Origin of the sequence: Janthinobacterium rivuli, from assembly GCF_009208735.1 — a bacterium.
GTDB lineage: Bacteria > Pseudomonadota > Gammaproteobacteria > Burkholderiales > Burkholderiaceae_D > Janthinobacterium.
Genome location: NZ_WFLJ01000012.1, coordinates 173,015 through 230,152, shown reverse-complemented (window position 1 = coordinate 230,152; position 57,138 = coordinate 173,015). Strand labels below are relative to the sequence as shown.

50 protein-coding genes (2 of these 50 only partly in view) are annotated in these 57,138 nt (G+C 63.1%); 28 read left to right on the top strand and 22 right to left on the bottom strand.

Annotated features, from left to right (window positions below):
- The 3 genes in view from GCN78_RS18010 to GCN78_RS18000 are tightly spaced (each overlapping or abutting the next) and all read right to left on the bottom strand, a layout consistent with a single transcriptional unit that may run on beyond the window.
- On the bottom strand, positions 1–3,294 hold the 5' portion of the coding sequence (locus tag GCN78_RS18010; RefSeq protein WP_152252894.1) for an alpha-2-macroglobulin family protein. 1,242 nt of this gene lie to the left of the window's left edge; 3,294 of the gene's 4,536 nt are visible here — the first part of the coding sequence; it begins with the start codon at positions 3,292–3,294; the stop codon falls past the left edge of the window.
- Positions 3,291–3,980, bottom strand: a complete 690-nt coding sequence (locus GCN78_RS18005) for a DUF1175 family protein (protein WP_413465216.1) — start codon at positions 3,978–3,980, stop codon at positions 3,291–3,293. The genes GCN78_RS18010 and GCN78_RS18005 overlap by 4 nt, the downstream gene beginning before the upstream one ends.
- The gene (locus GCN78_RS18000; protein WP_193316771.1) at positions 3,959–5,560 is read right to left on the bottom strand and encodes a DUF2138 family protein; all 1,602 of its coding nucleotides are present in this window, start codon (positions 5,558–5,560) and stop codon (positions 3,959–3,961) included. The genes GCN78_RS18005 and GCN78_RS18000 overlap by 22 nt, the downstream gene beginning before the upstream one ends.
- A 142-nt stretch (positions 5,561–5,702) precedes the next feature.
- Between GCN78_RS18000 and GCN78_RS17995 the strand changes: the two genes are divergently transcribed.
- From GCN78_RS17995 to GCN78_RS17955, 9 genes are all read left to right on the top strand, one after another.
- Positions 5,703–7,223, top strand: a complete 1,521-nt coding sequence (locus tag GCN78_RS17995; protein WP_152252892.1) for a B12-binding domain-containing radical SAM protein — start codon at positions 5,703–5,705, stop codon at positions 7,221–7,223.
- 57 nt (positions 7,224–7,280) lie between these two features.
- Positions 7,281–8,414 carry an MlaE family ABC transporter permease gene (locus GCN78_RS17990; protein WP_152252891.1) on the top strand — a complete coding sequence of 378 codons (1,134 nt, stop codon included), beginning with the start codon at positions 7,281–7,283 and terminating at the stop codon, positions 8,412–8,414.
- Positions 8,414–9,313, top strand: a complete 900-nt coding sequence (locus GCN78_RS17985; RefSeq protein WP_152252890.1) for an ABC transporter ATP-binding protein — start codon at positions 8,414–8,416, stop codon at positions 9,311–9,313. The genes GCN78_RS17990 and GCN78_RS17985 overlap by 1 nt, the downstream gene beginning before the upstream one ends.
- Positions 9,313–10,272: an MlaD family protein gene (locus GCN78_RS17980; RefSeq protein WP_152252889.1), complete on the top strand. Its 960-nt coding sequence runs from the start codon at positions 9,313–9,315 to the stop codon at positions 10,270–10,272. Before GCN78_RS17985 ends, GCN78_RS17980 begins: the two co-directional genes overlap by 1 nt.
- 12 nt (positions 10,273–10,284) lie before the next feature.
- Positions 10,285–10,899 carry an ABC-type transport auxiliary lipoprotein family protein gene (locus tag GCN78_RS17975; protein WP_152252888.1) on the top strand — a complete coding sequence of 205 codons (615 nt, stop codon included), beginning with the start codon at positions 10,285–10,287 and terminating at the stop codon, positions 10,897–10,899.
- On the top strand, positions 10,896–12,083 hold the full coding sequence (locus GCN78_RS17970) for a VanZ family protein (protein ID WP_152252887.1): 1,188 nt from the start codon (positions 10,896–10,898) through the stop codon (positions 12,081–12,083). The genes GCN78_RS17975 and GCN78_RS17970 overlap by 4 nt, the downstream gene beginning before the upstream one ends.
- A 40-nt stretch (positions 12,084–12,123) precedes the next feature.
- Positions 12,124–12,441 (top strand): (2Fe-2S) ferredoxin domain-containing protein, encoded by a 318-nt coding sequence (locus tag GCN78_RS17965; protein ID WP_034781335.1) that lies wholly within the window; start codon positions 12,124–12,126, stop codon positions 12,439–12,441.
- A gap of 48 nt (positions 12,442–12,489) precedes the next feature.
- On the top strand, positions 12,490–13,143 hold the full coding sequence (locus tag GCN78_RS17960) for an alpha/beta hydrolase (protein WP_152252886.1): 654 nt from the start codon (positions 12,490–12,492) through the stop codon (positions 13,141–13,143).
- 114 nt (positions 13,144–13,257) lie between these two features.
- On the top strand, positions 13,258–14,403 hold the full coding sequence (locus GCN78_RS17955) for a D-alanyl-D-alanine carboxypeptidase family protein (protein ID WP_152252885.1): 1,146 nt from the start codon (positions 13,258–13,260) through the stop codon (positions 14,401–14,403).
- Between the two features lie 64 nt (positions 14,404–14,467).
- On the opposite strand, the gene GCN78_RS17950 is transcribed toward GCN78_RS17955, so the two are convergent.
- From GCN78_RS17950 to GCN78_RS17940, 3 genes are all read right to left on the bottom strand, one after another.
- Positions 14,468–15,859: a cytochrome c gene (locus GCN78_RS17950; protein ID WP_152252884.1), complete on the bottom strand. Its 1,392-nt coding sequence runs from the start codon at positions 15,857–15,859 to the stop codon at positions 14,468–14,470.
- 14 nt (positions 15,860–15,873) lie between these two features.
- Complete coding sequence (locus GCN78_RS17945) at positions 15,874–17,661, bottom strand: GMC family oxidoreductase (RefSeq protein WP_226939694.1); 1,788 nt, start codon at positions 17,659–17,661, stop codon at positions 15,874–15,876.
- Between the two features lie 117 nt (positions 17,662–17,778).
- Positions 17,779–18,465: a gluconate 2-dehydrogenase subunit 3 family protein gene (locus GCN78_RS17940; RefSeq protein ID WP_152252883.1), complete on the bottom strand. Its 687-nt coding sequence runs from the start codon at positions 18,463–18,465 to the stop codon at positions 17,779–17,781.
- A 225-nt stretch (positions 18,466–18,690) separates the two neighbouring features.
- On the opposite strand from GCN78_RS17940, the gene GCN78_RS17935 reads away from it, so the two are divergent.
- The gene (locus GCN78_RS17935) at positions 18,691–19,254 is read left to right on the top strand and encodes a TetR/AcrR family transcriptional regulator (RefSeq protein WP_226939693.1); all 564 of its coding nucleotides are present in this window, start codon (positions 18,691–18,693) and stop codon (positions 19,252–19,254) included.
- Positions 19,255–19,307: 53 nt separating this feature from the next.
- Positions 19,308–20,234 carry an aldo/keto reductase gene (locus GCN78_RS17930; protein WP_152252882.1) on the top strand — a complete coding sequence of 309 codons (927 nt, stop codon included), beginning with the start codon at positions 19,308–19,310 and terminating at the stop codon, positions 20,232–20,234.
- Between the two features lie 3 nt (positions 20,235–20,237).
- On the opposite strand, the gene pssA is transcribed toward GCN78_RS17930, so the two are convergent.
- Positions 20,238–20,978: a CDP-diacylglycerol--serine O-phosphatidyltransferase gene (gene pssA / locus GCN78_RS17925; protein ID WP_226939697.1), complete on the bottom strand. Its 741-nt coding sequence runs from the start codon at positions 20,976–20,978 to the stop codon at positions 20,238–20,240.
- Between the two features lie 269 nt (positions 20,979–21,247).
- Between pssA and GCN78_RS17920 the strand changes: the two genes are divergently transcribed.
- The gene (locus tag GCN78_RS17920; RefSeq protein WP_319633138.1) at positions 21,248–22,201 is read left to right on the top strand and encodes a CAP domain-containing protein; all 954 of its coding nucleotides are present in this window, start codon (positions 21,248–21,250) and stop codon (positions 22,199–22,201) included.
- 104 nt (positions 22,202–22,305) lie between these two features.
- Positions 22,306–22,941, top strand: a complete 636-nt coding sequence (locus GCN78_RS17915) for an Hpt domain-containing protein (protein ID WP_152252881.1) — start codon at positions 22,306–22,308, stop codon at positions 22,939–22,941.
- Positions 22,942–22,944: 3 nt separating this feature from the next.
- On the opposite strand, the gene GCN78_RS17910 is transcribed toward GCN78_RS17915, so the two are convergent.
- The 7 genes from GCN78_RS17910 to rpmH form a co-directional block, all read right to left on the bottom strand.
- Entirely contained in the window at positions 22,945–23,145 is a 201-nt protein-coding gene (locus tag GCN78_RS17910; RefSeq protein ID WP_152252880.1) for a hypothetical protein, read from the bottom strand.
- A 92-nt stretch (positions 23,146–23,237) separates the two neighbouring features.
- Complete coding sequence (locus GCN78_RS17905; RefSeq protein ID WP_152252879.1) at positions 23,238–23,537, bottom strand: hypothetical protein; 300 nt, start codon at positions 23,535–23,537, stop codon at positions 23,238–23,240.
- Between the two features lie 15 nt (positions 23,538–23,552).
- Positions 23,553–24,932 (bottom strand): tRNA uridine-5-carboxymethylaminomethyl(34) synthesis GTPase MnmE, encoded by a 1,380-nt coding sequence (gene mnmE / locus GCN78_RS17900; protein ID WP_152252878.1) that lies wholly within the window; start codon positions 24,930–24,932, stop codon positions 23,553–23,555.
- 184 nt (positions 24,933–25,116) lie between these two features.
- Positions 25,117–26,853 (bottom strand): membrane protein insertase YidC, encoded by a 1,737-nt coding sequence (yidC, locus tag GCN78_RS17895; protein WP_152252877.1) that lies wholly within the window; start codon positions 26,851–26,853, stop codon positions 25,117–25,119.
- A gap of 11 nt (positions 26,854–26,864) precedes the next feature.
- The gene (gene yidD, locus GCN78_RS17890; protein WP_099380761.1) at positions 26,865–27,125 is read right to left on the bottom strand and encodes a membrane protein insertion efficiency factor YidD; all 261 of its coding nucleotides are present in this window, start codon (positions 27,123–27,125) and stop codon (positions 26,865–26,867) included.
- Positions 27,122–27,574: a ribonuclease P protein component gene (rnpA, locus tag GCN78_RS17885; protein ID WP_081922828.1), complete on the bottom strand. Its 453-nt coding sequence runs from the start codon at positions 27,572–27,574 to the stop codon at positions 27,122–27,124. Before rnpA ends, yidD begins: the two co-directional genes overlap by 4 nt.
- An 8-nt stretch (positions 27,575–27,582) precedes the next feature.
- The gene (gene rpmH, locus GCN78_RS17880; RefSeq protein WP_010401996.1) at positions 27,583–27,717 is read right to left on the bottom strand and encodes a 50S ribosomal protein L34; all 135 of its coding nucleotides are present in this window, start codon (positions 27,715–27,717) and stop codon (positions 27,583–27,585) included.
- 512 nt (positions 27,718–28,229) lie between these two features.
- Between rpmH and dnaA the strand changes: the two genes are divergently transcribed.
- The 5 genes from dnaA (at position 28,230) to GCN78_RS17855 (ending at position 35,794) form a co-directional block, all read left to right on the top strand.
- Complete coding sequence (gene dnaA / locus GCN78_RS17875) at positions 28,230–29,624, top strand: chromosomal replication initiator protein DnaA (RefSeq protein WP_152252876.1); 1,395 nt, start codon at positions 28,230–28,232, stop codon at positions 29,622–29,624.
- 141 nt (positions 29,625–29,765) lie between these two features.
- Complete coding sequence (gene dnaN / locus GCN78_RS17870; RefSeq protein ID WP_034754341.1) at positions 29,766–30,872, top strand: DNA polymerase III subunit beta; 1,107 nt, start codon at positions 29,766–29,768, stop codon at positions 30,870–30,872.
- 82 nt (positions 30,873–30,954) lie between these two features.
- Positions 30,955–33,453: a DNA topoisomerase (ATP-hydrolyzing) subunit B gene (gyrB, locus tag GCN78_RS17865; protein ID WP_152252875.1), complete on the top strand. Its 2,499-nt coding sequence runs from the start codon at positions 30,955–30,957 to the stop codon at positions 33,451–33,453.
- 143 nt (positions 33,454–33,596) lie between these two features.
- On the top strand, positions 33,597–34,529 hold the full coding sequence (locus tag GCN78_RS17860) for a bifunctional helix-turn-helix transcriptional regulator/GNAT family N-acetyltransferase (protein ID WP_152252874.1): 933 nt from the start codon (positions 33,597–33,599) through the stop codon (positions 34,527–34,529).
- Positions 34,530–34,732: 203 nt separating this feature from the next.
- Positions 34,733–35,794 (top strand): GGDEF domain-containing protein, encoded by a 1,062-nt coding sequence (locus tag GCN78_RS17855; protein ID WP_152252873.1) that lies wholly within the window; start codon positions 34,733–34,735, stop codon positions 35,792–35,794.
- Here GCN78_RS17855 and GCN78_RS17850 read toward each other — a convergent pair.
- Positions 35,773–36,141, bottom strand: a complete 369-nt coding sequence (locus GCN78_RS17850; RefSeq protein WP_152252872.1) for a hypothetical protein — start codon at positions 36,139–36,141, stop codon at positions 35,773–35,775. The two genes, GCN78_RS17855 and GCN78_RS17850, sit on opposite strands and share 22 nt — an antisense overlap.
- Before the next feature lie 124 nt (positions 36,142–36,265).
- On the opposite strand from GCN78_RS17850, the gene GCN78_RS17845 reads away from it, so the two are divergent.
- A complete protein-coding gene (locus GCN78_RS17845; RefSeq protein ID WP_152252871.1) occupies positions 36,266–37,276 on the top strand; it encodes a hypothetical protein in 1,011 nt (336 codons plus the stop codon).
- A 156-nt stretch (positions 37,277–37,432) separates the two neighbouring features.
- Complete coding sequence (locus tag GCN78_RS17840; protein WP_152252870.1) at positions 37,433–38,584, top strand: AI-2E family transporter; 1,152 nt, start codon at positions 37,433–37,435, stop codon at positions 38,582–38,584.
- Positions 38,585–38,713: 129 nt separating this feature from the next.
- Here GCN78_RS17840 and GCN78_RS17835 read toward each other — a convergent pair whose 3' ends face one another.
- The 3 genes from GCN78_RS17835 to GCN78_RS17825 form a co-directional block, all read right to left on the bottom strand.
- A complete protein-coding gene (locus GCN78_RS17835; protein ID WP_152252869.1) occupies positions 38,714–40,447 on the bottom strand; it encodes a methyl-accepting chemotaxis protein in 1,734 nt (577 codons plus the stop codon).
- 417 nt (positions 40,448–40,864) lie between these two features.
- On the bottom strand, positions 40,865–42,064 hold the full coding sequence (locus tag GCN78_RS17830; protein WP_152252868.1) for a toxin-antitoxin system YwqK family antitoxin: 1,200 nt from the start codon (positions 42,062–42,064) through the stop codon (positions 40,865–40,867).
- A gap of 41 nt (positions 42,065–42,105) precedes the next feature.
- Positions 42,106–43,020: a DMT family transporter gene (locus GCN78_RS17825; RefSeq protein WP_152252867.1), complete on the bottom strand. Its 915-nt coding sequence runs from the start codon at positions 43,018–43,020 to the stop codon at positions 42,106–42,108.
- Between the two features lie 101 nt (positions 43,021–43,121).
- Between GCN78_RS17825 and GCN78_RS17820 the strand changes: the two genes are divergently transcribed.
- The 3 genes from GCN78_RS17820 to GCN78_RS17810 all read left to right on the top strand — a co-directional run bounded on the left by GCN78_RS17820 (position 43,122) and on the right by GCN78_RS17810 (position 45,203).
- Complete coding sequence (locus GCN78_RS17820; RefSeq protein ID WP_152252866.1) at positions 43,122–43,910, top strand: AraC family transcriptional regulator; 789 nt, start codon at positions 43,122–43,124, stop codon at positions 43,908–43,910.
- Positions 43,911–44,026: 116 nt separating this feature from the next.
- The gene (locus tag GCN78_RS17815; RefSeq protein ID WP_152252865.1) at positions 44,027–44,626 is read left to right on the top strand and encodes a MarC family protein; all 600 of its coding nucleotides are present in this window, start codon (positions 44,027–44,029) and stop codon (positions 44,624–44,626) included.
- Positions 44,627–44,657: 31 nt separating this feature from the next.
- Entirely contained in the window at positions 44,658–45,203 is a 546-nt protein-coding gene (locus GCN78_RS17810; protein ID WP_152252864.1) for a DinB family protein, read from the top strand.
- Here GCN78_RS17810 and GCN78_RS17805 read toward each other — a convergent pair.
- Positions 45,168–46,358, bottom strand: a complete 1,191-nt coding sequence (locus GCN78_RS17805; protein WP_152252863.1) for an MFS transporter — start codon at positions 46,356–46,358, stop codon at positions 45,168–45,170. The two genes, GCN78_RS17810 and GCN78_RS17805, sit on opposite strands and share 36 nt — an antisense overlap.
- Positions 46,355–47,536, bottom strand: coding sequence for a serine hydrolase domain-containing protein (locus GCN78_RS17800; RefSeq protein WP_152252862.1), 1,182 nt, complete (start codon positions 47,534–47,536; stop codon positions 46,355–46,357). Before GCN78_RS17800 ends, GCN78_RS17805 begins: the two co-directional genes overlap by 4 nt.
- Before the next feature lie 124 nt (positions 47,537–47,660).
- Between GCN78_RS17800 and GCN78_RS17795 the strand changes: the two genes are divergently transcribed.
- From GCN78_RS17795 to GCN78_RS17785, 3 genes are all read left to right on the top strand, one after another.
- The gene (locus tag GCN78_RS17795) at positions 47,661–48,551 is read left to right on the top strand and encodes a LysR family transcriptional regulator (RefSeq protein WP_152252861.1); all 891 of its coding nucleotides are present in this window, start codon (positions 47,661–47,663) and stop codon (positions 48,549–48,551) included.
- Positions 48,552–48,758: 207 nt separating this feature from the next.
- Positions 48,759–50,465: a methyl-accepting chemotaxis protein gene (locus GCN78_RS17790; RefSeq protein ID WP_152252860.1), complete on the top strand. Its 1,707-nt coding sequence runs from the start codon at positions 48,759–48,761 to the stop codon at positions 50,463–50,465.
- A 174-nt stretch (positions 50,466–50,639) separates the two neighbouring features.
- Complete coding sequence (locus GCN78_RS17785; RefSeq protein ID WP_226939692.1) at positions 50,640–53,978, top strand: DEAD/DEAH box helicase; 3,339 nt, start codon at positions 50,640–50,642, stop codon at positions 53,976–53,978.
- Here the strand turns inward: GCN78_RS17785 and GCN78_RS17780 are convergent.
- Together GCN78_RS17780 and GCN78_RS17775 are read right to left on the bottom strand one after the other, a co-directional pair.
- Positions 53,975–55,375, bottom strand: coding sequence for a heavy metal sensor histidine kinase (locus GCN78_RS17780; RefSeq protein ID WP_152252858.1), 1,401 nt, complete (start codon positions 55,373–55,375; stop codon positions 53,975–53,977). The genes GCN78_RS17785 and GCN78_RS17780 overlap by 4 nt on opposite strands.
- The gene (locus GCN78_RS17775) at positions 55,372–56,082 is read right to left on the bottom strand and encodes a heavy metal response regulator transcription factor (protein ID WP_152252857.1); all 711 of its coding nucleotides are present in this window, start codon (positions 56,080–56,082) and stop codon (positions 55,372–55,374) included. Before GCN78_RS17775 ends, GCN78_RS17780 begins: the two co-directional genes overlap by 4 nt.
- Before the next feature lie 142 nt (positions 56,083–56,224).
- Between GCN78_RS17775 and GCN78_RS17770 the strand changes: the two genes are divergently transcribed.
- A complete protein-coding gene (locus GCN78_RS17770; RefSeq protein WP_152252856.1) occupies positions 56,225–56,719 on the top strand; it encodes a GlcG/HbpS family heme-binding protein in 495 nt (164 codons plus the stop codon).
- Between the two features lie 10 nt (positions 56,720–56,729).
- Positions 56,730–57,138, top strand: partial view of a hydroxyisourate hydrolase gene (gene uraH, locus GCN78_RS17765; protein ID WP_152252855.1) — the 5' portion only. The gene runs 2 nt beyond the window's last position; the window shows 409 of its 411 coding nt (coding positions 1–409); the start codon lies at positions 56,730–56,732; its stop codon straddles the right edge of the window (only 1 of its three bases is visible, at position 57,138).

Genomic DNA, 57,138 nt, shown 5'->3' with positions numbered 1-57,138 from the left:
CGGACCGGCCATGGAGACCAGGCGCAGGCGCTGCGCCGTCAGCAGCGTTTGCAGGCGTTCGCTTGCCGCGCCGGCGTCCGGCCCCAGGCTTTGCGTGGCAAGCGCGAGCGGAATCAAACGGCTGGCCGTCTGCTCCACGCAGCCATACGGATAGTCGATCAGATCGTCGGCGATGCGCGCGAACTGGCTGGCCGCGCCCTGCGCGAACGAGACGCGGATATTGCGCGCGTCCGCCGGCAACTTGAGTGGAATATCACTCGTGGCGCCATCGAGCGGCAGCACCAGCGAGCGCGGACTGCTCCAGGCGGCGGGCAAGATATGCATGGCCGTGTCAAGCGCGTCGACCACTTTGCCATTCTGTTTCAACTCCAGGCGCAGCGGCCCGGTAGCGCCAGCAGCGAGCGGGAATTCGACATAGTTCACGCCCGGTTTGGCGGACAGTTTTTCCGTCTTCGGCTGCGCACCACCGGAAAGGACGACGTCGAGCGCCTGCTCCTTGCCCGTCTGGTTGAACACGGCCACCGAGGCGCGCGGCGCGTCGCCGGCGCGCATCCAGTCGGGCGCCGTCCACTTGGCATAGAAGTTCTTGTCCGACCGCAGATAGGCCGTGCGCTGGCCCACGCGCCCCTGCTCGTCCATCGCGCGGCCCGTGATACGCCAGCGGGTCAGCGCGTCCGGCATGGTGAAACTCACGCGCGCATTGCCATTCGCGTCGGTCTTCAGCGATGGCGCCCAGTACGCCGTATCGATATTGTCGCGGCGCGGACGTTCGAGCACCTTGACGCCGCGCTCGTTGTAATTGTGGCGCGCGGGCGCGCCGGCGGTGCGGCCCTGCGCCATGTCGTAGCTGATGAAAGACAGGCTGGCCGTGGTGCGCACGTTGTTGCGGCGTGGATGGTAGAAGAAGTCGCCGATGTCCGGCGCGATTTCCGGCTGCAGCACATAAATCATTTCATCGACCACGCCTAGCGCCACCATGGTGCTCAGCGGCTTGCCGTCGAGGGTCGCCTTGACGTCCAGGGTCACCTTCTCGCCGGGCTGGTAGACCTCCTTGTCGCTCTTGAACTGCAGCGCGATGCGCGGTTCGATCACTTGCAGGCCGGCGTTCTCGAAGACGAAGTCGCCATTGCGCGTGTACGCCACCGAGAACGTCATGTTCGGTCCATGTTCCTCTTTGACGGGAATGCGCACGCGCCACTGCCGCGGCGCCACGCGCTTCGCCTGGTACCAATCCGCGGCGCCGGCCATCAAGCCATGGTGCTCCACCTTGTCGCGTTCGAGCGTCAACAGCGCCTGGTCGACCTTGTCCGAGAACGTGATCAAGGCTTCGGCGGTGTCGCCCGGACGATAGCGGGCGCGATCGAGCACGATCTCGATGCTGCCCGGCGTCGTTTGCACGCCATCGCCGGCGACCCAGTGGCTGGCGGCGGCCAGCAGGTTGCCCCGTTCGTCGCGCAGCGCCAGCTGATACGAACCCGATGTGGGGAATGTCACGTCCCAGCCCTTGGCGTTTGGATCGAATGCGCCCTCGGTCTTGCTTTGTTTTTCCAGCTGCACCATCTCCCAGCGCACGGGCTTGGCCGCGCCCTGGCCATCGGCCAGCAAGTCGAAGTGCACGGACTGGCCCGGATCGGAAAACTGGCGCGTGGCCTTCAGCTGGTAGCTGCTGCTCGAGCGTTCTATCATCAGCTCGCGCGTCGCCTTGACGCGGTAGGCCGCACCATCGGTCGCCAGCACGGTCAGGATGTAGCGCGACGGGTCGGCGGCGGGAGGCAAGGTGAAGTCCACATTGCCGCTGCCGTCGCTCGTCACTTCCTCGGTCTTCAAGGCCACGGGGAACAGGCCGCTGTAACGCAGTTCGCCCTCGACCATCGTGTTTTGCTGGCCGCGCAGCGACAGGGTCATCTTCGCGTTTTTCACCGGCTTGCCATCCGGGTAGCGCAGCGCGATGCTGCCCTTGACCGCCTCGCCCGTCTTGAATTCCGGTTTCGAGGGCTGGACGTTGATTTCAAAGTGCGGCTTGACGTATTCGGCCACGCGGAAGGCCGCGCCGTACGCGCCATCCCTGTAATTGAAGCGCAGCTCATAGCCGCCGGCGGTGGCTTCCGTCGGCAGGCGGAAGCGCGTGTCCGCGCCCGTATCGCCGGACAGCTGCAGCGTTTGCGTCAGCAGCGGCGTGCCGTTCGGATTGAGCACGGTCAAGCTTAGCGGCGCGCCAGCCGCCGCCTGCGATGCGCGCGCCGACGTGAATTCGCGGCCCACAAACTTGACGTTGACCTCGTCGCCTGGCCGGTACAGGGGCCGGTCGGTCACCGCATAAATCTTGGTGTTGTAGATCTCGCTGTCATAGTAAAAATTCTCGGACACAAACACCCCGCCGGCGCGGTCCTGGCCCAGCACATACGTGTGTTCCGGGCTGCCGCGCTCGAGCGAGGCCACGCCGTCGGTGCCGGTGGTGGCCGACTGCAGCACGCCCGTGCCGTCGGTCCACGCCACGCTGGCGCCGGCCACGGCGGCGCTGTTGTCGCGCCGCGCCGTCCACACCAGCATCTGGCCGGACGATACCTTGGTGACGGCCACCGTGTCCGACACGAACACCAGGGTGGTGGCGCGGTGCTCGCCGATGATCGCCTCGACCAGGTACAGGCCCGGCTGGCGTTTGCCCAGCGGGATCATCACGTTGCCGGCGCCGGCGACGATGAAGTCGCTGCTCGATCCATCGAGCTTGACGCCTTTCGGCGGCGCGATGGCCCTGGCCTGCCAGATCGGATAGCGGAAACTGTCGACCAGCTCCATGCCCTTGATCGGCTTGTACTGCGGATGGTTGGCGAACACGGTCGGCCGGCGGATCGCGTCATTCGTGGCCAGCTGCGGCTGCTCCTTCGTGACCGCGCGGCGCGCCTCGCCGGAAAACAGCTTGCGCCAGGCCAGGCGCGACTGCTTCCACCAGCTATCCCACAAAAAGCTCAAGGTGTTGGCCAGGCCCTCGCCCTGGTAATTGCCTTCGACCTGGATGCGGTGCAGATTGCGCTGTTTTTTCAGGAATTCCATCGGCTCGGGCACGCGGTAGACGACGATGTCGGCACCCGAATACGCTTCCAGATTCATGCGGCCCATGTCGCGGCCCGGCACCTCGAGCCGCACGCGCGACTCGTCGGTGCTGCCGTAACTGGCGTCCGACAGCAGGAAGAAGGGCTCGCCCTTGAAGGTGGCGTAGTTGCTGGACTCGCGTTCCTGCGCCGAGGCGCCGCCAATAAGCGCCAACGCCAGCAGGCTGGCAAATAGCAGCTTCATGATAAAAACGCCAGCCGGAACACCCCGGCGAAATTCGGATTGTTGACGACAGGTTGCCACCGCGTGTCCTTCCAGCTCGTGAGTTCTTTGATATCGACGGTCCGCAGACCATTGTCGTCGGGGGTGACGGTGCCGGTGTGGTAGGCGATGCGCGCCCCCATCCAGACCATCAGATGCTGTTCGTCGCCCTGGTCGAAAAACAGCAGGTCGCCGGGCAGCGCCTGGCTGATTTCGCGGGCGATGAAACGGCTGTTGTGCTGCACCAGCGCCAGCGCCGTGACGAAGTGGCCAACCTTGCCATCCGTCTGCACCCAGCGGTTGCGCAAGGCGGCCTGGGACGCGCTCAATTCCAGCTCGGGCGGCAGGCGCCGGTCGCTGGCGATGCCATTCGCATGCAGCCACTTCGCGTCATGTACGGTGAGCGCTTCGTTGACGGCAAAGCGCACCAGGCCGGCGCAATCGCGGTGCGTCCAGCGCGGCGACGGCCCCCGTTCGATCTGCGCATTGACGATGCGCAGCATCCACGCCTGGAAGGCGCGGCTCTGCGCCTGCGACAGCCGCACCTGGGTCCCGGCAGCCGCCCGCAGGGCCCACGCGGGCATTGCCACGGTGGCGGCGCAGGCGGCGAGCCAGCGCAAGGCGGCACGGCGCGCATGCCACACCGTCATCGTGCGGTCTCCTGCCATTCCAGCGTTTCCCACGACGTGCCGCTGGCGGGCTGCCGCTGGAGCACCATGCGCAGCGGCGGATATTTTTTCAAGGCGTTCAGGCGCGGCACCAGGTGTTCATTGGCGGCCGCGCGCAAGACCGGTTCCTTATTCGCCGGCAGGGTATCGAAGGCTTCCAGCTGGATCAGCCGGGCCAGCGACGCCGGCGCGATCAGGCCGATCATGCGGGAAGCGTCAGGCAGCAGGTCGCTGGCCGCCGGCGCTTGCTTGCGGCGCACGGCCAGCACCTGGTCCACCAGCTTGCCGTCGGCCGAGAAGACAACCATATTGCCGGCCACGGCCAGCGCCGGCGTGGACTGGCCCAGCGCCGTGGCGACGCTGCGCTCCCAGCGAATAGCCCCATCCTTGCCGGTAGTCTTGCGCACGGGGTCCTTGCCGCCGGTTGCCGCCTCGAACAGGCTGCCATACACAGCGTCATCACCGGCTTGCGCACTGCGCGTAGCCACAAACACCGGCGTATGCAGGCGCGACGTGCCGTACCAGCACGCGGCGGCCGGTCCTTGCAAGTGCCCGGCCAGCGGCGACACCGGTTCCGATGTCTTGCTGCCCAGGCGCTTGAGCACGGGCTGCAGCGCGGTCCAGTCCACCGGCACGCTAAAGCAGGCGCTGGGACTATGCGGCAGCAGCGGCCACAGGCCGCCGCTGTCATAAGCACCGTTTTTCAGTTTGTCCGCATTGAGCAGCACCTTCGATTGCCAGGTGCCCTGTTGAAAATCGAAGCGCAGCGCTTCGAGCGCGCCAAAGAAGGGCTGGTAGCCGAACGACAGGAAATCCGCCTTGACGGCGATGCTGTGGCCCTCGGGCGCGGCGCCGTCGAGATGGAACTGCGCATGAAAGACGTTCTGTTTTGCCGCTTCCGGCGCCAGCAGGCTGGCCACGGTTTTCTCGGCCGTGCCATCGCCCTTCTTGCCGCCGGCGCCGCCATACAGCATGCCGGGATGGGACAGAATCACCAGGCGCTGGCCGTGCGCGGCAAACAGCAAGGTGCGCTGATAGGCATAGTTCAGTGCATACACGGGCACCTGGTCACCATCGACGCGCAAGCTGCCGGCCACGCGCATTTGCGTGTCCTTCAAAGCGATCTTGCCCGCTTCCTCGAGCAGGCGCGTCAACTGGCTGCGCGACACGGCGATGGCGAAATGCTTGAGCGAGCCGTCGGCGTCGCGCCACAAGGCCACTTCCGCCGGCTGGTCCAGCACCATGCGCAGCAGCTGGTCGCCCCAGCCCAGTTCATGTTCGTAAGCAATGCGGCGCAAGCTGCCCTTGAGTCCCAGCCGGTCTTCGCTCTGCTCGTAATAAAACAGGAAATCTTCGCGCAGCACGTCGCGCGCCAGCGGCACCGTCAGCAGGTCGCGCGGCAAGGACGACAGGCTTTTCGTGCGGACCAGCGCGTCGGGCCGCGACAAATCGAGCTTCAGGCCGTTGACCGGCCCCATCGCGCCCCAGCCGAAGACCCGGTAGCCGACGAGCGCGGCGGCCGCCAGCGCCACCCCGGCCAGCGCCCCGAACAGGACTTTCTTATTGAGTACTTTTTTCACCAGCACCGTGTATCCCCTGTTTCTCTGCCAAAGCATTGCCATGTTAGTAATTATTGACAAATGGTAACATGACGTTTGTGGCCGCAGCGCACAGCTGACGCGACAGCGTAAAATAGCGGTTTCCCCGTTTCAATCGCCTCCCATGACCATCCTGCTTTCCACCCTGAACGCCCGCTACACCCACGCCTCGCTGGGATTGCGCTATCTGCTGGCCAATATGGGGCCGCTGCAGGCGCAGACACGGCTGCAGGAATTCGTCATCGGCACGAAAACCACGGAACTGGTCGAGCGCATCCTGCAAAACAAGCCGCGCATCATCGGTTTTGGCGTGTATATATGGAACGTCGAGGAAACCACCAAGCTGGTAGCCATGCTCAAGCGCGTGGCGCCCGACGTCATCATCGTGCTGGGCGGGCCGGAAGTGTCGCACGAGGCAGGTGAGCAAGAGATCGTCAAGCTGGCCGACTACCTGATCACGGGCTGGGGCGACGTCACCTTTCCCAAGCTGTGCGGCGAAATCCTCAACGGCCCGAAGCCGCTGATGAAGATCCATGCGGGCGTGCAGGCGCCGCTGGCGGAACTGCAGCTGCCCTACTCCTTGTATACGGACGACGATATCCGCCACCGCACGATTTACGTGGAAGCGTCGCGCGGCTGCCCGTTCAAGTGCGAATTTTGCCTGTCGGCGCTGGACAAGACGGCCTGGCCCTTCGCGCTGGAGAACTTCCTGGCCGAAATGGAATCCCTGCATGCGCGCGGCGCGCGCCTGTTCAAGTTCGTCGACCGCACCTTCAACCTGAACATCAAGACCAGTTTGAAGATCATGCAATTCTTTCTGGATAAGATCGAGGCCAATCCGGACGATCCCATCTATGCCCACTTCGAGCTGGTGCCCGACCACTTGCCCGACGCCTTGAAAGAAGGCATCAGCAAGTTCCCGCCCGGCGCGCTGCAGTTCGAGATCGGCATCCAGAGCTTCAATCCGGACGTGCAAGCGCTGGTGAGCCGCAAGCAAGACAACCAAAAGGCGGCCGACAACATCCGCTGGCTGTGCGAGGAATCGAACGCCCACCTGCACGTGGACTTGATCGCCGGCCTGCCGGGCGAGGATGAAGCGAGCTTCGCGGCCGGTTTCAACAAGCTGGTGGCCCTGAAACCGCATGAAATCCAGTTCGGTATCCTGAAACGCCTGCGCGGCACGCCCATCATCCGCCACACGGAAAACTATGGCATGGTGTTCGACCCGCACCCGCCCTACACCATCCTGGCGAATAAACAGCTCGATTTCATGAGCATGCAGCGCCTCGTGCGTTTCGCCCGCTACTGGGACCTGGTCGCCAACTCGGGCCGCTTCGCCAATACGGTGCAATGGATGCTGGGCGATGCGCCGTTTGAAAACTTCATGGATTTTTCGAACTGGCTGTACGCGCACACGGATGCCACCCACCGCATCGCCATGGAGCGCCTGGCCAAGCTGGTGGCGCAATGGCTGCAGACGCGCGGCATGAGCGCGCTCGAAGCCAATGCCCTCGTGGCCAGCGACTACGCGGGCGGCGCGCAGGCGGCAGCGCACGCCAAGCCAAGCGAAGTGAGCACTAGCAACACCAAGGTGCGCCCGGACGTCGCCCTGCCCCAGCGGCAGGCGCGCCACCTGGCGTCCTGAGGGGCCGGCGATTGAACAGCGGTGGCGGTCTGCGCCATTCTCCCTTAAACTGGCACGATGCCGACTGTACAATCGCCGAAACTGACCCTCTCCCAGACCAGCTCCCAACAGGGAGCCCTTGTCACTGCCAGCGGCACCTGGCAGGTGCACGCGCTGGCGCATGACAATGCCATCAAGGCCATCGACGCCCAGCTCAAGCCCTTGCAGGGCGACACCAAGGTGCAGTGGGACCTGTCGGCCATCGACAGCATGGACCATATCGGCGCCCAGCTGTTCTGGAATGCCTGGGGCAAACAGCGCCCCGCGCAGCTGACCCTGGCGCCATCGCAGGAAGAGTTTTTCCGGCGCATCGAAGAAACGGGGCCCCTGACAACGCCGCCCTCGCGCGCCAACCGCCTCACACCCGTGATGAAGCTGGGCATGGCCATCCTGCTGTTTTTCGAACATTTGAAGGGCTTTATTGGCCTGGTGGGCCAGGTGACGCAGGATATCGGCCGCTTCGCGCGCCATCCGATGCGCGGGCCATGGCGTGAAATTTCCGCCAATATCTTCCATGCGGGCTTCCAGGCGCTGGGCATCACGGCCCTGGTCGGCTTTCTGATCGGCGTCGTGCTGTCCTACCTGTCGGCGCAGCAGCTGCGCGCCTTTGGCGGCGACATCTACCTGGTCAACCTGCTGGGCATGAGCGTCATCCGCGAACTGGGGCCGCTGCTGGCGGCCATCCTCGTGGCTGGCCGCTCGGGGTCGTCCATCACGGCGCAGCTGGGCGTCATGCGCGTCACCGAAGAGCTCGACGCCATGCTGGTGATGGGCATTTCGCACGGTTTCCGCCTGATCATGCCGAAAGTGCTGGCTCTGGCCATTTCCATGCCCTTGCTCGTCATCTGGACGGATACGGCCGCGCTGATCGGCGGCATGGTGGCGGCCAAGGTGGAACTGAATCTGTCGGCGCGCTATTTCATCCAGAAACTGCCGGACGCCGTGCCGCTGGCCAACTACATGATCGGCCTGGGCAAGGGCGTGATTTTCGGCATGCTGATCGCGCTTGTCTCGTGCCACTTCGGCCTGCGCATCAAGGCCAACACGGAAAGCCTGGGACGCGGCACCACCACCGCCGTCGTCACGGCCATCACCGTCGTGATCCTGGCCGACGCCGTGTTCGCCATCGTCTTCAATGGAGTGGGCTACTGATGGCGGACGACACCGATATCGCTTGCGGCAGCGGCAAGGAAGGCCAGTTCAACCTGCATGGCGACGCGCCCGTGGTGGAAATCACCAATCTGTGGACCAAGTTCGGCCGCACCGTCGTGCACCAGGACTTGAACCTGGAAATCGAACGGGGCGAAATCCTCTCCATCGTGGGCGGTTCCGGCACGGGCAAGACGGTGCTGCTGCGCCAGATGCTGGGCCTCGAGCATCCGGCCCGCGGCTGCGTCAAAGTCTTTGGCGAAGATATCAACAAGGCAAGTTCCGACCAGCTGCAACAGTTGCGCAACCACTGGGGCATGCTGTTCCAGCAAGGCGCGCTGTATTCGGCCCTGACCGTGTTCGACAACGTGGCCCAGCCCATGCGCGAATTACGCGTGCTGCCCGAAGCGCTGGTGCACGACGCGGTATTATTAAAGATGAACATGGTGGGCCTGGGTCCGGAACATGCGCTGAAAATGCCGTCGGACTTGTCGGGCGGCATGATCAAGCGCGTGGCCCTGGCCCGCGCCCTGGCGCTGGAGCCGAAGCTGCTGTTCCTCGACGAGCCGACGGCGGGCCTGGACCCGGACCTGTCGGAAAGTTTTGTATCCCTGATCCAGTCGCTGCACCGCGAGCTGGGCCTGACGGTGGTGATGGTCACGCATGACCTCGACACTTTGTTCGCCCTGTCCACGCGCATCGCCGTGCTGGCGGAAAAACACGTGATCGCCATCGGTCCCACGCGCGAGGTGATCGAAGTCGACCACCCGTTCATCAAGCAATTTTTCCTTGGCGACCGCGGCCAGCGCGCGCTGGCCGTCCTCGATGAGAAACAGGCGGCGGCGGGCAAGGCGGCGCAGCCAGGCGGCGACGCCGGCACAGACAAGAAAGTGGAGAAGTAATGGAAAACAGATCACATGCCCTGATGACGGGATTCTTTACACTCACCCTGCTGGTGGCCGCCATCCTGTTCGGCGTCTGGTTCAACCGCGACCGCGTGGAACGGGTGCCCTACCTGCTCGCCACCACCCTGTCCGTGCCGGGCCTGAACCCGCAGGCGACCGTGCGCTACCGGGGCCTGGAAGTGGGCAAGGTCGACGCCATCGATTTCGACACGCAAAAAGCGGGGCAAATCCTCGTGCACATCAGCGTGGCGCCCGATACCCCCGTCACCAACACGACCTTTGCCACCCTCGGCTACCAGGGCGTGACGGGCATCGCCTACATCCAGCTCGACGACGAGCACGTGGGTTCCAGGCTGCTGGGCACCAGCAAGGACAAGCCGTCGCTGATCCCCCTGCGCGCCGGCTTGCTTGACCAGCTGGAAAAGCGCGGCAAACGCATCCTCGACCAGGCCGAACAGATCACCAACAAGGTGAATAATTTGCTCAGCCCCGACAACCAGGCGGCCATGCTCGGTGCTTTCAACGAAGTGGGCAAGGCCGCCAAGGCCTTCGGCGCCATCCCGCAACAACTGGAGCCGACCCTGACGCAATTGCCGCAACTGACGGAACAGACACGGCAAACCTTGACGGCCGTCAGCACGGCCAGCAAGAACGTGTCGGACCTGACGGCCACGTGGAAAAAACTCGGTAACGACATCCAGGCGCCCGGCGGCGTGCTCGACAAGGTCAATGGCACGGTCGACCGGGTCGGCAATTCGGTGGAAACGGTGGCCAATGGCGTGTCCTTGGAAGTCTTGCCGCAGGTAATCGAGCTGAGCGGCGAGGCGCGCTCCTCGATGCGCGCCCTGAAAACCACCATGAGCACGCTCAATGAACAGCCGCAGAGCATCTTGTTCGGCGCCCCAGACATCCCGCCCGGCCCGGGCGAGCCCGGTTTTTCGGCACCGGGCAAATAAGGAGAACACAGCATGCCTATCCCACGCAATCTCGGCGCACTCATCCTGGCCGGCGCTTTCCTGCTCGGCGGTTGCGCCAGCCGCGGCCCCGTCCCCACGTTCTATGATTTCGGCCCGGCAGCGCCGCAGGCGGCAGCGCCAGCGGCGGCGCCCGCCGTGCCCGTGCTGGTGATCGCCGACGCCAACGGCCCGTCCTGGCTGGATAGCCAGCGCATGTATTACCGATTGCTGTACGCCGACGCGCAGCAATCGCGGCCGTACGCCTACAACCGCTGGACCACGCCGCCGCTGCAGCTGTTGAGCCAGCGCCTGAAGACGCGCGTGGCGCAGAGCGGCGTGAAAGTGCTGTCGACCACGGACGCGGCCGCCGGCATGCCCCTGCTGCGCATCGACGTCGATGATTTTTCGCAGGCGTTTGACACGCAGACGCAGAGCAGCGGCCACGTGTCGCTGCGCGCCTCGCTGTTCCGCGGCCACCGCCTGATCGACCAGAAAACCTTCAGCCGCAGCGGCCCGGCCAGCAGCGCCGACGCGCAAGGGGGCGCGCAAGCGCTGGCGGCGGCCTCGGACGCCATCGCCGCCGACCTGCTGGCCTGGCTGGGCACGTTGAATATCCCGAAAGAATGACCGACCCCGCACCTTCCGCCAGCCCGGCGGCGCCGCTGCCGCCCGTCCGTTCCTCGCCCGTGTCGCGCGCGACCCTGCTCGCCTACGTCTTCCTGATCGTGTACGCCAGCTGGTTTCCGTTCACGGGTTGGCACAGCAATGGCCTGTCGCCGCTGACGTTCCTGGAAAACACGCGCATGCCCCGTTACTGGACGGGCTTTGACGTGGGCATCAACGTCGTCGGCTATATCCCGCTGGGCGCCTTGATCGTGTATTCGCTGTTTCCAAGGATCACGGGTTTCTTTGCCGTCATCGTCGCCAGCCTGTGCGGCATGTTGATTTCCGGCAGCATGGAAGCCGTGCAAACCTATCTGCCCAGCCGCGTATCGTCGAATCTGGACTTTTACACGAATTCGGCCGGCTGCTTCCTCGGTTCCCTCATCGGCGCCCTGACGGCGCGCAAGCTGCTCGACCATAGCCATTTGTACCGCTTGCGCCAGCGCTGGTTTGCCCAGCACGCCAGCCAGGGCCTGGTGCTGGTGGCCCTGTGGCCGCTGGCGCAAATCTATCCGCAAGGCTATCTGTTCGGCCTGGGACAGCTGCTGCCGATCCTGTCGGACTGGCTGTCGCGCCTGGTGGGCATGGAGATCGACCTGGCCACCTACCTGCGTCCCGACGTGATATTAACCGTCGAGCAATATTGGCTTTCGGAAACCATCATCACGGCGTGCGGCATGACGGGCGCCGTGCTTACCTTGCTGTGCCTGCTGCGTCGCGCCGCGCCCCGCGCCATCCTGATGCTGACGCTGATCGCCGCCGCCCTGACCGTGCGCTCGATGGCCAGCGCCCTGCTGTTTTCGCCGGAGAACGCCTTCGTCTGGATCACGCCGGGCGCCCAGGGCGGTTTCCTGATCGGCCTGATCATGCTCGGTGGCCTGGCGTTCGCACCGCACGTGGCGCAGCGCCGCATCGCGACCGCCACCTTGCTGCTGAGCCTAGTGATGGTGAATACGACGCCGATCAACCCGTATTTCATGTCGACCTTGCAAGGCTGGGTGCAAGGCAAGTTCCTCAACTTCAATGGCGCGGCGCAATTCCTCGCCTTGCTGTGGCCATTCATGGCCCTGTGGTTCCTGTGCCTGCCCTCGCACCGCCTGAACCGGCCGGAGGACGTGCAGCGCCAGCGTCGCGAAGACCACCCATAAGCGTTATCATGGCGCATTGATGAATCAGCAGGAGATTAGTATGAGCGACGCACCGTATTTTGAACGCCACGTTTTTTTCTGCATGAATAAACGTGAAGACGGCCGCAACAGTTGCGGCGACCATGGCGCGGAAGCGGCGCAAAAGCATTGCAAGCGCCGCATCAAGGAGCTCGACATGAATGGCGCGGGCAAGATCCGCATCAACCAGGCCGGCTGCATGGACCGCTGCGAGGAAGGCCCGTTGCTGGTGATCTACCCCGAAGCGACCTGGTACACCTATGTCGACACCAGCGATATCGATGAAATCATCGATACGCACCTGGTGGGCGGCAAGATTGTCGAACGCCTCAAAATCTAAGCCGCATATTTAATCCTAATTTAAGCCTACGCCACCAGTATGAGCATCATGAACAGAAACTCGGAAAAATTTACCCTCGCCGGCCATGCAGGCAGCATGGAAGGCTTGCTCGATTTCCCGGCAGACACCCCGCGCGGCATCGCCCTCGTTGCCCATCCGCATCCGCTATACGGTGGCACGATGGATAACAAGGTCACGCAAACCCTGGCGCGCGCGTTTGTCGCCCTCGGTTACGTGGTGGCGCGCATTAACTTCCGCGGCGTCGGCGCTTCCGAAGGCATGCATGACCATGGCGTGGGCGAGACGGACGACATGCAATTGCTGTACGAGCACATGCGCAGCCTGTACCCGGGCTTGCCCGTGGCCCTGTCCGGTTTCTCGTTCGGCACCTTCGTGCAGTCGAAACTGCAGGAGCGCCTGGCCGCCGCCGGCACGCCCGTCGAGCGCCTGGCGCTGATCGGCAGCGCGGCCGGCAAATGGGCCATGGCCGATATTCCCGCCGACACCATCTTGATCCACGGCGAACTGGACGACACGATCCCCCTGTCCGCCGTCTTCGACTGGGCCCGTCCACAAGACATTCCCGTGATCGTGATCCCCGGCGCCGACCACTTCTTCCACCGCAAGCTCAATCACATCAAGAACCTCGTGATTGCCCTGTGGCAGGGTGACAAACCCGCAATCGCAGCAGATGATCATTGAAGTGTGGGCTTACTAGCGCCTCCACGGCTATAATTGATCCGTTTTTTCCACGCGGCCATGCAGGTAGCAACAGCATGGCCCTCAGCCTTCATCTTTTTCTCGCAGACCAGCCCCATGAAAAAACTTTTAGCGGCACTGGCCTCCAGTGTATTTTTCTTTTCCGCCGCCTACGCCCAGAGCGTGCCAGCCCCGACCATCGCCGCCAAGTCCTGGCTGTTGCTTGACGCCACGAGTGGCCAGATCATTGCGTCGCAAGATCCGGACGCGCGCATCGAGCCGGCATCGTTGACCAAGATCATGACGGCTTACCTGACGTTTGCCGCCATCCGCGAAAAGAAACTGGCGCTGGACCAAAAAGTGAACGTCTCCGTGCGCGCCTGGAAAGTCGATTCGAGCAGCTCGAAGATGTTCATCGACCCGGCCACCCCCGTCTCGATCGACGACTTGCTGCACGGCCTGATGATTCAATCGGGTAACGACGCCGCCGTGGCGCTGGCTGAAGCCGTTGCTGGCGATGAAGGCACGTTCGTCGTGCTGATGAACCGCGAAGCGCAACGCATGGGCCTGAAAAACACGCGTTTTGCCAATCCACACGGTTTGCCTAGCCCGGATAACTATTCCACGGCGCAAGACTTGTCCGTGCTGGCAAAGCGCGTGATCGCCGACTACCCGGAATTCTACAAAATCGATTCCATCAAGAGCTTTACGTACAACAAGATCACGCAGCCTAACCGCAACCGCCTGCTGTGGCTGGACCCAACCGTGGACGGCATGAAAACGGGCCACACGGAAGCGGCCGGCTATTGCATGATCGCCTCGGCCCGCCGCCCAGGCGGCACCGGCGAGCGCCGCCTGATCTCCGTGGTGCTGGGCACCTCGTCGGACCAGGCCCGCACGCAGGAAAGCCAGAAGCTGCTGAACTGGGGCTTCCAGAACTTCGACACGGTCAAGCTATACTCGAAAGGCCAGGCCGTGGCCACGCCGGAAGTGTGGAAAGGCTCGAAAGGCACCGTGAAAATCGGTTTCGCCCGCGACGTGCTCGTCACCGTACCAAAAGGCACGGCGGCCAAGATGAAACCCGTGCTGGAACGCAAGGACCCGCTGGTCGCGCCATTGGCTGAAAACGCCCCTGTCGGCAAGCTGAAAATGATGGTTGACGACAAAGTCCTGCTGGAACTGCCGGTCGTGGCGCTGGAGCCGATCAACCAGGCAACGATCTTCGGCCGCGCCTGGGATTCGATGCGCCTGTGGATGAAATAAGCAGTCAGCATTCCCCATAAAAAATGCCCGCAGATGCTGCGGGCATTTTTTTCGCCGATTCACTTTACTTCAGCGGCGCATCCCTCAGGTGCGGCTGGCGCGCCACGGGCGGGAAGGTGCCGTGGCGGCCTGCCGCAAACGTCGCTTCCGTCTGCGATGGTTCCACCGGCACGGCCACCTTGCGCACCTTGGCCACCTGCGCCGCCGTCACGGGCGTGCCGCGGTTGCCCCAGCTGGTCTGGATGAAGGTCACCACTTGCGCCGTCTGCTCATCGTTGAAAATGTCGGCATACGGCGCCATCGTCAGCGCCGACGGCGCCGTGCGCGTGGCCGGCACGGCGCCGCCCGACAGCACGATGTTGATGGCCGAGGTGGGATCGTTCGTCTGCAGCACGGCATTACCGGCCAGCGCAGGGAAAGCCTTGTCGTAGCCCTTGCCGTCGGAGCGGTGGCAACCGGCGCAGCGGTCCAGGTACAGCTGCGCGCCTTTCGAGTTGACGATGCCGCTGAACAATTGCTTGCCCAGCTTGTCGTCGGCCACGAAGGCGGGCGTGGCCGGGTTCGATGGCGGCAGGGACTTCAGGTATTTCGCCATCGCCGCCAGGTCGCCATCCGTCATGTGCTGCATGGAATGGGCCACCACGTCGTTCATGGCGCCAAACGAGGCCGTGTGGCTGTTGCGGCCCGTCTTGAGGAATTCGGCGATCTCGGCCGCGCTCCAGCGCGCCAGGCCGCCGCCATGTTCATTGCGCAACGAAGGCACGGACCAGCCGTCGATCACGCCGCCGCCCGCCAGGAAGGTCGTGTTGCCCTCATCCGTCAGCGATTTTTCCTGCATGCCCACGCCGCGCGCCGTATGGCAGGCGCCGCAGTGGCCCAGGCCCTGCACCAGGTAGGCGCCGCGCAGCAATTGCGCGTCGCCCGTGGCCGGTATTTTGTACGGCTGCGGCGTGGGCGCGAAGGCCCAGCGCCAGATGGTCAACGGGAAACGCATCGACAAGGGCCAGGGAATGTCGGCCGCCTTGTTCGGCGTCGGGTCCGCCTTCACGCCATGCATGAAGTAGGCATACAGCGCCTGCATGTCCGCCTCGCTCAGGCGCGAGTACGACGGATACGGCATGGCCGGATACACGGTGTAGCCATGTTTCGTCACGCCGGTGCGCATCAGCTTGTCGAAATCGGCGAAACTCCAGTCGCCGATGCCGGCCTTTTTATCGGGCGTGATGTTGGTGGAATACACCTTGCCGATCGGCGTTTCCATGCCCAGGCCGCCCGCGAACGGCTGGCCTTTCGTGCCGGCCGTATGGCAGGCGATGCAGTCGCCGGCGCGGGCCAGATATTCGCCCTGGCGTATCAGCTGGGCTTTCGGGGTGGTGGCAGACCAGGCGATGCCGGGGGTACTGGAGGCGAGCGCCAGCAGCAGCGCGCCCATGGTATGGGTGAATGTGTTGTTCATCTTCTTGTTCTTTATCAGGCGACCAGGGGACGGGGATCTTTCAGGTATTGCTCGCGGATGGCCTTGGCCGACCAGTAGGTCAGCGCGCAAGCGAGGCCCGTCGGGTTGTAGCCGATGCCGACCGGGAACACGCTGGAACCGACGGCAAACACGTTGTGCACGTCCCAGCTCTGCAGGTAGCGGTTGACGACGCTGGTCTTGCGGTCCGCGCCCATGGCCGTGCCGCCCGCCCAGTGGGTGGTCTGGTAATTGCGCAAGTCGAGGTGGTCGCCCACGTTCTTGACGGACACCTTGATAGCTTCCGGATTCATCGCTTCGGCCACCTTCATCATCTTGTCCGTGACGAAACGACTCATCTTGATGTCGTTTTCCTTCCAGTCGAAGGTAAAGCGCAGCAATTGCTGGCCATACTTGTCCGTGTAGGTGGGGTCGAGGTCGACATAGCAGTCGCGGTACGTCATGTTGGCGCCGTGGCAGTCAAAAGAAACCGTGTTCAGATAGCTCTTCTTGACGGCCTTTTTCCAGGCTGTACCCCAGGCGGGCGTGCCGTCCGGCGTGGCGATGCCGGAAATCGGCTTCGAGCCGGCCGGGTTGCACCAGGCGGGCGAGCCGCCCACAAAGCCCAGCGGGCCATGGTCGAAGTTGTCGCCATTCCAGTCATCGAGCGCGACGCCGGTGCCGCCGGCGCCGATGAAGGGATTCGTGTTCGTGTCTTCCTTGAAGAAAGTCTGGATGGTGGACATCATCTGGTAGGCGATGTTGCGCCCCACCACGCCCTCGTTGCTGACGGGGTCGTACGGCTTGCCGATACCCGACAGCAGAAACAGGTGCGCGTTGTTGTAGGCAAAGGCACTGGCGATGACCAGGTCGGCCGGCTGCTCGACGGCCTTGCCGTCCGCATTGATGTAGGTCACGCCGGTCGCGCGTTTTTTACTGCCATCGAGATTGATGCGCACGACGTTGCAATTGGCGCGCAATTCAAAATTCGAGATCATGCGCAGGGCCGGCATGATGTTGACGTTGGGCGAAGCCTTGGAATAGTTATAGCAGGCGTAGCCGGAGCAGAAACCGCAGAAGTTGCACGGGCCCATCTGGCAACCGTACGGGTTCGTGTACGGGCCGGACGCGTTCGACGAGGCGTTGACGAACGGGTGGTAGCCGACGGCCTTGGCCGCGCGGCGGAACAGCTCGGCCGTGTATGGCACTTTTTGCGGCGCCAGCGCGTAATTGTCGGAGCGGTCGCCCTCGAACACATTGCCGTCGCCGACGACGATGCCGTTGACCTTATACGCCTGGCCCGAGGTGCCGAAGACTTTTTCCACGAAATCGAAGTGCGGCTCCAGCTCGGCGTAGGTCACGCCAAAGTCCTGGATCGTCATGCCTTCGGGGATGAATTTCTTGCCGTAGCGGCGTTCGTAGTGGCTGCGGATTTGCAGCTCTTCCGGCAGGACGCGCCAGTGCATGCCCGACCAGTGCAAGCCGGCGCCGCCCACGCCCGTGCCCGGTTTGAAGGCGCCGATCTGGCGATACGGCACGGCCACGCCCGTGATGCTGTGGCGGAAGGTGAACGTGCTTTTCGACATGTCCTGGAACAGCTTGCTGCGCTGGATATAGGTCAGCTCGTCGAGGGTCTTCGGATAGGCGCCGTCGGGATAGGTGTCGCGGTACTCGCCGCGTTCCAGCGCGACCACGTTCAGGCCCGCTTCCGTCAATTCCTTGGCCATGATGGCGCCGGTCCAGCCGAAGCCCACAATCACGGCATCGACAGGCTTCATTTTTACATCGGGTTTGATATCACTCATGATGGTTTTTCTTTTTCTTTGATCGGGTACTGATAACTGAAAAGGTTCGGGGCAAGGCGCATTGCCGCAGGCAATACGCTAGTACGACCAGGCAGTGCAACGCCGCCATGGACCTTTTCAGGCGATGGAGACTGGCGGCAGAGGATATTTTTTCCCATACTGTTCCACCCAATCCATGTAGTCGGCGCGCGCGCCGGGAAAGCCCACCATCTTCCAGGCCAGCATGTCCTTGTTGCCACCGTGCACGGGATCGCAAAAATATCCCTCGCGCGTGTTTTGCAGCAACTGGTTGAAGAAGACTTTCGACGGCACCGCGCCGATGTCCAACGTTCCCTTTTGCAATTGCGTGATGACGGCGTCGCGCTCGGCCCCGTTCAGTTGCACGAAAGGCTTGCCGGACTGCTTGTTGACGGCCGCGTTGACGCCAGCCAGGGCGCTCTTGTACAGCTCGCGCGGCGCCATGTGGAACTGGTAGCCGAACTGTTCGATCGACGGCACGAACGGCCCCTGCATGTACCACAGCGCGCCATACGCGTACGGCGTGTTCATTTGCAAGTCGATGAATTCATGCGCGCCCGCTTCCAGCGCGCCCGGCCCTTCGCCATCGGCCGGAATCAGGCGGTCGACCAGTGCGCTCAAGGTGGCCCATTCGGTGGCGTCGAAGAAGCGCGGTTTGTAGGCAGGCTGGTCCTTGGAGACGGCCATGGCCAGGCCGCCGCCGGCCAGCAGGGCCACGGCAGGCGCGGCGCCGACGGCCTTGCGCAAGAAATTACGCCGATGGGGCGAAATCCCGATGATTTTCATAGGTTTTCCTCAGGCGGCACGAGCCGCCACAATGATGGATGTAGAAGTCAGAAAGAAAATGCGGGCATGCGCCGCTGAGATTGCAGATTTCACGTGGAGATGACTGGGGTATCGCGGCGCATCCGCCTGTCGGTTAATTGATCAAGATGATTGACAAGCAGTTGCTTTGCATTTACGGTGCGCATCGTACCATAATTAAAAGAAACATTCAGAGACGGGTGAGACGTGATCAAAAAAGAGGCAGCGGTGCGTGGCCGCCCGCGCAAGGCGGGCGTGGAAGATGCGGTACTGGAAGCGATTGTCATGCTGGTGCGCCAGCATGGGCTCGAAGCGGTGACGATACAGATGGTGGCCGACGCGGCAGGCGTGGGGCGCCAGACGATCTACCGGCGCTGGCCGCGCCGCGAAGACATGCTGCTCGACGCGCTCGTCAAGCGCACGGCGGAAAAGCTGCAGCGCGCGCTCGACATGCCGGATGGCCAGGAGATCGAGGCGATCTGTGCGCGCATCTTCGACAACCTGAACGCCGATGGCCGCTTCACCTGCGATTTACTGGTGCTGATCCACAACGATGCGGCGGCGCAGCTGCGCTTTCGCGAGCAGATCGTCGCGCCGTGGATCACCCTGGTGGTACAGCGCCTGGTCAACATCGGCGTACGCGCCGACCTCGACCTGCGCCTGTTCGCCTTCATGCTGCAATCGGCGCTGGTGTACCAGATGCAACTGGGCGGCCAGCTCGACGATGCCCTGCAGGAGCGTTGCTGCCGCTTTATCCGCAGCATGCTCTAGCACTGGATATAATCGTGGCGTACGCTTCTTCGCCACCACCAGAAAGCCAGCCCATGAGCCATGTATTTCCCGCCAGCCTGCAAGCACCGCGCAGCCGTTTGAGTGCCAACGGTCCCGAACTGTCGCGCATCGTCGCCGGCATGTGGCGCATCGGCGAGTGGAATATGTCAGCGCAGCAACGCCTGGCCTTCATCGAGCAATGCCTGGCGCTGGGCGTGTCGAGCTTCGACCATGCCGATATCTATGGCGATTACAGCGCCGAAGGCTTGTTTGGCGAAGCGCTGGCCTTGCAGCCGGGCTTGCGCGACAGGATGGAGCTGGTCAGCAAGTGCGGCATCAAGCTGCTGTCGCCGCACCGTCCCGGCCATGCCATCCAGCATTACGACACGAGCGCGGCGCACATCACCAGTTCCGTGGAACAGACCTTGCGCCAGCTGCAGACGGACCGCCTGGACTTGCTGCTGATCCACCGTCCCGACCCGCTGATGGATTTCGACGAGATCGCCGGTGCCTTCACGCAATTGAAAGCGGCGGGCAAGGTGCTGCACTTTGGCGTATCGAATTTCAGCCGCCACCAGTTCGAGTGCCTGCACCGGCGCTTCCCGTTGGTGACGAACCAGGTGGAATTCTCGCCGCTGCACGTGGCACCCCTGTTCGACGAAACCTTCGACGGCTTGCAAGACGTGGGGGTGGCGCCGATGATCTGGTCGCCGCTGGCCGGCGGCCGGCTGTTCCAGGGCGGCGATGCGAATGTGGAGAACTTGCGCAATGTCATCAAGCAGATCGCCGACCAGCTGCAGCGCCCGTTTGCCAGCGTGGTATTCGCCTGGATCATGCAATTGCCTTGCCGTCCCCTGCCGCTGACGGGCACGGGACGCATCGAGGCCGTGGGCGTGGCCGTGGAAGGCACGCAATTTACGCTCAGCCGCAGCGACTGGTTCGCCATCCTGCGCGCCGCGCGCGGGCACGAGGTGGCTTAAACTTTAATCGATCTCGTCGGGGTCGTTGAAAACCTGCGGCAAGGCGATGCCGCGCCAGCCCAGGTACCACGCCAGGTTCAGCAGCAGGGTGGCGGCGATGTAGACGGCGAAGAACAGCGCGAAGAAGCTGGTTTTCAGCCACACCAGCAGGGCGATGGCGACGATGAGCACCAGCAGCGCGGCCAGGCTTTTCTTTTGCTTGGAGCTGGGGAAACGCAAGGTCGACACCATCAGGCTGCCCACGCCCACCAGCAGCAGCATCAACAGATAGCTGTGCAGCGTGGAATCGATGGGCGCCGGCCAGGCCACCACCACGGCCGCCACGCAAGCGGCCCCGGCCGTGATCGGCATGCCGACGAAATACAGGGGGTCGGTGCGTCCCACGTTCACATTGAAGCGCGCCAGGCGCATGGCGCCGCACGCCACAAAGAAGAAGCTGGCCATGCCGCCAAAACGCAGCAGCAGCGGATCGTGCACGCCCATCTGCACAAAGCCGTAGCAGTACAACAGGACGGCCGGGGCGCAGCCGAAATTCATCACGTCGGCGATGGAATCGAGCTGCACGCCGAACTGCGAACTGGTATTGGTCAGGCGCGCGACATAACCGTCGAGCGCATCGAACACGCCGGCGAGCACCAGCAGCGCCGCCGCCAGGCGGTAGGCATCCGCATCGCCGACAGTCGCGTTATCGACGGAAATGACGATGCTGGCAAAACCGCAGGCTATCGAAAGCAAAGTCACCATGCTGGGCAAGGCGTATTTGGCGCGCTGCAGGCGCGACTTGGGCAATGTGTTCAAATTTGTGGGCAATCAAAGTAACAGGAATGAGGCGAAGCGGCGGCAAACGCCGCACCATGCCCATTCTACCCTGCACAGCCGCGGCACCGTCCGTGCACGAGCGCGCGACATATCTTTTCATGGATGCTCTACAGCGTATGAAAATACCTTAGAATCGTTTTACAGGGCAGTACGCTGCTCCCCACCACTGTCCGCCTACCTATACAGGAGTCAACTTGATTGTCTCGTCACTGCGTTGGAAATACTGGATAACCGCCCTGCTGAGCGCAGCCCTGCTGAGCGCCTGTGGCGGCGGCGATAGCGGCGACAAGACGTCGCTGAACACCTCGACGCAGGCCGGGCAGCTGACCCAGGAACCGGGCGCTCCCGTCCTCAGCAATAATATCGCCACCGATGGTTTCAACTGGATCAATTACCGACGCAGTCAGGTCGGGTTGACGCCGCTGGTACGCAATAGTCTGATCGACAACGCGGCACTCGGCCACTCCAACTATCTGAACAGCAATAGTGTGGTGGTGCACAATCAAATCAAGGGCAAACCCGGCTTTACTGGCGAAACACTCTACGACCGCCTGACCGCGTCTGGCTATGGCGTCACTTCCGTCTGGGGCGAAGTCATCGCGGGCGTGGCAAGCAACTCCGGCTTCTACATGGCGGAAAACCTGATCACGGCCGTGTATCACCGCTTCCTCATCTTTGAACCGATCTTCAAGGAAGGCGGCGCCGGTGCGGCCGTCAACAACAGCGGCTACGCCTATTTCACCACCGACCTGGCGGGCAATAGCCGCTACGGCCCCGGCTTGCCAGCCGGACAGATCGTCAGCTACCCGTTCAGCGGACAGACCAAAGTCGCCACCAGTTTCTCCAGCAATGAAGAGGAACCCGATCCCGTGCCCAACCAGGACGTGGTCGGCTACCCCATCAGCGTCCATGCGAATTTCGACGCCACCCTCAGCGTGACGGCGTTCACCGTGCGCCAGCGTGGCGCCGGCGCCGACCTGACGGTACGCCTGCTCAGCAAGGAAACCGATGCCATCAATACATCGCGTTCAGTGGCCGCCATCATCCCGCTGGCTCCCCTGCTGGCGGCCACCACCTATGACGTGAGTTTCATCGGCAAAGTCAATGGCGCGGACGTCACGCGCAGCTGGTCATTCACGACGCGCTAGGCGGCAGGCGGGCGCCAAGCGGGCGCGGCGTCGAGGACGACTGGATGTAAAATAGCGGTTTCTGCTTTACTGCCATTGACAAGTTTTGGGGCGCTCTGCACAGCATGCTGAAACCACACGCCACTTGCGATGATGACGCCGCCGTCGCGGCATCCGACATGGTCCGTATTCTCGATGTCGAGAACGGACTGGGCCGCATCATGGGCGACCGCATCCTGTACCTGAAAATCCTGCGCCGCTTCCTGCACGACCACGGCACCACGCCGTGCCAGATCCGCGCCGAATTCGACACCGGCAACTATGCCTCCGCGCGCCTGAAGGCGCATACCCTGAAAGGCGCCGCCGGCATGATCGGTGCGCACCATGTGCATGGCCTGTCGGCAACCTTGGAGTCGGCGCTGCGCGCGCAGGCAACCGACCTGACCCAGCAGATGCTGCAGCTGGAACTGGCGCAGGATCAATTGCTGGGCGCGGTCAGCAGCATGCTCGGCACGCCGGAGGCCACCCACACGGCGGCGCAGGACGTGGCGCCCGACCCTGCCGCGCCCGCCATCCAGTTGCTGCTGGCGCGCCTGGCCAGCCACCTGCGCGAAGGCGACGGCGCGGCCATCGACATTCTGGAAAACTCGGCCAGCCTGCTGGCGGCCAGCCTGGGCGTGCATGTCTACCAGGAAGTGGCGGCGGCTGCGCATGAGTTCGACTACGACGGCGCGCTGGCGGCGCTGCTGCGGCGCCGCTAGCGCTCAGCTGTTGTACTGCGCCTCTTCCGCATACGCCACGCCACAACTCTTGCAACAGAAACGGCGCACGGCGTCGAGCGGCTTGTCGCAATACCAGCACGCGCCTTTCGGCGGCAAGGAGGCGATCAATTCCGGCATGGCGGGCAGTGGGCGCGCCACTACCTCATCCTCGCGTTCCACGACGTCCGGCTGTTTGCTGTCCATGGCGCTTCCTTTCCTAGCGGCACTTCAAGGCCGCTCAGCAAGATTACGTCAGCGCAGTTTGGACTCCATGACATTTCTCAACGGGGCAGAGGCTAGCCTGACTTTCGGTAGCTGCGCACCGCGTCATTGGCCTGTTCTGCAATGATTTTCAGCAGCCGCGGCTGCTTGGCGTACCTGGCGGTCAGGCGCTTCCACTGCCGCTGCGCCTGGCCGCAGGATTGCTCGACGGCTTGCGTGATCTCGCGCTGGCGCGCCTTGTCGTTATCATCCCACTCGCCGGCAAAATGCTCGCACATTTGCGCATGATCAATGAACTGCACCACGTCGCGCGGCAGCTTTTCCTCAGCCTGAGCCAGCAAGGGCAGGCAGCACAGTGCGGCTGCGATCCACATTTTCATCGTTGCCCCTTACTTGCCGATACAGAAACGGCTGAAAATCACGCCCAGCAGATCGTCCGGTGAAAACTCGCCCGTGATGCTCGACAGCTGCACTTGCGCCAGGCGCAGTTCTTCGGCGAACAGATCGAGCGACTGGTCGTCCTGCGCCGCGTGCTGGGCGGCGATGTCCAGGTGCTTGCCGGCCGATTTCAAGGCGATCAGATGGCGTTCGCGCGCCAGATACAGCGATTCGCCCGTCTGCTGCCAGCCGGCGATGCGCAGCAGTTCCGCACGCAACAGGTCAATACCGATGTGCTCGTGCGCAGACAGATACACGTGGGTGGCGTCCGGCAAGCTGTCGACGCCGGGCTTGTGGCCGGACAGATCGATCTTGTTCCACACGCGCACCACCGGCACGCCCTCGGGGAAGGCGGCAACGATGGTTTCGTCGGCCAGCGTCGGGCCGTGGTCGGCGTCGAGCAAATGCAGGATCACGTCGGCCTTGCCGATCTCGCCCCAGGTGCGCTCGATGCCGATGCGCTCGACGGCGTCGATGGTGTCGCCGGCGCTGCGGATGCCGGCCGTGTCGATGATGTTGAGCGGAATGCCTTCGATCTGGATGGTTTCACTGACCTTGTCGCGCGTCGTGCCGGCGATCGGCGTGACGATCGCCACGTCGGCGCCCGCCAGCGCGTTGAGCAGCGACGATTTGCCCACGTTCGGCTGGCCCGCCAGCACGACGTTGAGACCTTCGCGCAGCAGCGCGCCCTGCGCCGCCTGGGCAAACACTTTGTTCAAGGCTTCGATGACGGCCTTCAACTGGCCGCGCGCGTTCGATTTTTCCAGGAAGTCGATCTCCTCTTCCGGGAAATCCAGGGTTGCCTCGACCAGCATGCGCAAGCCCGTTACCTGCTCGACCAGCGCGTGTATCGTGTTGGAAAAAGCGCCCGACAGCGATTGCGAGGCGGACTTGGCGGCCGCTTCCGTCGAGGCGTCGATCAGGTCGGCCACGGCTTCGGCTTGCGCCAGGTCCAGCTTGTCATTCAAAAACGCGCGGCGCGTGAATTCACCCGGCTCGGCCAGGCGCAAGCCGCTGTCACGGCCCGCTTCGAGCACGCGCGCCAGCAGCAGTTGCAGCACCACGGGGCCGCCGTGGCCCTGCAATTCCAGCACGTCTTCGCCCGTGTACGAATGCGGGCCCTTGAAATGGATGGCGATGCCCTGGTCGATGATGGCGCCGTCGCTTTCCGTGAATGGCAAATAGGTGGCGTGGCGCGGTTTGAGCGGCTGCGCGCCGAACAGGGCCGTCATCAGGGGAGCGAGGTTTTTGCCGGAGGCGCGTACCACGCCGATGCCGCCGCGCCCGGGAGCGGTGGCGATGGCGGCGATAGGGGAAGAGTCGAGTTTCATGGGGATATTGTAGATTATTCGGGAAAGGCTGCGGGAGCCGCGCTATTTTCAGCGACAAACCAGGTGCACATGAAGGGGGGGGCAGTGGAAAGCCGGAAAAACCCACTTTTTTGACATCGTACCCATTGGGTACGATGTCAAAAAAAAGCCCGCGCGAGGCGGGCTTTCTGTTCGCTGGCCGGACTTACTTGACGGCAGGCGCGTATTTCTTGGTGATCACCCATTGCTGGCCGATCGACAGGACGTTGTTGACGACCCAGTAGAGTACCAAGCCCGACGGGAAGAAGAAGAACATCACCGAGAATGCCAGTGGCATGAACAGCATCATCTTCGCTTGCATCGGATCGGCCGGGGCCGGGTTCAGCTTGGTCGTGATGAACATCGAGATCGCGTACAACACGGGCAGGATGCACCATGGGTCATGCTGGGCCAGGTCGGTGATCCAGCCGATCCATGGCGCGCCGCGGATTTCCACGGACGCGTTCAAGACCCAGTACAGAGCGATAAAGACGGGCATCTGGATCAGGATCGGCAGGCAGCCGCCCAGCGGATTGATCTTTTCCGTCTTGTACAGCTCCATCGTGGCCTGGTTCATCTTTTGCGGATCGCCCTTGAAGCGTTCGCGGATCGCTTGCATCTTCGGCGTGACCAGTTTCATCTTGGCCATGCTGCGGTAGCCGGCGGCCGACAGCGGGAAGAACAGCAGCTTGATCAGGATCGTGAAGGCGATGATGGTCCAGCCCCAGTTGCCCAGCACGCTGTGGATCTGTTCCATGACCCAGAACATCGGCTTGGCGATGATGGTCAACCAGCCATAATCCTTGACCAGTTCCAGGCCAGGCGAGACGTTTTCCAGCAGATGCGCGATTTGCGGACCCGAGTACAACTTGCTGTCCATGCTGGCCGAGGCGCCTGGCGCCAGGGTAGGCAATGGCAGCACGTTGCCGATGGCGTACAGGTTGGGGCCAACCTTCTTCGTGAAGATGTCGCGCTTGGCGTTCTCAGGCGGAACGAAAGCGGACACGAAGAAGTGTTGCGAAATCGCAAACCAGCCGCCATTCGCCGTGGCCGGGTGCAGGCCCTTCATGGCGTTGTCGTTGCCCTTCTTCTCGTCTTCCGCAGCCGCTTTTTCGATTTTCTCGAACGTCAGCTTCTGGTACTTGTCTTGCGGCGTGTACAGGGTCGGGCCCGTGAAGCTGCTGTTGAAGAACGAGTCGCCAACCGGCTTGTTGCCGTCATGCGTCAGCTGCAGATACAGCTGCGGCGTGACAGGTGCCGCGCCCACGTTGGACACGTCGTGGCGCACGTCGATGACGTAGTCGCCGCGCTTGAAGGTAAACGTCTTGGTCAGCTTGACGCCGCCTTCGACCGCTTCCATCACCAGCTGCACTTGCTTGCCGTCACCGATGGTGCGTACGCCAGGCTGCACGGTGAAACCGCTCGCGTGCGTCGGGAAGGGGCCGCCGACCAGGCCCGATTGCGCCAGATAGGTATGGTTCGCGCCTTCGTCGAACAGCACTTCGTTTTGCTTGCCGTCGTCAGGCTGGCACCATTTGAACAGGCCGAAGCAGCCGCCAAACCAGCCCGGATTGCCCGCGCCCTTGAATTTCAGCAATTCCAGACGCTTGACCTGGCCGCCCAGGGTGTCGATATCGACCTTGATGACGTCGGTGGTGATGGTAATCACTTCGCGCTTGAACGCGGCGGGATCGACAGCCTCACCCGGCAGGGCAGGCACGCCTGCAGCAGCCGAGGCAGCCAGGGTATCCGTCTTGGCAGGTGTCACAGGCGCCTTGGCGGTTTGTTCCGTGTTCGCGGAGAACATCGACGGCTTGCCGTTCGAGATCATCCATTCGTTCCAGAGAATTACCAGCGAGACGGAAAACACGATCCACAGGATGGTACGTTTATTGATATCCATTAGGGTATTTGTCAGGAGTGGTTGCAACCGCAAGCGGTCGTTGAAGATTGTTTAGCGTCGGCCGGCGGCACCGGGTCGACGCCCCCCTCATTCCAGGGGTGGCAACGGCACAGGCGCTTGGCAGCCAGCAGGCTGCCCTTGGCCGTACCGTGCACGCGCAGCGCTTCCATCGCGTAATGCGAACAGCTCGGATAGAAACGGCAATTCTGTCCCAGCATGGGGCTGATCAGCAACTGATAAGCGCGCAGCAGGAACAGCAGCAGGGTTTTCATGGCGCGGATGGTGGTGGCGCAGCAACAGAACGGGCCTGGGCGGCGATTTGCGCCGCGAACAGGCGGCTCAATTCCTCACGCAGCTCGGCTTTGAGCCGGGTCGTGGTGGCCGGGCCATCCTTGCTGTTGACGGCGCGCGACAAACGCACCACGCAGTCGACCGGCGGCATCGCGCTGTTGCGAAACAGCTCGCGCGTGACGCGCTTGATCGTATTGCGGGTCGCCGCGCGCGGCGCGAAACGCTTGGCCACAACGACGCCCAGCCGCGCATGCGGCAATTGATTGTGTCGGGTGTACAGCACAAAATGCGCTGTTTTTTGCGAAGGGCGCAAACGAAAAACGGATGAAAATTCATCCGTTTTAACGATACGCCGAAAGCGCGCGAAGTCGTGTGAACCTTCGCGTTGATTGCCGACTGGAGTACAGCTAGCCACGCGATCAGCTGTCAACGACAAGCCTAGACGGCCAGGCGTTTGCGGCCCTTTGCGCGACGTGCGTTGAGCACATCACGGCCACCACGGGTAGCCATACGAGCGCGGAAGCCGTGCGTACGCTTGCGGCGAACGACGGAAGGTTGGTAAGTACGTTTCATGTTGGTCTCGCTAAAAACAAAAAAAATGCAAAATCGGGTCTGACGTCCCGTCAGTTTTTGGTGCCAATGACAATCGCGCACTTATGCCAAGGCACAAGCTGGCCAATCTCATCGCCCGCTTAATCCACGCTTAGTCCATATTGTCGTTCCAAATGAATAAACACGGAATACGGGCGGGGAACCCTGAATTATTCAGCATATGCCCCCCTCTTGTCAAGGATTGCCGTGATCGTCTGGAAATTTCCGCGCCGCCCCCATCTGCCGGCAAGGCCCCGCCACAGGCCGCGCCAGCACTGCCTGCGACGGGATAACCGGGGGATAAGTCGCCTCTTATGCACATGGCGCCCCACCCCGCCACAGAAAAATAAGCGTCGTGCCTGTGGATAACTTTGTCAGTCGGGAGTAGAATAGCGCGTTACGTGTGGCGAGCCCTCGCGCGACGCCGGCCTTGCAACACGGTGAACGCAGGGCAGAATCGATACGCCCTCCCACACCTTTTCACATAGACATACATGGATAATTTCTGGCAGGCCTGTTCCGCGCAGTTGGAACTGGAGCTGACACCGCAACAATTCAGTGCGTGGATCAAACCGCTTATCCCTCTCGATTACGAAGAGGGCAAGCTGCGCATTGCTGCGCCCAATCGCTTCAAGCTCGATTGGGTCAAGACCCAGTTCGCCAGCCGCATCACTGCGCTGGCCATTCAGTACTTCGAAGCGCCGACGGAAGTGCAGTTCGTGCTCGACCCGCGCCTGGCCCTGCCGAAGAAACCCGTCACCGCCAGCACTCCGGCCAGCGATCCGAATGGCGGCGCGCCCAGCGCGCGCGCCGCGGAGCCGCAGCCGAGCGTGCCGGAACTGAGCATCGGTGCCGCGCCGCGCCGCGAGCAGAGCCGCATCAACACCGACCTGACCTTCGACAGCTTCGTGACGGGCAAGGCCAACCAATTGGCGCGCGCCGCCGCCATCCAGGTGGCGAACAATCCGGGCGTGTCGTACAACCCGCTGTTCTTCTACGGCGGCGTCGGCCTGGGTAAGACCCACTTGATCCACGCCATCGGCAACCAGGTGATGGCCGACAATCCGGGCGCGAAGATTCGCTACATCCACGCGGAACAGTACGTTCGCGACGTAGTGACCGCTTACCAACGCAAGGGTTTCGACGATTTCAAGCACTACTATCACTCGCTCGACATGCTGCTGATCGATGATATCCAGTTCTTTGGCGGCAAGAGCCGCACGCAGGAAGAGTTCTTCTATGCGTTCGAGGCATTGATTGCCGCGAAGAAACAGATCATCATCACCTCGGATACCTATCCGAAGGAAATCACGGGCATGGACGACCGCCTGATCTCGCGCTTCGACTCGGGCCTGACGGTGGCCATCGAACCGCCGGAACTGGAAATGCGCGTGGCGATTCTGTTGAAAAAGGCCAAGCAGGAAGGCGTGACCTTCTCCGACGACGTGGCCTTCTTTGTCGCCAAGCACTTGCGTTCGAACGTGCGCGAGCTCGAAGGCGCGCTGCGCAAGATTCTCGCGTACTCGCGTTTCCATGGCAAAGAGATCACGATCGATATCGTCAAGGAAGCCCTGAAGGACTTGCTGTCGGTGCAGAACCGCCAGATTTCCGTGGAAAACATCCAGAAAACGGTGGCCGACTTCTTCAATATCAAGGTTGCCGACATGTATTCGAAGCGCCGCCCCGCGAATATCGCCCGGCCGCGCCAGATCGCCATGTACCTGGCCAAGGAATTGACACAGAAGAGCCTGCCGGAAATCGGCGAGCTGTTCGGCGGTCGCGACCACACCACGGTGCTGCATGCCGTGCGCAAGATCGCGCTGGACCGCACCAAGAACCCGGAATGCAACCATGAATTGCATGTGCTGGAACAAACGTTAAAAGGCTAAGCGCCGCTTGGGCAAGGCTGGCTCAAAACGTGCTTTACCCTTATTATCTGGGAGAGCGCCGCAGCCGGCCTGCCGGGGCTCCCCTTGCAATGATTGTTAAATTACTACGTTAAACTTCATACCTATACATTGAGGATAAATATGCAATTGGTCAAAACCACCCGAGATACCCTTCTCCGGCCACTGCAGATCGTGAGCGGTATTGTCGAGCGTCGGCACACTATGCCGATTCTGGCCAATATCCTCATCCGCAAAGACGGTGAAAATGTCTCCTTCCTGTCGACCGACACCGAAGTGCAGATCACCACGCACGCGGAAATCGGTTCCGGCGCGGACGTCACCGGCACCACCGTGGCCGCGCGCAAGCTGCTGGACATTTTGCGCGCCCTGCCCGAATCGGGCGACGTCACGATGACCCTGCTGAACAAGCGCCTGACCGTGCAAACGGGCAAGTCGCGCTTCGCCCTGCAAACGCTGGCGGCGGAAGAGTTTCCAACCGTGCAACAAGCGGAAAGCTACAACGCGTCCGTCACCCTGCCGCAGAAAACCTTGAAGCACCTGTTCAACATGGTGCATTTCTCGATGGCGCAGCAAGACATCCGCTATTACCTGAACGGCTTGCTGCTGGTTCTGGATGGCAATAATGTCATCGCCGTGGCCACCGACGGCCACCGCCTGGCGTTTTGCCAGGTCGCCACCGAGCAAACGTTCGCGCGCCAGGAAGTCATTATTCCGCGCAAGACCATCATCGAACTGCAGCGCCTGCTGGAAGAGAACGATGAGCCGGTACAGCTGGACATCGCCGCCAACCAGGTGAAACTGACCTTTGCCGACATCGAGCTGATCTCGAAACTGGTCGAAGGCAAGTTCCCCGACTACACGCGCGTGATTCCAAAGGGCTACAAGAACGACTTCACCATCGGCCGCGATGAACTGCTGCGCTCGCTGCAACGTGCCGCCATCATGACCAGCGACAAGTTCAAGGGCGTGCGCTGCATCATCACCCCGGGCAGCATGAAGATCAGCTCGACCAATGCGGACCAGGAAGAAGCCGTCGAAGAGCTGGAAATCGACTACGGCGGCGATTCCGTCGACATCGGCTTCAACGTGACGTATCTGCTGGACGTGCTGAACAACCTGAAATGCGAATACGTCAACATCGCGCTGGGCGACTCGAACTCGTCCGCCCTGATCTCCATCCCTGACAATGCCGACTTCAAGTATGTCGTCATGCCGATGCGGATTTAAGCCTTAGTCGCAGCATAAAACTGGGGTCAGACCCGACGGGTCTGACCCCAAAATCAGCAATCGTTATTTGAGAAAGCAGTCCATGTCCGAGAATCCACAAGACACCCCGATCCAGGCCAAAACGGAAGAATACGGCGCCTCCTCCATCCAGATCCTGGAAGGCCTGGAAGCCGTACGCAAACGCCCGGGCATGTACATTGGCGACACCTCGGACGGCACCGGCTTGCACCATCTGGTATTCGAAGTGCTGGACAACTCGATCGATGAATCGCTGGCCGGCCACTGCACGGAAATCCACGTCACCATCCACAGCGACAATTCGATCTCGATCACCGACAATGGCCGCGGCGTGCCGACCGGCCTGAAAATGGACGACAAGCACGATCCGAAGCGTTCGGCGGCGGAAATCGTCATGACCGAGCTGCACGCGGGCGGCAAGTTCGACCAGAACTCGTACAAGGTATCGGGCGGCTTGCACGGCGTGGGCGTGTCTTGCGTGAATGGCCTGTCGAAACTGCTGAAACTGACCATCCGCCGCGATGGCAAAGTGCATCACATGGAATTCGTGCGCGGCGTGCCGCAAGACCGCCAGATCGTCATGGTCGGCGACATCGCCACCTCGCCGATCAAGGTCATCGGCGAAACCGACAAGCGCGGCACCGACGTGCATTTCTGGGCCGATGAAGAGATTTTCACGCACGTGGAATTCCACTACGAAATCCTGGCCAAGCGCATCCGCGAACTATCCTTCCTGAACAATGGCGTCAACATCAAGTTGTCCGACCAGCGCACGGGCAAGGAAGAAGTCTTCGCCTTCGAAGGCGGCACGCGCGGCTTCGTCGAATACATCAACAAGGCCAAGTCGGTCTTGCACCCGACCATTTTCCAGGCCACGGGCGAGCGCATGTCGGACCAGGGCACGAACATCTCGGTCGACGTGTCGATGCAGTGGAACGATGCCTACAATGAACAGGTGCTGTGCTTCACGAATAACATCCCGCAACGCGACGGCGGCACCCACCTGACGGGCTTGCGCGCGGCCATGACGCGCGTGATCAACAAATACATCGATGAACACGAGTTCGCCAAAAAGGCGAAAGTGGAAATCAGCGGCGACGACATGCGCGAAGGCCTGACCTGCGTCTTGTCGGTGAAAGTGCCGGAACCGAAATTCTCGTCGCAGACGAAAGACAAGCTGGTGTCGAGCGAAGTGCGCGGCCCCGTCGAAGAGATCGTCGCCAAGACCCTGGCCGATTACCTGCAAGAAAAACCGAACGACGCCAAGATCATTTGCGGCAAGATCGTCGAGGCGGCGCGCGCCCGCGAAGCGGCCCGCAAGGCCCGCGACTTGACGCGCCGCAAAGGTATCATGGACGGCCTGGGCCTGTCGGCCAAGCTGGCCGACTGCCAGGAAAAAGACCCCGCCCTGTGCGAACTGTACATCGTCGAGGGTGACTCGGCAGGTGGCTCGGCAAAACAAGGGCGCGACCGCAAGTTCCAGGCGATCCTGCCGCTGCGCGGTAAAGTCTTGAACGTGGAAAAAGCCCGCTTCGAGAAAATGCTGTCGTCGGAGCAGATCACCACCCTGATCGCCACGCTCGGCACCTCGATCGGACCGGACGAATTCAACGTCGACAAACTGCGCTACCACCGCATCATCATCATGACCGATGCGGACGTCGACGGCGCCCACATCCGCACCCTGCTGCTGACCCTGTTCTACCGCCAGATGCCGCAGCTGGTCGAGCGCGGCCACATCTACATCGCGCAACCGCCGCTGTACAAGGTGAAATCGGGCCGCGACGAGCGCTACCTGAAAGATGACGCCGAAGAAGCGAGCTACATGATGACCGTGGCGCTGAACACGGCCGTGCTGGTGCCGCGCACAGGCGCGGAAGGCATTTCCGGCGAGACCCTGACGGAACTGGTGCGCAAGTTCAACCTGTCGAACAGCATCATGACGCGTCTGACACGGGTCATCGACCGCGCCGCCCTGACGGCCATCATGACGGGCGTGCAACTGGACCTGTCGACCCTGGACCTGGCGGAAACCTCCGCTCTGGCCCTGCAGACGGCCATCAACGACAGCGCGGTGAAAGTACACGTGCGCTCCGACGACCTGTCGGAAAAACACATGCTGCGCATCGAACGCATGCACCACGGTAACGTCAAAGTCAGCGCCATCGACGCCGACTTCGTGCAAGGCCCGGACTACGCCGTGCTGAGCAGCGGCGCCGCCACCTTCGAAGGCTTGATCGGCGAAGGCGCGTTCGTGCGCCGCGGCGAAGGCGAGCGCGTCAAGGAAATCGCCGTGGTCGATTTCCACCAGGCCATGCAATGGCTGCGCGACGAAGCCGAACGCACCGTCTCGAAACAGCGCTACAAAGGTCTGGGCGAAATGAACCCGGATCAACTGTGGGAAACGACGATGGACCCGACTGTGCGCCGCTTGTTGAAGGTACAGATCGAAGACGCGATTGCCGCGGATCAGATCTTCACGACCTTGATGGGCGACGACGTGGAACCACGCAGAGCGTTTATTGAAAACAATGCGCTGCGCGCGGGCAATATCGACGTATAAGCCAGCGTCCCTGGTTTCCGCTGCAGCCAAGGCGGCCCTCTTCAGGGCCGCTTTTTTTATGTCCGCCAGTATCCTGCCGTCATCTTGACATACTTGCCAAAAGCAATCAATAATCTGCCATAAGCAAGCAAATGGAGCCAGCAATGTCTACAGAATCACTCAGCGAACGTACGGAGATCGTGCGTCGTTTTAACCGTTTTTATACGCGCCAGATTGGCGTGCTGCATGAGCACTTGCTGGACAGCGCATTCTCTCTGACGGAGGTGCGTATCCTGTATGAATTGGCGCACCGCGAGCAATTGACCAGCGCGGACCTGTGCCGCGAGCTGGGCTTGAACGCGGGCTATCTGAGCCGGGTCATTGCCGGGTTCGAAAAGCAGGGGCTGATCGCCAAGACGCGCTCGCCGACGGATGCGCGCGCAGCGCAATTGCAGCTCACTGAACAGGGACAGCGCACCCTCGCGCCCCTGGTGGACGCCTCTCGGCGCGAAGTCGCTGCCATGCTGGAGCGCTTGCCGCCGACGGCGCAGCAGGAGCTGGTCTCTGCCATGGAGCAAATCCAGGGCTTGCTGGGGGAAGGATCGTCCAGTTCATCGCCCAGTTATATCCTGCGCAACCCACAGTCGGGCGACATGGGCTGGATCATCCACCGGCAAGCCGTGCTGTACGCGCAGGAATATGGCTGGAACAACGAGTACGAGGCGCTCGTTGCCGAGATCCTCGCCAAGTTCGTGCGGGAATTCGACCCGGCCCGCGAGCGCTGCTGGATCGCCGAGAAGGACGGCAAGGTGATCGGTTCCGTCTTCATCGTGCGCCAGGATGACACGACGGCCAAGCTGCGCCTGCTGTATGTCGATCCCTGCGCGCGCGGCCTGGGCATCGGCAGCCGCCTCGTCGAGGAATGCCTGCGCTTCAGCCGCCAGGTCGGCTATATGAAAATGGTATTGTGGACCAACAGCATTCTCACCGATGCGCGCCGCATCTACGACAAGGCCGGCTTCCATCTGGTCGAGGAAGCGGCGCATCACAGCTTTGGCAAGGACTTGATCGGCCAGGTGCTGGCGCGCGACCTGTGACGACCCGCGCTGCAGCGCCGCCGCATGCCACTGTGGCGGCGGCAGGACACTGGCCGCCGTTTTCCTCACCACTATCCCCACTGCCCCCAAGAAACCAGTACACTAGTTCCTGAGCGCAACTAATTTTGTGCGCGTGCCAAGCCGCCTGCCGTTGCCGGGAGGCGTCCCTGCCGCAAGGCGTGTTGTCTGCCTGGACAAATGTCATGTTCACTTCGCGCAGCCTGTCTCCTGCCTTCTATTACCTGTTCTTTTCAGGAGAACGGGAGCAGCAGCAGCGCTTTTTCAAGGAACTGCATTTCATTTCGATAGCCATCCTGACGTTTGGCCTGGCTTGCTGGCTGGTCACGTTCAGCCTGACCTTGCCGCGCGCCACGTTTGATCATGCGCAGGCGGCGCTGGGCGTGACGGGCATGCTGGTCGGGCTGCTGCTGACCGTGTATGCGAAGTCCTTGCAGGCCATCATCGCCAGCGGCACCATCAGCGTGCTGTTCATTGCTTTCAGCTTTCGCGTGCTGATGCTGAGTACGGAAGATCCCGCTTTCTGGGTATTGCCGCTGGGCGTGATGATCACCCTGACGACGGCGCCCATCTTCAGCGGCATCGCGTATTACCTGGGCGTATCGCTGGGCGTGTGGGCCATCATGGGACTGGGCCAGTTCCCCGTGCATGCGGGCCAGGCCGATCAGCACTGGCCCGTGCTGGCCGTCACCATCAGCGTGATCATCGGCCTGGCGCTGAATGTCTATTTTCTCGTCTTGCGCATCCATAACTACCGTGCCCAGCGCGAGCTGGCGACGATGGCCTACAAGGATGGTTTGACGGGGCTCAACAACCGCCGCATGTTTACGCAAGGCGCCCGCACCTTGCAACGCACGGCGCGCACGCCGGCATATTTCCTGATGATCGACATCGATGATTTCAAGAAAATCAACGACGTGTACGGCCATGACGTGGGCGACGAGGTGCTGAAAAAGATCGCCGAAGTGATCAGTGAACTGTCGGGCGAGCACCTGTGCGGCCGCCTGGGCGGCGAGGAGTTCGCCGTCATTTACCTGGGTGAAAAGAACGCCGCCTGCGCCTTTGCCGCGCAACTGGTCGACAGCGTCGAGGCGGCTTTCGTGCCGGAACGCAAGGTGTCGGTCAGCATCGGCGTCGCGGAACTGATCAAGGAAGCGGACTTGTCACATAGCTACCGGCGCGCCGATGAATCCTTGTACCAGGCCAAGAAAAGCGGCAAGAACCGCTACGTGCTCAACGCCGCCTGAACGCCACCGTGCGGCGCCGCGTCGAGCAGCGCCAGCAGAGCTTGCGGCGCAATCTTCCAGGGATCGCGCTGCTCGGGGTCCACCTCGTACCAGCTGTCCTGGGCGCCGATCTTGAGGATGGTCAAGGGGATATCCTTGCCCTCGAAGAAGGCCAGCATGCGGCGGATCAAACGGCTCACCTTGGCGTGCTCGTCGGTGTACAAGGAGCCGCTGTAGAAACAACCCTTCTCTCCCATGCGCAACATCCTGGTCGTGCCGAGGCGCGAGCGGCCCAGGTACTTGTGCAGGAACTCGGTCACTTCCTCATCGTCGACGGGAATGCTGCAGGAAATGGTGATCTTGGCCATGACAATGGGGGACAGTGATTCAATAGCCAAGCTTAGCAGAAAGCGTTTCATTCCTGAAATGCTAAGATCGCGGCCCGCGCATGCCGGCAACCGGACCGGCCTGACGTCTCGACAAGGATAGCCATTGAATACCCGAGGAAACACCACTTTCCGCATGCTGTCGCTGTGCGCCGCCCTGTGCCTGCCGCTTTCCAGCATGGCACAGACCATTTCTGCCGAAGACGCCGCCTTCGTGGCCGCCACCGTGCCCGTGCCGTCGCCGCCGCTCAGCCTGAACGAGCATCCGCAAATCCGCGCCGACGTCTTCCGGCTGCTCGGTTATGCGCGGGGCGACTATACGCAGGGCGATACCTTGATCGCGCTGCAGGTACTCGACAGCATGCGTTCGCTGCATGACATCCGGCGCACCATGCTGCCCGACGGGCGTTCGGTGCTGGCCTCCATCAACCCCGGCCAACACGGTGCGCAGCGCGCCGCCATGCTGTTCGACCCGCAACGCAAACTGCTGGCCCTGGGCCTCGTCAACGGCCATTGCCAGGCCGCCATCGGCGACGCCGCGCCCGCCTGCCTGCCGTCCACGCACGCCGTGCTGACCTTGTTTGTGCCACCGGGCGCGAAGGACGAGAGCGCCGCACCGCTGCTCGTGTGGGCGCGGCAACTGCCGGCCATGCTGGCGCAGGCGGCGCCGGAACAGCGGCAAAGCATTGCCGTGGTGGAGTACATCACGACGCGTCCCGACCAGCCCGGCTGGGAGCCGCGCGACGTGCCGCCCGGTTTTCCCGCCAGCTTGCTGCATCTGCTGCTGCCGAATGCGGAATTGAGCAGCAGTTCCAGCGGCGGCAAACGCATCGCGCCGGCGGGCCTGGCAGGTTTGCCCATGCGCACGCCCACGGAAGCAGCGGAGGCGGGCGACGAGCCCATGCCCGACGCCAGCATCACCCTGCGCAGCTATGCCGATTTCCACTGGGTGCTCAACACCTACGCCACACTGGCCAAGGGCGCGCAAGTGCAGGGGCATGACGACAAGGTCGTGTTCACTGGCAGCGATACGGGCGGCCGCTACACGGTGACCTTGCGCGAACAGGGCAATAAAGACAGCGTGTTCATCACCGTGGCCAGCTGGCGGGGAAAATAGGCGGCAGGGAAAAGCATTGCCATTACGCACAAGAGCATGGCATTTTGGCATTTTGCGGTATGATTTCCGGCCGTGCGGCGCGGCCCCGTCCCTGCCTCGCCCACCTGCCCTTCAAGCCAGCCACGCTTGCGTAGCATCCTGCCCTAAGGAATTCATATGTTCGGTTTTAACTTGCGCGTCGCCAAGATGGTGTGGACGGCTTTCCTCATCGCCTTCCTGCTATTTCTTACCTACAAGGTCTCGTCGACCCTGATCGTGGTGGTGTTTGCCATTTTCTTCAGCTACCTCGTATATCCGCTGATCGGGCTGCTTGAACGCCATGGCCCGAAGCGCCTGCCGCGCACGGCCAGTATCGGCATCGTCTTCCTGGTGGTGATCTTGCTGGTGGCGGTGCTGGGGTCGATCTTCGGGGCGCGCATCGAGGAAGAGGCGATCAAGCTCAGCGATCAATTACCGACGCTACTCAAGGGGAATAATTTTGCCGAGCGCATTCCATTGCCGGAATTCATGGAGCCGTTGCGCGCGCGCCTGCTGTCGTTCATGCAGACACAGCTGAGCAGCGGTTCGGGACAGGCCATGCCGCTGGCGAAGGAGCTGGGCTTGACCGTCATGCATGCGGCCAGCAACCTGATCTATCTGGTGCTGGTGCCCGTGCTGAGCTTTTTGCTGATCAAGGAAGGGCCGGACATGCGCGACGGCTTGCTGTCCCTGCTGAACCGCCCGAACAAGAAACTGTGGGGCGCCATCATCGATGACCTCGACATCCTGCTGTCGCGCTATGTGCGCGCCCTGCTGCTGTTGTCGATCGCCACCTTTGTGTCCTACAGCATCGCCTTTTCCCTGATGGGCGTGCCGTACAGCCTGCTGCTGGCCGGCGCGGCCGCCCTGCTGGAATTCATTCCGTTTGCCGGCCCGCTGGCCGCCGCCGTCATCGCCGTGGTCGTAGCCGGATTCAGCGGCTTCGAACACGTGTTCTGGCTGATCGGCTTTATCGCCGCCTACCGTCTGTTCCAGGATTACGTGGTCAATCCCTACCTGATGAGCGAAGGCGTGGAAGTGAGCCCGCTGATGGTGATCGTCGGCTTGCTGGCCGGCGACCAGCTCGGGGGCGTCGTCGGCATCTTCCTGTCCGTGCCCGTGATGGCTGCCATCAAGATCGTCTTCGTGCGTGCCAGGGCGGCCTTGCAGGCGCGCCACGATGCTCTGGAGAAAGCGGAACAGGCGGCCGAGGAAGCGCGCGCCCAGGCCCTGGCCGAGGCGGCGCGCTTGCAGGAGCAGGGCAGCAAGATAGCCCTGGAGCAACAATAATCTAGAATCAACAACGCCTAAAAACCGTAGCGAGCGGCAGCAAGTTGTGGCTGAGAAGCGCAACTGTGCTAGAGCACAGTGAGCATCGCAAGCCGCAAATTGCGACGCGCAGTAGGTTTTTAGGTGTTGTTAAAACTCTTCCCACTCGCCGCTGTTATCCGCGGCAGGCTTGGCCGGACGCGGTTTGGCGGCAGGGGCAGGGGCAGCAGCGGCACCGGCCGGCGCCAGGCGCAGGGCCGGGCGTTTCAAGGCCGTGCTGGCGGCGGCCACGACAGGCTTGCGCAAGGCAGGCTTGGCCGCCGCAGGACCGCTGTGGGCGGCGTCCAGTTTAAAGATGCTGACCATTTCGGCCAGCGCCGCTGCCTGTTCCTGCATCGATTCCGAGGCGGCCGCCGCTTCTTCCACCAGGGCCGCATTCTGTTGCGTCACGGTATCCATTTCCGCCACGGCTTGATTGATCTGGCCGATGCCCAGTTCCTGTTCGCGGCCGGCGGCGCTGATCTCGCCCATGATGTCCGTCACGCGGCGGATGCTGGACACGATCTCGTCCATCGTCGTGCCCGTCTGGCTGACGAGCGCGCTGCCGGCGCCCACGTTCTGCACCGACGCTTCGATGAGCACTTTAATATCCTTGGCGGCGCTGGCCGAGCGGTGCGCCAGGTTGCGCACTTCCGTGGCGACGACGGCAAAGCCACGGCCTTGCTCGCCGGCACGGGCCGCTTCCACGGCCGCGTTCAGGGCCAGGATGTTGGTCTGGAAGGCGATGCCGTCGATCACGCCGATGATGTCGGCGATCTTTTTCGACGATTCGCTGATGGTGCCCATGGTGTCGACCACTTGCGCCACCAGCGCGCCGCCCTTGACGGCCACATCCGATGCGGAGACGGCCAGCTGGTTCGCCTGGCGCGCATTGTCGGAATTCTGCTTGACGGTCGAAGTCAGCTCTTCCAGCGAGGAGGCCGTTTCTTCCAGGCTCGACGCTTGCTGCTCCGTGCGGCTCGACAGATCCAGGTTGCCCGAGGCGATTTCATTGCTGGCCGTGGCGATGGCGCCGCTGCCGTCACGCACGCCGCGCACGGTGGTCGACAGGCGCTCCTGCATTTTCTGCAAGCCCGTCAGCAAGGCACCCATCTCGTCGTGGCGCGTGATGACGATGTCGTTGGCCAGGTTGCCGTCGGCAATGGCGCCGAAATGGCGCAGGGCCTGGTCCAGCGGGCCAAAGATGGCGCGCAGCAGCAAGATACTGGAAATAATGGTCAGCAAGGCGCCAACGATCATGCCGCCGATGGCCATGATCACTTGCGTGTGGTAGCTGGACTGGCTTTCCGCATACATCGCGGCGGCCGAAGTGGCCTGGAATTGGGTCAAGGTTTCGGCAGCCTGGTCCAGAGTGCGGTACAGCGGCGTCAGCCCCTTCATCATCAAGCCGTCCGCTTGCTCGATGTTGCCTTCACGCAAAGCCTTGCTCATGACCAGCACGCCATTGTTGATATATTCGCTGCGCTTCTTGTCCATGTCGTCGGACAGGCGCTTTTCGTCCGCGCTTTGCGGCAGGCCCAGGTACACCTTCCAGGACTTGTTGGAGGCTTCCAGGAATTGTTCCGCGCGCGCCAGGGTATCCTTGGCATCCGGCGCATCCGGGTGCACCATCACGCGGTCCATTGTGAAACGGGCACGGCCCAGGGCAATCTGCGATTCGCCGATGGCTTGCGTCGATGCCAGCTGATTGCTGTAGACCTCGTTGAGGCTGTTGTTGGCCGATTTCAGGCTGATGATACTCATGGCGCCCAGCACGGCGATCAGTACGCCCAGCACACTCATGGTGGCAATCAGGCGCATTTTTATTGTTATGTTCGACAGCATGCAATTTTCCTTGGTAGGGGCGCAACCATGCCTGCGCTCACCAAACGGGATAGCAGCAAGCGCCAGAGAGGCGGGTCACGTGAATTGTTCAGGACAGGTCGATACGGCGTGTGCGGCGGCAGGGGGGAAGGCGGCCCGCGCATATCGTCAGGAGTGCAATACAGGGCAACGAGGTCGAGGTTTCCCGTACTTTTAATTTCCTGACTGCAAGATACAGGGAAAGATTACCAGTAGCAACATCCAGCATGGATTTTCACGCTTTGTAACAAGTAGATGATGTTTTTTGCGCAGAACTGTCATTCCGCTGCCGTGCGCGGTCGCGTGGGAATGCCAGGTATGTTAATAGACGGTTTCTGTCATGAGCTTGCCGTCGAGCATGGTCAGCATGTGCCGGCCACCGCCCGGCGTCGCCGCCTTTCACGGCCCCTGTCGCACGTCATCGACGTACAAGCCGCCGCCGCCAGGTTCGACCCACTGGCCCTGCTTCTTGCCGTTCACATAGTTGCCCTGCCATTGCACCACACCATCGATGCGGCGCTCGCTGGGGCCGTCCAGGCGGTCTTTCACGAAATGGTCGTAACCGGTGAAGCTGTGCATGTCCGCTGCGCGCCATTCTTCCACGCCCGGACTCACTTCCCAGCGCCCCGTGCGCTGGCCCTTGACCATCAGTCCCGTCGTCGTTTCATCGCCGCTTGCATACGTCCATGGTCCTTCCGCCTTGTCGTCGACGAAGGCGCCAGACGAGCGGATGGTGTTCGGCTCTTCGTAGTGCCATATGCCGGTACGCTTGCCGTGCACATACTGACCACGGGCAAACACGCTGCCGACGCAGCCATTCACCTCATATTCGATAAATACCCCATCCTGGCTGGCGGCAAAGCGCTGCGGCTGTGTTTCCCAGGTGATCCACTTGACGTGGTAGCTGGGCGCACGGCTCCCTTGCCAGCCCTTGCCCAGCAAATACGTGACAGTGAGGAAATGGCCATCCTTTTCCTGGAAGGTTTTTTTATAGGCAAACGCGGGCTTATCGGCCGGCTTGCCGGGCAATAAGTCACCGTCGATATTGAAATAGCCGACCAGGGTGCCGTGCGCATGCTCGATGGCGTCGAACTCGGCCACGCCCGTCGGCGCGTAGGCGATGCTGTAATCGATCAGTTGCAAACGGGCCAGCGCCGCGCGCACCCGCGCCTCGTCCATGGTGTTCGCACCGCGCACGATGGCGTTCAGGGTAGGCTGCAGGGCGGCGACCTTGAACATTTTGCCGCCGCTGGATTCGTAGCGGTAGGCATGCAAGCCATACTGACCACCGTTGCGGGTGAGCACGAACGTCGTTTCGCCTTCGCTGTCGAGATCAAGCTGGAACACGGCCGCGATGCTGGCCTTGCCATACTTGTCCAGATTCATGCGTTTCTCGCTGATGCCATTGCACTGGCAGTAATAGCCGTTGACTTCGCCATTTTCCCGCAGGAAGGCCAGCACCACGCCGCCGTCGCGGCGCTCGACAACCTTGGCGGTGGCCATGGGGACGCCTTCGTAGAAACGCGCCGCCTGTACTGGCGCCAGGGCGCCCAGCGCCAGCAGCGCCGCCATCGTACTCATCCAAAATGTTTGCCGCATGCCAACTCCACTGCCGAAAAACCGCCATTATGCATGGCCGTTCAGGCAAGACCGGACACGCCAGGCCGCCGGCGCCACAGAGGCCGCTGCACCGTCTGCGCCAGCAGCACGCCCAGCAGCGAGATGCCGCCGCCGACCAGGTGGTACACATGCATGCTTTCATGCAGCCAGACGATGGCCAGCAAGGCCGTCAGCAAGGGCAGCAGGTTGACGTAGATGCTGCAGCGGTTCGGCCCCAGCAGTTTCACGCCTTCGATCCACAGGTAGGACAGCACGATGGACGAACCGATGCCCGCATAGCCGATCAGGGGCAAGGTGGTGGCGTCCAGCCTGGCGCTGCCGGGCGGCAGCAGCAGGAACAGCGGCAGCATGCACGCCAGGGCCGCCAGCGCCTGGCAATAAATGGCTTGCCAGGCGGGAATGGACAAACGCCAGCGACGCAGCAGCACGCCGTACAGGGCAAAGCTCAGGCAGGCCAGCAGCATCAGCGCGTCGCCCGCATGCACGCCTTGATGCAGCAAGGCCAGCACGTCGCCGCGCCCCACCAGGTACAGCAAGCCGCCAAACGACAGCACGCCGCCGGCCGCCATGCCCACCGTCAGGCGCTCGCCCAGCAGCAGCACGCTGAGCAGGGCCGTCATCAGGGGCGCCAGCGCCGTGACGATGGCCATGTTGGTCGCCGTGGTGCTTTCCGCGGCGCGGTAGGACAGGCTCTGGAACAGGGCCATCGACATCACGCCGCACACGGCCAGCTGCCACCACTGGCGGCGGATGGCGGCACGGTTGCGCCACAGCGGACGGGCGATGAACGGCGTCATCACCAGCAGCACCAGCACCAGGCGGTAAAAGGTGATGGCCGTGGGGGCGATGCTGGACGCGGCCAGCTTCGAGACGACGACGTTGCCGGCCCACAGCAGCATGGCCAGGAAGGGATAGATATAGGCGCGCACAGGCATGCGAGGCTCCAGGAAGAGTTGCGGGAAACCATCATGCCGCAGGCGCGCCGCGCCTTCTCGCGCTAAGATGTCTCTACCTATTGCAAAACTGACCCTCTTTCATGGATTGTTCCTCCGCCGCCTTTCAGGAATTGCTGCCAGTCACGGCGCGCGCCATGGCGCTGGCCGTCGACTATGCGCATGGCCATGTGATTTCCGTGCACCGCCACACGCATGCGCAATTGCTGTACGCTATCGAAGGCGTGATGACCATCGAGGCGCAGGGAGGGCGCTGGGTGGTGCCGCCCACGCGCGGCGTGTGGCTGCAGCCCGGCATCGCGCACCAGGTGCGCATGAGCGGCGCGGTGAAAATGCGCACGGTGTTCATCGACTGCGCCAGCTCCCCGCTGCTGCCGCGCCACAGCTGCGTGCTCGACATCAGTCCCCTGCTGCGGCAACTGATCGTGGCGGCCGTCGACATCGCGCCCGATTTCACGGAAGGCAGCCGCGACTGGCATCTGCTGCAATTGCTGTTGCACGAGCTCGACAGCCTGCCCGTGCTGCCCCTGTATCTGCCCTTACCCGTGGATGCGCGCCTGCGCGGCATTTGCGCGCGGCTGATGGCGCAGCCGGGCGAACAGCAGACGGTGGCGCACTGGGCGCAGGAACTGGCGATCACCGAGCGCAGCCTGCACCGCTTGTTCCAGAAGCAGACGGGCATGCGCTTTGGCCAGTGGCGCCAGCAAGCGCGGCTGCTGCGGGCGCTGGAACAATTGGCGCGCGGCAGCAAGGTCATCGACGTGGCCATGGACAATGGCTACACGAGCCAGAGCGCCTTCACGACCATGTTCAAGAAGCATTTCGGCACCACACCGACGGCGTTTTACCAGGCAAAAGTCATCGCCGCGTAAAAAAAATGCTGCTATGCATCAATAATCATGGGCGACAGCCGCCGCTCTTGTTATCATCGCAAGCCTTATCGCAGCGCGCCCATCCTGGCAGCGGTGCTGACCTCAATCACATCACCATGACACAGAATTTTTTCCAGACATTTATCCTGCTCTTGCTTGTCACCGATCCGTTCGGCAACGTTTCCCTGTTCGTCAACGCCCTGAAACGGGTACCCATCGAGCGGCGCTGGAAAGTCGTGGTGCGCGAATGCATGATCGCCTTCGGCATCTTGCTGCTGTTTATGTTCTTCGGCCGCCATTTCCTCAACGCCTTGCAGTTGTCGGAAATCGCGCTGCGCATCGGCGGCGGCGTGATCCTGTTCCTGATCGCCATGCGCATGGTGTTTCCGCAGCCCAGCGCCGGCAATAGCGACCACGAGATGGCAGGCGAACCGTTCATCGTGCCGCTGGCCATCCCCGCGCTGGCCGGCCCGTCGGCGCTGGCGACGGTCTTGCTGTTTTCCTCGCATGAAATGAACGACGTCATCGCCCACGTGGCGGGGCTGACGGCCGTGGCCGTCGTCTGGCTGGCCGTCTTCCTGTGCGCCGAACGCTTGCAGCGCGCGCTCGGTCCAAGAGTCATGACGGCGTTTGAACGCCTGATGGGCCTGATCCTGACGGCGATGGCCATTGAAATGCTGCTCGCAGGCATACGCGCGTTCCTGAAGTCCGTTTGACATAGAACAATCAACCACTGGAGGAATCACCATGAGCCGTTGCGCCCACCTTTGCCTGATGGCCGATTACAACCAGTGGATGAATGCCAAGGTGTATGCGGCGGCGGCCAGCCTGCCTCCCGGCGAGCTGGAGCGCGAGCGGGGCGCCTTCTTCGGCTCCCTGCTGGCCACCCTGAACCACGTGATGGTGGGCGACACGCTATGGCTGCAGCGCTATGCGCAGCACCCGGCCGGCTTTCCCCTGCTCGACCCCATCCGCGCCATCACGCCGCCCGCGTCGCTCACGCACCCGCTGTTCGCGGCCGAGGATTTTGCCGCCATGCATGCGCACCGGCAATGGCTGGACCAGCTCATCATCGACTGGGCCGCCTCCATCCGCGAAGAAGACCTCGACCACTTGCTCGATTACCGCAACAGCAAGGGGCCGAACCGGCGCGAATTTTTCAGCCTGCTCATGCATTTTTTCAACCACCAGACGCATCACCGGGGCCAGGCCAGCACCCTGCTGTCGCAAGCGGGCGTGGATATCGGCGACACGGATCTACTGTTTCGCATCCCCAACCATCTTGCCGACTGAGGGCAGGCGGTAGCGCCACGCCTTGAGCAGGATCAAGGCCAGCGCCAGACCGCCCAGTAGCGCGCCGCAAGCCAGCGCCCCCGGCATGCCGTAGGATTCGATGGCCATGCCTCCCGCCAATGCCCCCACCGTCACGCCCAGATTGATGGCGGCGATATACACGCCGATGGCGAACGCGGGCGCCTCGCGCGCTTCGCTGCTGAGCCACACTTGCGTGACGATCAGCCCACTCGTGTGCGCCGCGCCCCAGAACAGCAGCAAGACGGCCAGCGCCGCCCAGCCGAGACCAGTTCCCGCATGGCGGTACAGCAGCCAGTACGCCAGCCCCAGCAGCAGTGGCTGCAGCACCACCGTGCGCAGCACATGCGTGCCCAGCTGGCGCCCCGCGAACAGATTGCCGGCCACGCCGCCCACGCCAAACACCACCAGCGCCAGCCCCGTCTGGCGCGCCGACAAGCCCGCCACCTGCTGCAGGTAAGCGGCCGCATACGCATACACGGCAAACATGGCGGCAAACACCAGCACGGCGGCGGCGATGGTGAACCACAGGGCGGGTTTGCGCAGCACGGCCAATTGACTGCCATACGCCAGCGGCGCTTCGCGCGGCGTGTCCGGCAAGAACAGGTACAGCCCCAGCGCAGCCAGCGCGTTGACGAGGGCGCAAGCCAAAAACGATGCCTCGTAGCCAACCTGCGCGGCGATCCAGGTGGTGAGCGGAATCCCCAGCACCATGCCCATGCTGGTGCCCGTGAACGCATGCGCGCCGGCCCGCGCCGCCTCGCGCGGCGGGTACAGGGCGGCGGCGGCCACCATGGCCAGCGAGAAATACACGGGGTGGAACAGGGCCGGCACGATGCGCAGCGCCAATAACCACTCGAAGCGGGGCGCATAGGCCGAGGCCACGCTGGCCAGCGCGAACACCAGCAGCGAGACGATCAGCACGCGCTTGCGGCGCCAGCGCGTGGCCAGCAGCACGAGGAAGGGGCCGCCCACGGCGATCACCAGGGCGAACAGGCTCACCAGCGACCCCGCCTGCGCGGCCGTCACGCCATAGCGCTGCATGATCATCGGCAAGATGCCCACCACGCCAAACTCGATGCAATACACGCCGAACAGGCCCAGCGCGAGAAAGACGATGGGGTGCGGGCGCGTCATGACAGCGTCCCGGTGCCATACACTGCCTGGCACAGCTCCGTCACGAACGGTCCCGCCATGCCCTCCAATGCCGTATTCGTGAACGCCACCACCGACAATTCTTGCGCAGAGTCGACAAACCACGAGTGGCCATACGTGCCGCCCATGCGCCAGCTGCCCACGGACTCGGACGTGGCGGCGGCAAGCGGGTCCGTCAGCACGGTAAACCCCAGGCCAAAGCCGCGGCCCGGCCAGAACGGCATGTCGAAATCACCGGTCTGGCTTTCGCCCATCTGGCGCGCCAGCGCCGGCGGCAGCAGGGGCGCGCCACCCAGGCGCAAGGTTTCCAGCAGGCGCATGAAGTCCGGTGCCGAGCCCACCATGCCGGCGCCGCCGGATGGATACGCGTGCGCATCGCGGGCGCGCGCCGGAGCTAACGTAAAACCTGCCATGCCATCGAGAAACGGCAGATGGTCTTCCCCCGCGTCGCGCAAGCGGCGCGGCCGGGACTCGCCCGCCGCTCGGTCCGCATACGCGACGGCCAGGCGCGCCGGATCGGTAGCCATGAACCCCGTGTCGCGCATGGCCAGCGGCGCCGTCACCAGCTGTGCCACGGCGTGCGCCAGCGGCAAGCCCGTCACCGCTTCGATCACGGCGCCCAGCACATCGGTGGCGATCGAATACGCCCAGCGCTCGCCCGGCGCATACGCGAGCGGCACGGTGGCCAGGCGGCGCAGGTTATCCTCCAGGGAAATACGGGACGCATCCATGCCGTCCGATACCCCCGCCTGCGCATACGCGCCGCCCGGCGGCTGGAAGAAGCCATAGTCGAGGCCCGCCGTGTGCGTGAGCAAGTGACGCACGGTGATTGCCGCCACGGCGCCGTCCGGCTGGCGCGGCGCAAAATACGGCAGCCATCGCACCACCAGGTCGTCCAGCCCCAGGCGATGCTGCCCCACCAGCGCCAGCGCGGCCGTGGAGACGATGGGTTTGCTGACGGACGCCAGGCGGAAGACGGCGTCATCAACCATGGGCGTGCCCGCCTCGCGGTCCAGGCAGCCAGCCGCGCGGCGATACACGTCCTGGCCCCGGTGGCGCACCAGCACCACGGCGCCCACCAGGCGCTGCTGGCGCAAAACAAGATCGAGCAAGGGATCGATGCGGGCGGACAGAGCCGCGGCAGAGAAGTTGTACGTCATGGTTCAGCCTTTCAAATGATCAGGCTGCCAAGGTAAGGCAAGCGCAATCAAAGAAAAACAGGCTATAGTTTCCGTCTGTGCGGACGTTGGCGTCCGCAATCAATGGTGAGGAAACGGAAGCAACATGGATAACCTGGCGGGATTCACGGCCTTCGTGCAGGCGGCCGAACTGCGCAGCTTCGTGGCGGCGGGCCGGGTGCTGGGCATTTCCGCCTCGGCCGTGGGCAAGAGCATCGCGCGGCTGGAAGCGCGCCTGGAAGTGCGCCTGTTTCAGCGCAGCACGCGCAGCATCGCGCTGACCAGCGAAGGCACCGTGTTTCTCGAACGCTGCCGGCACATCCTGGGCGAGATCGAGGCGGCCGAGCTGGAGTTATCGAACAGCAAGAGCGCGCCCCGAGGCCGGCTGCGCGTCAGCCTGCCGCAAGTGGGCAGCCTGCTCAATCCCGTGCTGGCCGCGTTCGCGCGCGCATATCCACTGGTGGAGCTCGACCTCGATTTCAGCGACCGCCGGGTCGACGTGATCGAGGAAGGCTACGATGCCGTCGTGCGCGCGGGAGACAGCGCCGACAGCCGTTTGATGAGCCGCCAGCTGGGCCGGTTCCAGCTGCAACTGGTGGCCGCGCCCGCCTACCTGGCGCAGCACGGCACGCCGGTACTTCCCGCCGACCTGGTCCGCTACACTTGTCTGCTATACAAGTTCCCCAGCAGCGGCAAGGTCGAGGCGTGGCCTTTGGCCGAATGGCCCGCCTTGCAGGCGGCCGGCCTGCCGGCGCTACTGAACTGCAACAATGTCGAGACCTTGCTGCACTTCGCCGAAAGCGGCCTGGGCATCGCCGCCCTGCCCGACTTTGCCGTGCGCGCGGCGCTCGCTAGCGGCCGCTTGCAGCCGGTGCTGGACGCGCACCGCCGGCACGACGGCGCCTTTCGCCTCCTGTGGCCCAGCAGCCGCCACCTGACGCCGAAACTGCGCGCTTTCATCGATTTCCTGGCCACCCACATGTTTGCGGAAAACTGAGTCCGCCTCCGGCGCCGCGCTCGTTGTTTCCACACGACAACTTATTTAATTTGCTACCAATTTTTAAACTTTTCGGGGACTTGATACAAGTTTTTGTATTGCAGTGCGGAATTTTGAGGAACAATTACAGGCTGGTCGCCCTTACGTATAAACCCGTAGCCGTGGCCTGTCGACGTTTTCCTTCACTTCCGCACCACGAAAGCAATCATGTCACTCACACAATTCAAAATCGGCACCCGGCTCGGGATCGGGTTTGCTGTCGTCCTCGGCCTGCTGGTGGCCGTCTTGCTCGTCGGCCTGTACTCGATGGCGCAACTGAGCGCACGCACGCACGACATCGTGACCGACAAGAACGTCAAGATGGCCGCCGCCAATACCATGAGCGACAACGTGCGCAACATTACCCTGGCGATCACCAGCGTGGTGGTGGCGCCGACGGAAGCGCTGGTGCAGGCGGAACTGGCGAAGATCGGCGAATCGCGCAAGAAATACGGCGCCGCCAAGGAAACCTTGCAAAAGAAAATCTCGACGGACAAGGAAACGGCCCTGATGGCCGAACTGGACGCGGCCCTGAAATCGGGCGCGCCGCTGAACAACAAGGTCATCGAGCTGCGCAATGCGGGCCAGACGGAAGAAGCGGTTGCCTTCCTGACGCAACAGGCGGCACCGAGCCTGAAGATCGTGCTGGGCGCGCTCGACAGCCTGGTCGCCTATGAAGCGCAGCAGGCGGCGCAGGCGGCAACGGACGCCGAGACGCTGAGCGCGAGCGCGCGCGCCTCCATGATTGCCCTGGGCAGCGTGGCCGTGCTGCTGGGCGCTTTTGTTGCCTGGATCATCACGCGCTCGATCACCCAGCCCATCAATGCGGCCGTGGGCGTGGCGGAAACCGTGGCCTCGGGCGATTTGTCGTCGCACATCGTCGTCAATTCCAGCGATGAAACGGGCCGCCTGCTGGGCGCCCTGAAAGCCATGAACACCAGCCTCTTGGGCGTGGTGGCGCAAGTGCGCCACGGCACGGATGCGATCTCCACGGCGTCGAGCGAAATTGCCGCCGGCAACCTCGACCTGTCGTCACGCACGGAAGAGCAAGCCAGTTCGCTGGAAGAGACGGCGTCGGCCATGGAAGAGCTGACCTCGACCGTGAAGCAGAACGCGGACAATGCGCGCCAGGCCAACCAGCTGGCGAAAAGCGCATCGGAAGTGGCCGTGCGGGGCGGCAGCATCGTCTCGCAAGTGGTCGACACCATGGGCACCATCAATGCCTCGTCGCGCAAGATCGTCGACATCATCGGCGTCATCGACGGCATCGCCTTCCAGACGAATATCCTGGCCTTGAACGCGGCCGTCGAAGCGGCGCGCGCGGGCGAACAGGGCCGTGGCTTCGCCGTCGTGGCCACCGAGGTGCGCAACCTGGCACACCGTTCCGCCTCGGCCGCCAAGGAAATCAAGGAATTGATCGCCGCGTCGGTGGCCAACGTGGACACGGGTTCGCGCCTCGTCAATGAAGCGGGCCAGACCATGGGCGACATCGTCGACAGCATCGTGCGCGTGACCGATATCATGGGCGAGATCACTTCCGCCACGCACGAGCAGACCATCGGCATCGAACAGATCAACATGGCCATTGCCCAGATGGATGAAGTGACGCAGCAAAATGCGGCCCTCGTGGAAGAAGCGGCGGCCGCCTCGCAAAGCATGCAGGAACAGGCGGGCGAACTGGCGCACGTGGTGGGCTTCTTTAAAACCGGCAACCATGTCGCCAGCGCACCCAAGCTGACGCCGGTGCGCACGACGCCGGCAGCGCCAGCCATCGCACGCCCCGCGGCCAAGCCAGCACCCGCGCGCCAGGCCGTCGCGGCCGCGCCGGCACGCCGCGGCAATGCCAGCACCGAGAGCGAATGGGAAGAGTTTTAAGCAATAGCAACATCCTCCCCACGGGAAAGCCAGGCAGGAAGTTGCTGCCTGGCTTTTTTTCGTCCGCAATCGCCACTTTTTTTGCGGCAAAGCCCGCGCAATAGGCAAAAGTGCAAAACGTGCACCGCGCATACGCTTTACAATCCTCGCTCGCTTTACAAAATATTGGTCATCATGAATCAGGCAGAACAGCAGCGCCTCCTGGCTATCCTGGAGTATTGGCACAAGATCGAATTCTTTATCCCGTTTGACCTGAATCAAATCACGGACGTTGAAGACCAGTCCACCGTGCGTCTCCTCCACCGCGAACAGCTGGCGCAATTGCCGCCGCAGTTCGCCACACAGTGGCAAGTGCCGTCCGACCGCGAGATCGACGGCTACTCGCTGTTCCTCGGCGTGTTCGACAAGGCCGAAATCAACAAGGCTTGTCCGCCGGCCAATGGCCCGGAAAACATCGCCGAAACAGAAAAAACAGAACTGCTGGGACGCTCGTGCTTTGCCCGCCTGAACCTCAATGCGCTGGGCGAGCCACAGTTCGATCCCGTGTCCGTGTCGACTTTGCCGTGGGCCCTGGGCCGCGCCCGCACGCCGGACTGGTCGGGCCTGAGCCTGGACGCCTTCAGCGACAGCCAGCTGGCGCTGCAAGACAGCCTGCGCAATTTCGCGGCAAGCCGCGTCCCGCAGCCAGTGACGGACGAGGCGGGCAATGTCTCGTCTCCCCTGTCCGGCATGGAAATCGCGGCCCTGGCCGACCTGCTGCGCGACTGGGCCGGTTTCCACCCGTCGGCCGGCCAGCCGCTGGCCGTGCTGGAATTGCGCACGCGTAAGAAACGCGCCGCCGTGGCGGACGCCGATACGCTGGAGGCCAGCCAGAACCGCAGCCTGGACTTCGGCGATGCGGTGGAGCCATCGGTCGATATCCTCAACAGTTTTTACCTCGATGACCTGGAGCAGATCATCCGCGCCTTGCGTGGCGGCAAGCTGCCCGCGACGGTCGCCGCCTACCTGACGCCGCTGGCGCAGGATGAGCGCATCGACCTGTACAGCCCGGCCGGACGCCAGGCGCTGGCCGCCATGCTCAATCCGGCGAACATGAACCGGGGACACTGGCTGGAAGACGCCAGCTACGCCATGAGCCTGATGCAGCAGTTCGCCATCCACGGCGCGCGCACGGGCTTGAGCGAGCGCGGCATCTTTTCCGTGAATGGCCCGCCGGGCACGGGCAAGACGACCTTGTTGCGCGAATTGTTCGCCGACAATATCGTGCGCCGCGCCAGCGTGCTGTCCTGCCTGGACCGCGCCGGCGACGCCTTCATCGGCAAGGTGGCCGTGGCCTTCGAAGGCGTGCGCGACCCCATCACGATCGCCCGCTTGCGCCCGGAACTGACGGGCTTTGAAATGGTCGTCGCCTCGTCGAACAATGCGGCGGTGGAAAACATTTCCGGCGATCTCCCGAAACCGAAACAGCTGGGCAAGGAATGGGCGCGCACGCGCTATTTCGAAAGCGTGGCGCGCCGGGTCGTGGCCGACGGCAATGGCGCCAACCGCGCCCTGGGCGAGGCGGAAGCGCCGTGGGGCTTGATGTCCTGTGCGCTGGGCAACAGCGCCAACCGCCGCCGCTTCGTCAGCAATTTTTATGACGACGACTGGGACAAGAGCACGGCGCGCAAGACGCCGAACGCGCAGAACATCCGCCAATGGCTGGCCAGTTACCAGGGCGTGAGCTTCGCCCAGGCCGCGCGCGAGTTTCGCGAGACGGAACACGTGGTGGAAAAAGCGCTGGCCGAGCACGCCCAATATGCGGCCCTGTGGCAAGCCGTCGGCACCTGCACGGAAGCCGATTTCATCGAGGCCAGCCAGCAGGCGCTGATTGCTGCCGAGCAAGAGATGGATGCGGCGAATGGCGCCCTGTCCGACGCGCTGGCGCAGCAGGACACCCTGCTGCTCAGCAAGAAGGAATTGCTGGAAGAGGAACGCCTGGTGGCGCTGACGCAGCCCGGCTTCTTTGCCCGCCTGTTCCGCACGGCCCCGGCGCGCGCCTACAAGGAGGCCGTCGTCGCCAATGCCGAGGCGCAGCGCCAGGCCGCGCGCGACGTGTCCGCCATCAAGCTGCTGCTGAAAGGCGAGCTGGAGCCGCGCTGCGAGCGTGCCCGCAACAGCCTGCACATCGCCCTGCGCACGGCGCAGTCGCGCCAGCGCGAGTGGGATGACAGCACGGAACTGCTGCGCCGCGCACGCATGCGCTTCCCCACCATCATCGCGCCGGCCACCCTGGACGAGCTGGACGGCGACACCCTGCAGATCGCTGGCCTGTGGCATGAACCGGCCCTGGCGCGCCTGCGCTCGCGCCTGTTCGCCAAGGCCCTGGCCCTGCATGAAGCGTGGCTGGCCGAGGTGGCGAAGAAAGGCGGACCCGGCTTCGGCGGCAACTTGCTGGCCGTGTCCAAATTGCTGAAAAACAAGCGTGCCTATGACCAGTCGCACGTCGCCATGGTGTGGCACAGCCTGTTCATGGTGGTGCCCGTCGTGTCGACCACATTCGCCTCGTTCGCGCGCCAGTTCCAGGGCATGGGCCCCGAATCGCTGGGCTGGCTGTTCATCGATGAAGCGGGCCAGGCACCGCCACAAGCGGCGCTGGGCGGCCTGTGGCGTGCCAAGCGCGCCGTCGTCGTGGGCGACCCGCTGCAGATCGAACCCGTGTTCACGGTGCCGGGCCGCCTGGTGCAAACCTTGTCGGCCCTGTCGCCGCACACGCGCGATGGCAGTTATGCGCCAACGTCCGTTTCCGTGCAGACCCTGGCGGACAAAGCCAATCGCTATGGCGCGGCTGTCGGCGCCAACAGCGAAAAACCCTTGTGGATCGGCAGCCCCTTGCGCGTGCACCGCCGCTGCGTGGAACCGATGTTTTCGCTGGCCAACAGCATCGCCTACGAAGACAAGATGGTCTACGGGCTGGCCGAGCGCACGCCGCCGGCCGGCGCACGCGGCCTCACGCGTGGCCCGAGCCGCTGGATCGACGCCGTAGGTCCCGTCAGCTACAAGCAAGTGGTGCCCATGCAGCTCGATTTCGTGCTGGAAGTGCTATTAAAGCTGTATCGCCGCGACGGCAAGCTGCCGGAGATGTATGTGATCACGCCGTTCAAGGCCGTGCGCAACGAATTGCGTTCGCGCATCATCGACATGGACTGGGACCGCCGCCTCGGCTACGGCAAGGCGCCGACGGCGCGCGAATTGCGCCAGTGGAGCAGCCAGATGGTGGGCACCGTACATACCTTCCAGGGCAAGGAACAAAGCGTGGTGATGCTGGTCCTCGGCGCCGACGACAGCACGGTGGGCGCCGCGCAATGGGCGGCGGACACGCCGAACCTGCTCAACGTGGCCCTCACGCGCGCGCAGCATTATGTGTACATCGTCGGCAACCCGTTGCTGTGGGGGCAGTTGCCGCATTTTGCACCCGCGTGCGCGCAATTGCCGCATACGGGCATGCATGAGTTCCTTGTCGAAATGGGCTAAACGGGGAAGGTCAGGGTAAACGTCGTGGCGGCCGCGTCGGATGCGACCGTCGCGCTGCCGCCATGCAACTGCATGATGGCCGTGACGATGGCCAGGCCCAGGCCTGTGGAGGCGGCCGAGTCGCTGCGGGCCGGGTCGGCGCGGTAGAAGCGCTCGAACAGATGCGGCAAGTGGCGCGCGGGGATGGCGGGGCCGAGGTTGCTCACGCTCAATTCCACGCCCTCGTTCGTCGCATGCGAGCGCAATAAAATCGTGCTGCCGGGCGCCGCGTGGCGGATGGCGTTCGACAGCAAATTGCCCAGCGCGCGGCGCAGCAGTTGCGGCTCGGCCGTGACCGCGCCGCTGCCGTGGCAGGCCAGCGCCAGCCCCCGCTCTTCGGCCAGGCCTTCAAAGAAATCGGCCAGGCGCAAGAATTCGTCCTGCACGGGCAAGGCTTGCTTAATCAGGATCATCTCATCCTGCTGCGCGCGCGCCAGGAACAACATGCTGTCGATCATGCGCGACAGCCGCTCCAGCTCTTCCACATTCGACGACACCAGCTGTTCGTACTCGTGCGCGCTGCGCGGACGGGCCAGCATGACCTGGCTTTGCCCCAGCAGATTGGTGACGGGCGTGCGGAACTCATGCGCGAGATCCGCGGAAAACTGCGACAGCCGCGCATAGCCTTCCTGCAGCCGCGCCAGCATGGCGTTGAGCGCCTGGATCAGGGGCAAGAGCTCCGTCGGCGCGCCGCGCGCCTCCAGCTGCTGGCCCAGCTTGCCCGGCCGCACGAGGGCCGCGTGCGCGGCGATATTGCGCAACGGCCGCAGTCCCCGCAGCAGCATCACGCTGGCAAGAATCGCCGCCACCAGCGCGCTGACGGCGACGGAGACGACGATCTGCCAGCGGTAGGCGGCAAACATGGCTGCGCGGTCGCCATAGACCCGTGCCACGGAAATGTCGGCCATCTGCGCCGGCTCGCCGATGCGCGCGCTGGCCGCCACTACCCTGGCCGGATAGCCGTCGCGGCTGGTCCAGCTGACGATGTCGCTGGCTGTCACGGGCGCATCGACGGCCACGGGAACAGGATGCGCTACCGTCTCGCCGTTCGGATTGACATCGATCAAACGCGTGCCATCGGCGCGCACGATGCGCACCAGGGAGTTCTCTTGCCCGCTCATGGTGTCGCGAAAATACTGGGGCCGCTCGCGGATGATGTCGAGGGTGCCCGCGTTACCGAGTAATTGCTGGATCTGCCGCAATTTGCCTAGCAACAAAATGTCGTCGCGGCGCTCGATTTCCGCCACGAACGAGCGGTACAAATGCATGCCCAGACCGGCGGACACGAGGGCCACGATCAGCACGAACACGAGCGTGACGCGCAGGGTCAGCGAGCGGCGCAGTTGCGAGAATTTCATGCGGTGGCGCCGCTGTCGGGAGCGCTGGGCGCGCGCAATTCGCAGACATAGCCCATGCCCCGCAAGGTGTGGATCAGCTTGGGTTCGAATGGATCGTCGAGCTTGCTGCGCAGGCGGCGGATGGCCGCGTCGATGACATTGGTGTCGCTCTCGAAATTGATGTCCCACACTTGCGAAGCGATGATGGAGCGCGACAAGACTTCGCCCTGGCGCCGCGCCAACAGGTGCAGCAAGCCGAATTCCTTGGCCGTCAGGGTGATGCGCTGGCCTTGCCGGCTGACCTTGCGTTTCATCACATCGATTTCCATGTCGCCGATGCGGATCACGTCGTCTTCGCGGGGCGGCCCGCGCCGCAGCAGGGTGCGGATGCGCGCCACCAGTTCGGCAAAGGCGAACGGTTTCACCAGGTAATCGTCGGCGCCCAGCTCCAGCCCTTTCACGCGGTCCTGCACCTCGTCGCGCGCCGTGAGGAAAATCACGGGCACGTCCGCGCCGCCTTCCTGCAGCCGCAGCGCGCGCAACACTTGCCAGCCGTCCATGATGGGCAGCATGACGTCGAGCACGATCAAATCGGGCGCCTCGCTGCCGGCCATGTGCAAGCCGTCGCGGCCATTGCGCGCCAGGCTCACCGTAAAGCCGGACTCGGCCAGGCCGCGCAGCAGATAGTCGCCCGTCTTCGGCTCGTCTTCAATGACCAGGATGCGCATGGGTGGAAGCTTTCGTGTGGGATGTTGAAGCATTTTACGCCGCGCGCAGACCGCCGCGGATGATAAAAATGTCATGCGGCGCTCATCTTCTCGTAGGGTAACACTGGCCATACTGGCGCCACTTTACTCAACGGATAGCCACATGCGATCTCTTTTCCCTGGCATTACCCTGCTGTGCCTGCTGGCCAGCCCGGCGCACGCCCAATTGCGCAAGGTCGATGATGTTTCTCTGGCGGCGGCCAACACCCTCGCCAACGCGGCCATGGCCGCTTGCCAGGCGCAAGGCCGGCACATCGTCGTCAGCGTACTGGACCGGGGCGGCAATGTCGTCGCCGTGCAGCGCGCCGATGGCGTCGGCCCTCACAACACGGATGCCAGCCGGCGCAAGGCCTACACGGCCCTGTCCACCAAAAGCGATACCTATGCGCTGGCCGTGGCGGCCCGCAACAATCCGGACATGAGCAATTTGATCAGCGTGCCGGAGCTGTTGCTGCTCGGAGGCGGCCTGCCGTTGATGGCCCAGGGACAAGTGGTCGGCGCCATCGGCGTGGCCGGTGGCGGTGGCGCCCTGCAAGACCGCGCCTGTGCCCAGGCAGCCCTGTCCTCCCTTCCCGAACTCGATCTCCCCTTACCTTGAAAGCAACACGATGACCTACCTGAAAAAAACCGCCGCCGCCCTGGCCTTCGCCAGCCTGTCCAGCACGGCCCTGGCCGCCGCCAATCCCTTGAGCGTGCACATCCTCGACTTGCAGAGCGGCCAGCCGACGGCGGGCGTGACGGTGACCCTGGAGCAAAAGCAGGGGACTGACTGGAAGCAATTGAGCAGCGCCGTGACGAATGCGCAAGGGCGCATCGCGGCCATGTATCCGGCCGGGACGCCCATGCAGGCGGGCGATTACCGCATCGTGTTCAAGACAGGCGAGCACTATGCGCGCCTGAAACAGGAAACTTTTTTCCCGGAAATCCCCGTGCAATTCCACGTGGAAAAGACCGACCAGCACTATCACATTCCCTTGCTGCTCAGTCCTTTCGGTTTTTCCACGTATCGGGGTAACT

What these genes read in the sequence shown, in the direction of transcription:
- GCN78_RS18005 (WP_413465216.1), bottom strand. Translation starts at nt 3,980, where the DNA reads ATGGCAGGAGACCGCACGATGACGGTGTGGCATGCGCGCCGTGCCGCC.
- GCN78_RS17995 (WP_152252892.1), top strand. Translation starts at nt 5,703, where the DNA reads ATGACCATCCTGCTTTCCACCCTGAACGCCCGCTACACCCACGCCTCG.
- GCN78_RS17990 (WP_152252891.1), top strand. Translation starts at nt 7,281, where the DNA reads ATGCCGACTGTACAATCGCCGAAACTGACCCTCTCCCAGACCAGCTCC.
- GCN78_RS17985 (WP_152252890.1), top strand. Translation starts at nt 8,414, where the DNA reads ATGGCGGACGACACCGATATCGCTTGCGGCAGCGGCAAGGAAGGCCAG.
- GCN78_RS17980 (WP_152252889.1), top strand. Translation starts at nt 9,313, where the DNA reads ATGGAAAACAGATCACATGCCCTGATGACGGGATTCTTTACACTCACC.
- GCN78_RS17975 (WP_152252888.1), top strand. Translation starts at nt 10,285, where the DNA reads ATGCCTATCCCACGCAATCTCGGCGCACTCATCCTGGCCGGCGCTTTC.
- GCN78_RS17970 (WP_152252887.1), top strand. Translation starts at nt 10,896, where the DNA reads ATGACCGACCCCGCACCTTCCGCCAGCCCGGCGGCGCCGCTGCCGCCC.
- GCN78_RS17965 (WP_034781335.1), top strand. Translation starts at nt 12,124, where the DNA reads ATGAGCGACGCACCGTATTTTGAACGCCACGTTTTTTTCTGCATGAAT.
- GCN78_RS17960 (WP_152252886.1), top strand. Translation starts at nt 12,490, where the DNA reads ATGAACAGAAACTCGGAAAAATTTACCCTCGCCGGCCATGCAGGCAGC.
- GCN78_RS17955 (WP_152252885.1), top strand. Translation starts at nt 13,258, where the DNA reads ATGAAAAAACTTTTAGCGGCACTGGCCTCCAGTGTATTTTTCTTTTCC.
- GCN78_RS17950 (WP_152252884.1), bottom strand. Translation starts at nt 15,859, where the DNA reads ATGAACAACACATTCACCCATACCATGGGCGCGCTGCTGCTGGCGCTC.
- GCN78_RS17945 (WP_226939694.1), bottom strand. Translation starts at nt 17,661, where the DNA reads ATGAGTGATATCAAACCCGATGTAAAAATGAAGCCTGTCGATGCCGTG.
- GCN78_RS17940 (WP_152252883.1), bottom strand. Translation starts at nt 18,465, where the DNA reads ATGAAAATCATCGGGATTTCGCCCCATCGGCGTAATTTCTTGCGCAAG.
- GCN78_RS17930 (WP_152252882.1), top strand. Translation starts at nt 19,308, where the DNA reads ATGAGCCATGTATTTCCCGCCAGCCTGCAAGCACCGCGCAGCCGTTTG.
- pssA (WP_226939697.1), bottom strand. Translation starts at nt 20,978, where the DNA reads ATGGTGACTTTGCTTTCGATAGCCTGCGGTTTTGCCAGCATCGTCATT.
- GCN78_RS17915 (WP_152252881.1), top strand. Translation starts at nt 22,306, where the DNA reads ATGCTGAAACCACACGCCACTTGCGATGATGACGCCGCCGTCGCGGCA.
- GCN78_RS17910 (WP_152252880.1), bottom strand. Translation starts at nt 23,145, where the DNA reads ATGGACAGCAAACAGCCGGACGTCGTGGAACGCGAGGATGAGGTAGTG.
- GCN78_RS17905 (WP_152252879.1), bottom strand. Translation starts at nt 23,537, where the DNA reads ATGTGGATCGCAGCCGCACTGTGCTGCCTGCCCTTGCTGGCTCAGGCT.
- mnmE (WP_152252878.1), bottom strand. Translation starts at nt 24,932, where the DNA reads ATGAAACTCGACTCTTCCCCTATCGCCGCCATCGCCACCGCTCCCGGG.
- yidC (WP_152252877.1), bottom strand. Translation starts at nt 26,853, where the DNA reads ATGGATATCAATAAACGTACCATCCTGTGGATCGTGTTTTCCGTCTCG.
- yidD (WP_099380761.1), bottom strand. Translation starts at nt 27,125, where the DNA reads ATGAAAACCCTGCTGCTGTTCCTGCTGCGCGCTTATCAGTTGCTGATC.
- rpmH (WP_010401996.1), bottom strand. Translation starts at nt 27,717, where the DNA reads ATGAAACGTACTTACCAACCTTCCGTCGTTCGCCGCAAGCGTACGCAC.
- dnaA (WP_152252876.1), top strand. Translation starts at nt 28,230, where the DNA reads ATGGATAATTTCTGGCAGGCCTGTTCCGCGCAGTTGGAACTGGAGCTG.
- dnaN (WP_034754341.1), top strand. Translation starts at nt 29,766, where the DNA reads ATGCAATTGGTCAAAACCACCCGAGATACCCTTCTCCGGCCACTGCAG.
- gyrB (WP_152252875.1), top strand. Translation starts at nt 30,955, where the DNA reads ATGTCCGAGAATCCACAAGACACCCCGATCCAGGCCAAAACGGAAGAA.
- GCN78_RS17860 (WP_152252874.1), top strand. Translation starts at nt 33,597, where the DNA reads ATGTCTACAGAATCACTCAGCGAACGTACGGAGATCGTGCGTCGTTTT.
- GCN78_RS17855 (WP_152252873.1), top strand. Translation starts at nt 34,733, where the DNA reads ATGTTCACTTCGCGCAGCCTGTCTCCTGCCTTCTATTACCTGTTCTTT.
- GCN78_RS17850 (WP_152252872.1), bottom strand. Translation starts at nt 36,141, where the DNA reads ATGGCCAAGATCACCATTTCCTGCAGCATTCCCGTCGACGATGAGGAA.
- GCN78_RS17840 (WP_152252870.1), top strand. Translation starts at nt 37,433, where the DNA reads ATGTTCGGTTTTAACTTGCGCGTCGCCAAGATGGTGTGGACGGCTTTC.
- GCN78_RS17835 (WP_152252869.1), bottom strand. Translation starts at nt 40,447, where the DNA reads ATGCTGTCGAACATAACAATAAAAATGCGCCTGATTGCCACCATGAGT.
- GCN78_RS17830 (WP_152252868.1), bottom strand. Translation starts at nt 42,064, where the DNA reads ATGCGGCAAACATTTTGGATGAGTACGATGGCGGCGCTGCTGGCGCTG.
- GCN78_RS17825 (WP_152252867.1), bottom strand. Translation starts at nt 43,020, where the DNA reads ATGCCTGTGCGCGCCTATATCTATCCCTTCCTGGCCATGCTGCTGTGG.
- GCN78_RS17820 (WP_152252866.1), top strand. Translation starts at nt 43,122, where the DNA reads ATGGATTGTTCCTCCGCCGCCTTTCAGGAATTGCTGCCAGTCACGGCG.
- GCN78_RS17815 (WP_152252865.1), top strand. Translation starts at nt 44,027, where the DNA reads ATGACACAGAATTTTTTCCAGACATTTATCCTGCTCTTGCTTGTCACC.
- GCN78_RS17810 (WP_152252864.1), top strand. Translation starts at nt 44,658, where the DNA reads ATGAGCCGTTGCGCCCACCTTTGCCTGATGGCCGATTACAACCAGTGG.
- GCN78_RS17805 (WP_152252863.1), bottom strand. Translation starts at nt 46,358, where the DNA reads ATGACGCGCCCGCACCCCATCGTCTTTCTCGCGCTGGGCCTGTTCGGC.
- GCN78_RS17800 (WP_152252862.1), bottom strand. Translation starts at nt 47,536, where the DNA reads ATGACGTACAACTTCTCTGCCGCGGCTCTGTCCGCCCGCATCGATCCC.
- GCN78_RS17795 (WP_152252861.1), top strand. Translation starts at nt 47,661, where the DNA reads ATGGATAACCTGGCGGGATTCACGGCCTTCGTGCAGGCGGCCGAACTG.
- GCN78_RS17790 (WP_152252860.1), top strand. Translation starts at nt 48,759, where the DNA reads ATGTCACTCACACAATTCAAAATCGGCACCCGGCTCGGGATCGGGTTT.
- GCN78_RS17785 (WP_226939692.1), top strand. Translation starts at nt 50,640, where the DNA reads ATGAATCAGGCAGAACAGCAGCGCCTCCTGGCTATCCTGGAGTATTGG.
- GCN78_RS17780 (WP_152252858.1), bottom strand. Translation starts at nt 55,375, where the DNA reads ATGAAATTCTCGCAACTGCGCCGCTCGCTGACCCTGCGCGTCACGCTC.
- GCN78_RS17775 (WP_152252857.1), bottom strand. Translation starts at nt 56,082, where the DNA reads ATGCGCATCCTGGTCATTGAAGACGAGCCGAAGACGGGCGACTATCTG.
- GCN78_RS17770 (WP_152252856.1), top strand. Translation starts at nt 56,225, where the DNA reads ATGCGATCTCTTTTCCCTGGCATTACCCTGCTGTGCCTGCTGGCCAGC.